This window comes from Glycomyces xiaoerkulensis (assembly GCF_002798405.1).
Lineage (GTDB): Bacteria > Actinomycetota > Actinomycetes > Mycobacteriales > Micromonosporaceae > Glycomyces > Glycomyces xiaoerkulensis.
In genome coordinates this window covers 169,801-227,471 of sequence record NZ_PGGV01000033.1, presented here as the reverse complement: position 1 = coordinate 227,471, position 57,671 = coordinate 169,801, and the positions used below count along the sequence as shown (strand labels likewise).

The 57,671-nt window shown below is 69.8% G+C and carries 50 protein-coding genes, 1 tRNA gene, 1 pseudogene and 2 CRISPR repeat arrays (2 of these 54 only partly in view); of the genes and pseudogenes, 20 read left to right on the top strand and 32 right to left on the bottom strand.

The features are described 5' to 3' along the window. On the top strand, positions 1–27 hold the 3' portion of the coding sequence (locus CUT39_RS14645) for a S8 family serine peptidase (RefSeq protein WP_157930701.1). 2,745 nt of this gene lie to the left of the window's left edge; 27 of the gene's 2,772 nt are visible here — the last part of the coding sequence; its start codon lies off the left edge, out of view; the stop codon is at positions 25–27. 136 nt (positions 28–163) lie between these two features. On the opposite strand, the gene CUT39_RS14640 is transcribed toward CUT39_RS14645, so the two are convergent. Together CUT39_RS14640 and CUT39_RS14635 are read right to left on the bottom strand one after the other, a co-directional pair. Then, positions 164–625, bottom strand: coding sequence for a hypothetical protein (locus CUT39_RS14640; protein ID WP_100447825.1), 462 nt, complete (start codon positions 623–625; stop codon positions 164–166). Between the two features lie 592 nt (positions 626–1,217). Then, positions 1,218–1,592, bottom strand: a complete 375-nt coding sequence (locus CUT39_RS14635; protein ID WP_408611152.1) for an ArsR/SmtB family transcription factor — start codon at positions 1,590–1,592, stop codon at positions 1,218–1,220. Positions 1,593–1,638: 46 nt separating this feature from the next. On the opposite strand from CUT39_RS14635, the gene CUT39_RS14630 reads away from it, so the two are divergent. The 4 genes from CUT39_RS14630 to CUT39_RS14615 all read left to right on the top strand — a co-directional run bounded on the left by CUT39_RS14630 (position 1,639) and on the right by CUT39_RS14615 (position 4,661). Then, complete coding sequence (locus CUT39_RS14630; protein WP_198587153.1) at positions 1,639–2,403, top strand: SDR family NAD(P)-dependent oxidoreductase; 765 nt, start codon at positions 1,639–1,641, stop codon at positions 2,401–2,403. Positions 2,404–2,934: 531 nt separating this feature from the next. Continuing rightward, positions 2,935–3,588, top strand: coding sequence for a hypothetical protein (locus CUT39_RS14625; protein ID WP_100447821.1), 654 nt, complete (start codon positions 2,935–2,937; stop codon positions 3,586–3,588). Then, on the top strand, positions 3,585–3,953 hold the full coding sequence (locus CUT39_RS14620; RefSeq protein ID WP_100447819.1) for a hypothetical protein: 369 nt from the start codon (positions 3,585–3,587) through the stop codon (positions 3,951–3,953). Before CUT39_RS14625 ends, CUT39_RS14620 begins: the two co-directional genes overlap by 4 nt. Before the next feature lie 318 nt (positions 3,954–4,271). Continuing rightward, positions 4,272–4,661: a phage holin family protein gene (locus CUT39_RS14615; protein ID WP_198587152.1), complete on the top strand. Its 390-nt coding sequence runs from the start codon at positions 4,272–4,274 to the stop codon at positions 4,659–4,661. On the opposite strand, the gene CUT39_RS14610 is transcribed toward CUT39_RS14615, so the two are convergent. Further along, a complete protein-coding gene (locus CUT39_RS14610; protein WP_100447815.1) occupies positions 4,658–5,482 on the bottom strand; it encodes an IclR family transcriptional regulator in 825 nt (274 codons plus the stop codon). The genes CUT39_RS14615 and CUT39_RS14610 overlap by 4 nt on opposite strands. A gap of 443 nt (positions 5,483–5,925) precedes the next feature. Here CUT39_RS14610 and CUT39_RS14605 point away from each other — a divergent pair, with 443 nt between their 5' ends. From CUT39_RS14605 to CUT39_RS14595, 3 genes are all read left to right on the top strand, one after another. Further along, positions 5,926–7,086: an MFS transporter gene (locus CUT39_RS14605; protein ID WP_198587151.1), complete on the top strand. Its 1,161-nt coding sequence runs from the start codon at positions 5,926–5,928 to the stop codon at positions 7,084–7,086. 67 nt (positions 7,087–7,153) lie between these two features. Further along, complete coding sequence (locus CUT39_RS14600; protein WP_232805770.1) at positions 7,154–8,146, top strand: polyprenyl synthetase family protein; 993 nt, start codon at positions 7,154–7,156, stop codon at positions 8,144–8,146. Positions 8,147–8,264: 118 nt separating this feature from the next. Then, on the top strand, positions 8,265–8,807 hold the full coding sequence (locus CUT39_RS14595) for a hypothetical protein (RefSeq protein ID WP_100447813.1): 543 nt from the start codon (positions 8,265–8,267) through the stop codon (positions 8,805–8,807). Positions 8,808–8,841: 34 nt separating this feature from the next. Here the strand turns inward: CUT39_RS14595 and nuoN are convergent, their stop codons facing one another. The 15 genes and pseudogenes from nuoN to CUT39_RS14520 form a co-directional block, all read right to left on the bottom strand. Further along, positions 8,842–10,380, bottom strand: a complete 1,539-nt coding sequence (gene nuoN, locus CUT39_RS14590) for an NADH-quinone oxidoreductase subunit NuoN (protein WP_100447811.1) — start codon at positions 10,378–10,380, stop codon at positions 8,842–8,844. Next, on the bottom strand, positions 10,373–11,914 hold the full coding sequence (locus CUT39_RS14585; protein ID WP_100447809.1) for an NADH-quinone oxidoreductase subunit M: 1,542 nt from the start codon (positions 11,912–11,914) through the stop codon (positions 10,373–10,375). Before CUT39_RS14585 ends, nuoN begins: the two co-directional genes overlap by 8 nt. Beyond that, positions 11,911–13,812, bottom strand: coding sequence for an NADH-quinone oxidoreductase subunit L (gene nuoL, locus CUT39_RS14580; protein WP_100447807.1), 1,902 nt, complete (start codon positions 13,810–13,812; stop codon positions 11,911–11,913). The genes CUT39_RS14585 and nuoL overlap by 4 nt, the downstream gene beginning before the upstream one ends. 10 nt (positions 13,813–13,822) lie before the next feature. Beyond that, the gene (gene nuoK, locus CUT39_RS14575; protein ID WP_100447805.1) at positions 13,823–14,122 is read right to left on the bottom strand and encodes an NADH-quinone oxidoreductase subunit NuoK; all 300 of its coding nucleotides are present in this window, start codon (positions 14,120–14,122) and stop codon (positions 13,823–13,825) included. Beyond that, entirely contained in the window at positions 14,119–14,904 is a 786-nt protein-coding gene (locus CUT39_RS14570) for an NADH-quinone oxidoreductase subunit J (protein ID WP_100447803.1), read from the bottom strand. Before CUT39_RS14570 ends, nuoK begins: the two co-directional genes overlap by 4 nt. Then, complete coding sequence (nuoI, locus tag CUT39_RS14565; protein WP_100447801.1) at positions 14,901–15,455, bottom strand: NADH-quinone oxidoreductase subunit NuoI; 555 nt, start codon at positions 15,453–15,455, stop codon at positions 14,901–14,903. The genes CUT39_RS14570 and nuoI overlap by 4 nt, the downstream gene beginning before the upstream one ends. Further along, on the bottom strand, positions 15,456–16,748 hold the full coding sequence (gene nuoH / locus CUT39_RS14560) for an NADH-quinone oxidoreductase subunit NuoH (protein ID WP_100447799.1): 1,293 nt from the start codon (positions 16,746–16,748) through the stop codon (positions 15,456–15,458). Then, positions 16,745–19,192: an NADH-quinone oxidoreductase subunit G gene (locus CUT39_RS14555; RefSeq protein WP_100447797.1), complete on the bottom strand. Its 2,448-nt coding sequence runs from the start codon at positions 19,190–19,192 to the stop codon at positions 16,745–16,747. Before CUT39_RS14555 ends, nuoH begins: the two co-directional genes overlap by 4 nt. 1 nt (position 19,193) lies before the next feature. After that, positions 19,194–20,513 (bottom strand): NADH-quinone oxidoreductase subunit NuoF, encoded by a 1,320-nt coding sequence (nuoF, locus tag CUT39_RS14550; RefSeq protein WP_100447795.1) that lies wholly within the window; start codon positions 20,511–20,513, stop codon positions 19,194–19,196. Positions 20,514–20,530: 17 nt separating this feature from the next. Next, a pseudogene (gene nuoE / locus CUT39_RS14545) lies at positions 20,531–21,217 on the bottom strand (NADH-quinone oxidoreductase subunit NuoE); the annotation flags it as partial. Beyond that, on the bottom strand, positions 21,214–22,539 hold the full coding sequence (locus CUT39_RS14540; protein ID WP_408611160.1) for an NADH-quinone oxidoreductase subunit D: 1,326 nt from the start codon (positions 22,537–22,539) through the stop codon (positions 21,214–21,216). The gene CUT39_RS14540 and the pseudogene nuoE, both read right to left, overlap by 4 nt. Positions 22,540–22,568: 29 nt before the next feature. After that, on the bottom strand, positions 22,569–23,246 hold the full coding sequence (locus CUT39_RS14535; protein WP_100447791.1) for an NADH-quinone oxidoreductase subunit C: 678 nt from the start codon (positions 23,244–23,246) through the stop codon (positions 22,569–22,571). Then, positions 23,243–23,878 (bottom strand): NuoB/complex I 20 kDa subunit family protein, encoded by a 636-nt coding sequence (locus CUT39_RS14530; RefSeq protein WP_100447789.1) that lies wholly within the window; start codon positions 23,876–23,878, stop codon positions 23,243–23,245. The genes CUT39_RS14535 and CUT39_RS14530 overlap by 4 nt, the downstream gene beginning before the upstream one ends. A gap of 2 nt (positions 23,879–23,880) precedes the next feature. Then, positions 23,881–24,240, bottom strand: a complete 360-nt coding sequence (locus CUT39_RS14525; RefSeq protein ID WP_100447787.1) for an NADH-quinone oxidoreductase subunit A — start codon at positions 24,238–24,240, stop codon at positions 23,881–23,883. 4 nt (positions 24,241–24,244) lie between these two features. Further along, positions 24,245–25,531: a geranylgeranyl reductase family protein gene (locus CUT39_RS14520; protein ID WP_100447785.1), complete on the bottom strand. Its 1,287-nt coding sequence runs from the start codon at positions 25,529–25,531 to the stop codon at positions 24,245–24,247. A gap of 414 nt (positions 25,532–25,945) precedes the next feature. Here CUT39_RS14520 and wrbA point away from each other — a divergent pair, with 414 nt between their 5' ends. Further along, positions 25,946–26,569 (top strand): NAD(P)H:quinone oxidoreductase, encoded by a 624-nt coding sequence (wrbA, locus tag CUT39_RS14515; protein WP_100447783.1) that lies wholly within the window; start codon positions 25,946–25,948, stop codon positions 26,567–26,569. A 63-nt stretch (positions 26,570–26,632) separates the two neighbouring features. On the opposite strand, the gene CUT39_RS14510 is transcribed toward wrbA, so the two are convergent. Then, the gene (locus CUT39_RS14510) at positions 26,633–27,091 is read right to left on the bottom strand and encodes a MarR family winged helix-turn-helix transcriptional regulator (RefSeq protein WP_100447781.1); all 459 of its coding nucleotides are present in this window, start codon (positions 27,089–27,091) and stop codon (positions 26,633–26,635) included. Between the two features lie 80 nt (positions 27,092–27,171). Here CUT39_RS14510 and CUT39_RS14505 point away from each other — a divergent pair, with 80 nt between their 5' ends. Further along, a complete protein-coding gene (locus CUT39_RS14505; RefSeq protein WP_100447779.1) occupies positions 27,172–28,029 on the top strand; it encodes a dioxygenase family protein in 858 nt (285 codons plus the stop codon). A 75-nt stretch (positions 28,030–28,104) separates the two neighbouring features. On the opposite strand, the gene CUT39_RS14500 is transcribed toward CUT39_RS14505, so the two are convergent. The 5 genes from CUT39_RS14500 to CUT39_RS14480 all read right to left on the bottom strand — a co-directional run bounded on the left by CUT39_RS14500 (position 28,105) and on the right by CUT39_RS14480 (position 33,474). Next, the gene (locus CUT39_RS14500; RefSeq protein WP_100447777.1) at positions 28,105–28,743 is read right to left on the bottom strand and encodes a class I SAM-dependent methyltransferase; all 639 of its coding nucleotides are present in this window, start codon (positions 28,741–28,743) and stop codon (positions 28,105–28,107) included. Positions 28,744–29,393: 650 nt separating this feature from the next. Then, positions 29,394–30,635: an amidohydrolase family protein gene (locus CUT39_RS14495; RefSeq protein WP_100447775.1), complete on the bottom strand. Its 1,242-nt coding sequence runs from the start codon at positions 30,633–30,635 to the stop codon at positions 29,394–29,396. Between the two features lie 9 nt (positions 30,636–30,644). Continuing rightward, positions 30,645–31,748 (bottom strand): adenosine deaminase, encoded by a 1,104-nt coding sequence (locus CUT39_RS14490; protein WP_100447773.1) that lies wholly within the window; start codon positions 31,746–31,748, stop codon positions 30,645–30,647. Between the two features lie 54 nt (positions 31,749–31,802). Then, the gene (locus CUT39_RS14485) at positions 31,803–32,468 is read right to left on the bottom strand and encodes a DUF4272 domain-containing protein (protein WP_100447771.1); all 666 of its coding nucleotides are present in this window, start codon (positions 32,466–32,468) and stop codon (positions 31,803–31,805) included. Between the two features lie 334 nt (positions 32,469–32,802). Then, positions 32,803–33,474: a hypothetical protein gene (locus tag CUT39_RS14480; protein ID WP_100447769.1), complete on the bottom strand. Its 672-nt coding sequence runs from the start codon at positions 33,472–33,474 to the stop codon at positions 32,803–32,805. A gap of 338 nt (positions 33,475–33,812) precedes the next feature. Between CUT39_RS14480 and CUT39_RS14475 the strand changes: the two genes are divergently transcribed. From CUT39_RS14475 to CUT39_RS14430, 10 genes are all read left to right on the top strand, one after another. After that, on the top strand, positions 33,813–35,522 hold the full coding sequence (locus tag CUT39_RS14475) for an N-6 DNA methylase (RefSeq protein WP_100447767.1): 1,710 nt from the start codon (positions 33,813–33,815) through the stop codon (positions 35,520–35,522). A gap of 184 nt (positions 35,523–35,706) precedes the next feature. Further along, a CRISPR array of direct repeats spans positions 35,707–36,528; the repeat unit is 29 nt; unit sequence GTGCTCCCCGCGCAGGCGGGGATGATCCC. 775 nt (positions 36,529–37,303) lie between these two features. Then, positions 37,304–40,153 carry a CRISPR-associated helicase/endonuclease Cas3 gene (locus CUT39_RS14470; RefSeq protein ID WP_100447765.1) on the top strand — a complete coding sequence of 950 codons (2,850 nt, stop codon included), beginning with the start codon at positions 37,304–37,306 and terminating at the stop codon, positions 40,151–40,153. Further along, positions 40,150–41,826, top strand: coding sequence for a type I-E CRISPR-associated protein Cse1/CasA (gene casA / locus CUT39_RS14465; RefSeq protein WP_100447763.1), 1,677 nt, complete (start codon positions 40,150–40,152; stop codon positions 41,824–41,826). The genes CUT39_RS14470 and casA overlap by 4 nt, the downstream gene beginning before the upstream one ends. Then, on the top strand, positions 41,819–42,457 hold the full coding sequence (casB, locus tag CUT39_RS14460) for a type I-E CRISPR-associated protein Cse2/CasB (RefSeq protein ID WP_100447761.1): 639 nt from the start codon (positions 41,819–41,821) through the stop codon (positions 42,455–42,457). The genes casA and casB overlap by 8 nt, the downstream gene beginning before the upstream one ends. Further along, positions 42,454–43,560 carry a type I-E CRISPR-associated protein Cas7/Cse4/CasC gene (cas7e, locus tag CUT39_RS14455; RefSeq protein ID WP_100447759.1) on the top strand — a complete coding sequence of 369 codons (1,107 nt, stop codon included), beginning with the start codon at positions 42,454–42,456 and terminating at the stop codon, positions 43,558–43,560. Before casB ends, cas7e begins: the two co-directional genes overlap by 4 nt. Next, positions 43,557–44,264 carry a type I-E CRISPR-associated protein Cas5/CasD gene (gene cas5e, locus CUT39_RS14450; RefSeq protein ID WP_100447757.1) on the top strand — a complete coding sequence of 236 codons (708 nt, stop codon included), beginning with the start codon at positions 43,557–43,559 and terminating at the stop codon, positions 44,262–44,264. The genes cas7e and cas5e overlap by 4 nt, the downstream gene beginning before the upstream one ends. 2 nt (positions 44,265–44,266) lie before the next feature. Beyond that, positions 44,267–44,944, top strand: coding sequence for a type I-E CRISPR-associated protein Cas6/Cse3/CasE (gene cas6e, locus CUT39_RS14445; RefSeq protein WP_100447755.1), 678 nt, complete (start codon positions 44,267–44,269; stop codon positions 44,942–44,944). A gap of 4 nt (positions 44,945–44,948) precedes the next feature. Further along, positions 44,949–45,935: a type I-E CRISPR-associated endonuclease Cas1e gene (gene cas1e / locus CUT39_RS14440; RefSeq protein ID WP_408611150.1), complete on the top strand. Its 987-nt coding sequence runs from the start codon at positions 44,949–44,951 to the stop codon at positions 45,933–45,935. Next, a complete protein-coding gene (cas2e, locus tag CUT39_RS14435; RefSeq protein ID WP_100447751.1) occupies positions 45,935–46,288 on the top strand; it encodes a type I-E CRISPR-associated endoribonuclease Cas2e in 354 nt (117 codons plus the stop codon). The genes cas1e and cas2e overlap by 1 nt, the downstream gene beginning before the upstream one ends. 62 nt (positions 46,289–46,350) lie before the next feature. After that, positions 46,351–47,416: direct repeats of the CRISPR family, unit length 29 nt; unit sequence GTGCTCCCCGCGCAGGCGGGGATGATCCC. A 115-nt stretch (positions 47,417–47,531) separates the two neighbouring features. Continuing rightward, the gene (locus CUT39_RS14430) at positions 47,532–49,055 is read left to right on the top strand and encodes an alpha/beta hydrolase (protein WP_232805768.1); all 1,524 of its coding nucleotides are present in this window, start codon (positions 47,532–47,534) and stop codon (positions 49,053–49,055) included. Positions 49,056–49,109: 54 nt separating this feature from the next. On the opposite strand, the gene CUT39_RS14425 is transcribed toward CUT39_RS14430, so the two are convergent. The 8 genes from CUT39_RS14425 to CUT39_RS14390 all read right to left on the bottom strand — a co-directional run. Beyond that, a tRNA-Thr gene (locus CUT39_RS14425) sits at positions 49,110–49,182 on the bottom strand. A 72-nt stretch (positions 49,183–49,254) separates the two neighbouring features. After that, the gene (locus tag CUT39_RS14420; RefSeq protein ID WP_408611149.1) at positions 49,255–50,556 is read right to left on the bottom strand and encodes a M20 metallopeptidase family protein; all 1,302 of its coding nucleotides are present in this window, start codon (positions 50,554–50,556) and stop codon (positions 49,255–49,257) included. 173 nt (positions 50,557–50,729) lie between these two features. After that, positions 50,730–50,978, bottom strand: a complete 249-nt coding sequence (locus tag CUT39_RS14415) for a DUF397 domain-containing protein (RefSeq protein ID WP_100447745.1) — start codon at positions 50,976–50,978, stop codon at positions 50,730–50,732. After that, positions 50,975–51,775, bottom strand: a complete 801-nt coding sequence (locus CUT39_RS14410) for a Scr1 family TA system antitoxin-like transcriptional regulator (RefSeq protein ID WP_100447743.1) — start codon at positions 51,773–51,775, stop codon at positions 50,975–50,977. Before CUT39_RS14410 ends, CUT39_RS14415 begins: the two co-directional genes overlap by 4 nt. 179 nt (positions 51,776–51,954) lie before the next feature. After that, positions 51,955–54,513 carry an Hsp70 family protein gene (locus tag CUT39_RS14405; protein WP_100447741.1) on the bottom strand — a complete coding sequence of 853 codons (2,559 nt, stop codon included), beginning with the start codon at positions 54,511–54,513 and terminating at the stop codon, positions 51,955–51,957. Between the two features lie 61 nt (positions 54,514–54,574). Continuing rightward, positions 54,575–55,585, bottom strand: coding sequence for a 23S rRNA (guanosine(2251)-2'-O)-methyltransferase RlmB (gene rlmB, locus CUT39_RS14400; protein WP_100447739.1), 1,011 nt, complete (start codon positions 55,583–55,585; stop codon positions 54,575–54,577). Positions 55,586–55,607: 22 nt separating this feature from the next. Continuing rightward, a complete protein-coding gene (cysS, locus tag CUT39_RS14395) occupies positions 55,608–57,005 on the bottom strand; it encodes a cysteine--tRNA ligase (protein WP_100447737.1) in 1,398 nt (465 codons plus the stop codon). Between the two features lie 64 nt (positions 57,006–57,069). After that, on the bottom strand, positions 57,070–57,671 hold the 3' end of the coding sequence (locus CUT39_RS14390; protein WP_157930700.1) for a choice-of-anchor I family protein. The gene runs 1,168 nt beyond the window's last position; only the last 602 of its 1,770 coding nucleotides appear in the window; its start codon lies beyond the right edge, outside the window; the stop codon is at positions 57,070–57,072.

The following is a 57,671-nucleotide window of genomic DNA, read 5'->3' as shown; positions in this document are numbered from 1 at the left end:
CCGCCGGACCCGGCGTCGGCGGGGTGAACGCCGCGCCGCACCTCGTCGGCCGCGCATGAAACGGGCCCGGTGACCTGGTCACCGGGCCCGGTCGTCGCTCGCGGGTATGGGTGCGGCATGCAGCCGGGAGCCGGCGCCGCGGGGCGCCGCAGCGGAACCCGCGCTACTTGCAGGAGGTCGTCTTCATCAGATCCGAGTCCGAATGGAACTTCTCCGTGACCAGACTGAGGTTGCCCCATTGGACATGTCTGCAGCCGTTCTTCCAGACATGCAGGGTCCCGTACATGAGCGGCCCGAAGTCGCTTTCGTAGACGCCGCAGGCGCGGAAGTTGCCCCCCTTGAGCGACTCCGAGACGCAGCGATCCGTGCCGGTGTGGTGCCAATCCCCGTGCGGACTGGTCTCCCCGGTTATTCCACTACGCGTCACTGGCCTCTGGATCTGCTGGTAGCCGTAGTAGGCGAATTCGGTGCAGACCATGACCGGGCCGTAGCCCGTGGCCGCCCAGTAGTCCGAGGGGCAGTACACGCCCGGTTCCTTCTCGGCCGCCGCCGGTCCGGCCGGAGCGGCGGCGAGCCCGATGCCGATGGCCACGGCGGCCAGGACGCCGAAGATTCGTCGTTTCAATGGACTCTCCTGAGTGTGATCGGTTCCGAGGGGGTGGATTCTGGGAGGATGCGATCTCTTAGGAGGCTAAGTGAACCGTCCCTTGGCGTCAATCACCGAAGGTGATCGACTTATGTTGCTTTGTCCGCACTGCGACGTGGGGCGGCGGGCGCTGGAGCGGCGGGAACGTGTCCTGGCGCGGCGACTCTGCGAATGTCAACCTTGTGTCGATTTGACGACATTCGTCGTCCGGCGATGAACAACGGAGCGCGCATGCGATCCGCGTCCGCAGGCGGGAAGTGCGCGGATGCGAACGCCGCCACCGACGTCCACGTGGCGCTGATGTCGTCGCGGAACTGGTGACACGCTCAGAACAATCGCCTACAGACCCAATAGGTCGGTGCGGGGATGCGGCGGAACCGGGCGAGGGGTACATGTCCATGTCCATTCGCTTCAGTTGCGTTCGGACTGGTTTCCCACGGATGCGCACCGTATGTCCACAACGCTTTAGAAGGCCCAGAGGCCGCCCAGCCTCCGACTCGCGCGCCCGCGCCCCTCGGTACCGAAGCCGCGATGGTGCCGCGGATGCGGCATGCGGGCTCGGGCCGTCGTGTCACTCCGCTGCGGTCCCTGCGGCCGAGTCCGAGGACAGGCCGACATAGGCGCCGACGCCGTCGCCGTCGGCCGCCTCGAGTACGGCCCGCAGGAGCCCGGGAAAACGCCCGTCCAGGTCGTCGCGGCGCAGCTCTACGAAGCAGCGTGTGCCCTCCTGGCGGGTCCGGGTGATGCCCGCGTCCCGCAGCACCCGCAGGTGGTGGCTCAGCGTCGACTTGGCCACCGGTGCGCGCAGCTCGCCCCATCCGCGCTCACGGCCGTCGGCGAGCATCCGCACCAGGCCCACGCGAATCGGATCGCTCAGCGCCCCCATCACTTGGACCAGTTCCATCTCCCCCGGCTCCGGATGCCGCATCCCCTTCATGACGCACATGATACCTTGTTCGATGTTCTACAAACATCGAACAAGGGAGAATCCGTTGACCGCTCGACCGCAGCAGGAGTTCACCGACAAGGTCGCCATCGTCACCGGTGCCGGCTCGGGCATCGGCCGCGCCGCCGCCCGCGCCTTCGCCGATGCCGGAGCCCGAGTGCTCGGCGTGGGGCGGCGCCGGCATGCCCTCAAGGAGACCGCCGCCGATCACTCCGCCATCGGCGTCCATCCCGCCGACCTTCGCGACCCCGAAGCGCCGCAGCAGATCATCGACGACGCGATCGACCGGTGGGGACGGGTGGACGTCCTGGTCAGCAACGCCGGAGTCATGCGAATGATGCCGCTGCCCCAGACCACGGCGGAGGGAATCGAGGACGTCTTCTCGCTCAACGTCACCGCACCGAGCCTCCTCGCAAGCGCCGCCCTACCCCACCTGCGCCGGACCGGTGGGACGATCGTCAACGTCTCCAGCACCTTCGGCCACCGGCCGCTGCCCCAGGCGGCCCACTACGCCGCTTCGAAGGCCGCGATCGAACAGCTCACCCGCAGTTGGGCCCTCGAACTCGCCTCCGACGAGATCCGCATCAACGCCGTCGCCCCCGGCCCGACCGAGAGCGAGGCGCTCGCCGCGGCCGGGCTGCCCGCGGCCGACGTCGAAGCCGTCAAACGAGACGAGGCCGCGCGCATCCCCCTCGGCCGCCGCGGTGAACCCGAGGAGGTCGCCGCCTGGATCCTGCACCTCGCCGACCCCGCCGCCGCTTGGATCACCGGTCAAGTCCTCACCGTCGACGGCGGCCTGGACCTCACCTGACCGGCACGGCGCCGCTCGGACCGCCAGGTGATACCGCTGCACCCTGAAGCCGGAGCGGTGGTGAACACAGATCCCTTCAGGATGTAGCGGTCGGATCGGCAGCGGTGCGCCCGGAGCCCCGATACCCCGGGGGGGTGCAAAGGAGGCGAGTCTCCTTTGCACCCCCGAATGCGTTTCACCGACCGCACGCTAAGTGTGGTCTCGGCCTCGTTCGGATTCCTCCGGAGGGATCACTTCACGTGCGCCATAGGGAAAGCAGTAATCCCAGGGGACGCGCCCGGACACATTGGTTGACAATGCGGATATCTTGAGTCACCATGCAATCACCGCGCTTGTGTTTCTTCAACAGCGGCAACCATTTACGTTTCTCTCAGAAAGGGTTACGAGAAAGGCCCTGAAACCAGAAACAACTTCATAAGAAAGCATCTCGGCCGCCGCCCGGCGGCACATAGTCACCAAACTCCGTTCCGCCGGGCGGCTCAACACAGAGAGAGGACTCTCGTGTCGTCACTGACGATACGCCATTCCGGCGTGCTTGAAAACACCCATTCGGCCACCCGCATCGCCACCGGTCACCCTGGACACCCGGCGGCCTCGGCGCGCTCGGGGCACTACGCCGTTTCCGCGAACCACCCGCCCGGCTTCGGATCCGGCGAACCGAACTATGAACCCGCCCACCTGCGCCACCGGCCCGGCGACGAATGGAAGATCGGCGGCAGACCCCACGACCCCGACGACCCCGGCCCCTACGGCACGCCCGGCTGGCGACCGGACCGCCGCATCGGCCGCCACCGCCGAGGGGAACTGCCCGACCCGCTCCCCGAGACCGACCCGACCGATCAAGAGCCGCAGCGGTTCCCTCGGCTCCGCGAGGACGCCTACCGGGCCTTCATCCGCGACTCCGAGGAACTCCACCAAGCCCACTTCCGGTCGCCGGAACCGAGCCGCGCGGCAATCCGCGTCCGCTGGTTCCTCCGGGTGCTGCTCGCCATCCTCTACTGGCGGGTCCTGCCCTTCCCCGAACGGCCCCGACCGGCACCGCGCCGCCCCTCCCCCGCGCCCGATCGGGCCCGTTCCCGCGTGCCGCAGCCCCGATTGCCGCAGGTGCGCCTCGAGACCGGCGGCATCGATTCGATCGGGGCCAGACCGATCGGGCGCCGCTCGATCGGGGGTGGTGCCGGATGAGCACCGGCACCGCACCCGAGCGGTTCCGGCGGACCTACCTCGGTTCGCTGGCCGACCTGCCGCTGCTGACCACCGTCCCCGAGCCTCCCGATCCGCAGAGCCTCACCGTCCTCGGTGCGGCCCGAATCGGGATCCGGACCGTCGCCTTCGCCACCGAAGCACTCCGACCACGGTTGTGGATCGTCGCCGAACACGAGGCGCCGCGGGTGATCGGATTCCTCACCGGTCTCGTCCACGCCCGGCCCGACCTGTGGATCTGCGATCCGGAGTCCTGGGCGTGGATCAACTCCGACCGCATCAGCAGCGACATCAAGGCCGCCGCAGGCCGCGTCTGGACCGCCTGCCGGAAGGAGTGCGACGGCTGAGCCCGACCCTAGGCCGGGTGACGGTCGATCCGGGCGCTCGTTGCCGGTGCAACGAGCGCCTGCTCGCCTCCGAGCTTGGATACTAAACCACGTTTTAGTAAAGCGCACTTTAGCACTGGAGGATCCGTGGAGAAGCCGCCAGCCGTGTTCGACGCTCCGACGAGTGGGCCGGGCTGGCGATCTTCATCCCCGCACCGGGGTCGGCCTCGGCGACCTCTACCGGACTCCCGCTTGAGCTCGCCTCCGGCCTCGTCGGTACACCGCACAGCCGATACCCGAGGCTTCCGCCGACGCTCGGGGTTTGGCAGGATGGGCGGCGTGAAACTCATCGTCAAGATCGCGGTCACCGGCGCGGCGTTCTGGATCGTCTCGTGGCTGCTCTCCGGAATCCAGATCGGCAGGCCCGGCGACGACCTGGTCGACCGGATCATCACGCTCGGGATCATCGCGGTGATCTTCGGCGTGGTGAACGCGGTGCTCAAGCCCATCATCAAGACCCTCGGCTGCGGCTTCTACGTGCTCACCTTGGGACTGTTCTCTCTGGTCGTCAACGCCGGTCTGTTCCTGCTGGTGGCGTGGCTCGCCGAGCAGTTCAACCTGGTTTTCGAGATCGAGCCGCTCTGGTGGGCGCTGCCCGGTGCGATCCTGGTCTCGCTGGCCTCCTGGGTGATGAACCTGATCCTGCCCGACAAGATCGCCTCGAACTAGTCGAGCAGCGGCTCGAGTTCGGCCGCGGCGAGGCGCAGCCGCCAGGTGACCTCCGGCCAGGACCGCCCGGCCTCCGACAGCGGCATCGCCGCGGCCAGTACGACCCGTTCGGCCGGTTCGGGGTGGTCGCGGGCGACCACCGCCCCGCAGGCGACGCCCTCCTGGAACTGGCCGAATTCGGTGAAGACGCCCGACTCGTCGGCGACGACCAGATCGTGCTCGAGCGCGGCCGGCTCGGTCAGCGTGCGGCGGGTGAACCGGCGCATCCCGGCGGCCCTGAGGTACAGCGCGCGCTCGAAGTGCGGGAGGGTCGCCAGGAGCGCCTTGCCGAGCGCGGTGGCGTGGGCGCCGTCGTCGAAGCCGACGATGAGGTCCTCCACGTGCGGACTGCGGGCGCCCTCGGCGACCCCGGTGACCGCCGGACGCCCCTCCACGAACCGGGCCACGTAGGTGCTGTATCCGGTCTCGGCCGACATGCGCCGCATGAACTCCTCGGCGCTGCGCGGCCCGGCCATCGCCTGGGTGAGCTCGGAGTAGCGGTCGGACACTTCCAGGCCGAGGGTGTAGCGCCCTTCGTCGTCGCGGCGCAGGTACCGCTCGTAGACCAGGGTGCGCAGGAGGTTGTACGCCGTGCCCCGGTTGAGCCGGCACTCGAACGCGATCCGCTGGGCCGACACGCCCTCGCGGTACTGGCCGACGAACTCCATGATGTGCAGCGCCCGCCGCACGCTCTGGATGAGTTTGGTCGGTTGCTCCTTGCTCCCGGGCCGGATGCCGCCGTGCTTGCGCCGCTCGTACCGGGGTCGCCGCTGCTCCACCATGCCGCCGCTCCGTTCGCCGTTCAGACGGTCCCCGACGATGGGGACCGGGCCGCCGCCCGGCGGGCGAAGACCGAGAATCCAACTATATAAACAATTGCGGCTTGCGTCAGACCACGGCAACCGGCAGTATCTACCTGTCAGCACCGTTCGAACCCCGGCGCGAGCCGGGCGTCGGACGCCTTCCGCGGCGGCGGCGTCGAGTCCCCACCAACTTCATGCCGCTACCGCGGACATACACACCACATAGAAGCGCGGCGGCTCCTCCCACCAGGGTCGCCGCGCTTTACTTTTGCGCGGGCCACGGTCGTATACCGTCCAGTGAGCCCAGACGACGCTCCCACACCCGGCGACGCCGCGTCAATTCTCGTCACCCGTTCATGTGAGGTACCGGACTCCGGCGAACGCTTGCATCCACCGTCGACGCCGGGAGTACGGTTGCCGTCGTGTCCGCCGCAGCCGTCCCGAACGCCTCCTCCACGATCGCGACCGCGCTGAGCGTCAACGTCGCCGCGGTCATGCCGGTGTTCCTCTTCGGCGGACTCGCCGTCCAGATCGCCGCCGAGCTCGGCATGCGACCCGGCACCATCGGCCTGGTCTCCGGGCTCTACTTCGCCGTCGCCGGACTGACCGCCGTGCCCTCGGGGCGGCTGGTGGAACGGTTCGGGGCGCCCGCCATGGCCCGCCTCGGCGTGGCGCTGGCGGCCGGATCGATGCTCGCCATCGCCGCGTTCGCGCAGCACACCGCCGTCCTGATCGCCCTGATGATCGTGTCGGCCCCGGCCAACGGCCTGGGGCAGTTGTCGTCGAACACGGTCCTGTCCAACTGGGCGCCCGGGCGCCACAAGGGCCTGCTGTTCGGCGCCAAGCAGGCCTCGGTGCCGCTGTGCACGATGCTGGCCGGGCTGAGCGTCCCGGCGATCGCGCTGACGCTCGGCTGGCGGTGGGCGTTCGTGGCCGGAGGCGCGGTCGCACTGCTGTCGCTGATACCCCTGAACGGCCTGGGGCGGCCCGAGCGGCCGGCCGGCAACGGCGACGGCCGGGTCTTCGACCGCCGCCTGCTGATGTTCGCGCTCGCGACCTGCCTCAGCGCGGGGGCCGCGACCCCACTGGGGACGTTCCTGACCACCTACGCGGTGGACATCGGCGCCTCGGAATCGTTCGCGGGACTGAATCTGACCGTCGGCGGCCTCGCGGGGGTCCTGGCGCGCACCGCGGTCGGTGCGATCGCCGACCGGCGCGGCGGCGGCGAATTCGGGCTCATCGTCGTCATGCTCCTGGGCGGCGCGATCGGGATCTCGACGCTCATGATCGGGCAGCCGTGGCTGCTGCCGCTGGGCACGGCGGCGGGCTTCGCCCTGGGCTGGGCGTGGCCGGGACTGATGAACTTCGCGGTGACCAAGCGCTACCCGGACGCGCCGGCGGCCGCCACCTCGATCACCCAGACCGGGGTCTACCTGGGCGGCGCGGTCGGACCGATCGCGTTCGGGCTCCTGGTCGACCACGGCGGCTGGACCGCGGGCTGGACGGCCTCGGTGGCGGCCATGACCTTCGCGGCGGTGTTCATCGTCGCCGGCGGCCGCCCGCGCCACCGGACGGCGCGGTAGGGCCCACGCGACCACCGGATCCCGCGCCGTGCCCGATTCGCGGCCCGCACGATAAGGTGAGCCTGTGGTGACCACCGGAACTGGCCAGATCTCGCTGAGTTTTACCGACGGGGAGTTCTCCGAGCGCATACGCGAGCGCCTCGAGACGGTCGAGGAGCATCTGCTGAAGGCCGTCGACACCGAGCAGCCGCTGCTGCGCCAATCCGGCTCCCACCTGATCAACGCCGGCGGGAAGCGCTTCCGGCCGATGCTGACGCTCACCTGCGCCCACCTCGGCGACCCGGACCGCCCCGGCATCGTCGAATCCGCGGTCGCGCTGGAGCTGACGCACCTGGCGACGCTGTACCACGACGACGTCATGGACGAGGCCTCCGTGCGGCGCGGCGCCGCCAGCGCCAACGCCCGCTGGGACAACTCGGTCGCGATCCTCACCGGCGACTACCTGTTCAGCCAGGCCGCCCAGATCATGGCCGAACTGGGCCCCGAGGCGGTCCGGACGCAGGCGGTCACGTTCGCGCGCCTGGTGCGCGGCCAGATCAACGAGACCATGCCCAGGCCCGACCGGTTCGACCCGGTCGAATGGCACCTGTCTATCCTCTCGGAGAAGACCGGCTCGCTCATCGCGACGTGCGCGAAGTTCGGCGCCTGGTTCGCCGGCGCCGACGCGGACACGATGGCCACCGCCGAGAAGTTCGGCGAGGTGATCGGCGTGGCCTTCCAGATCGCCGACGACATCATCGACGTCGCCTCCGACCACTCGGGCAAGACCCCCGGCACCGACCTGCTGGAAGGGGTGCCCACGCTCCCGGTGATCTACGCCCTGGCCGGGGACGACCCGGCCGAGGCGCGCCTGCGCGAACTGGTCGCGGGCCCGGTCCCCGAGGACGACCTCCGCGAGGCCCTGGAGCTCCTGCGGGCCTCCAGCGCCCTGGACGATGCCCGCGCCACCCTGCGCCGGTACCAGGAGCGCGCCCGCACCCTGGCGGCCTCCCTGCCCGACGGCCCGGCCCGGCAGGCCCTGGTCGACATCTGCGACTACATGATCCAGCGCGACGCCTGACCGGTCACAGCGGTACGCCTCGGGCGCGGATAGCGGGCGCGGGACCGGTTCGCTACCGTTGTGAGCACCACCTCGACCTCGACCGCGGCCGCCCGCAGGACCGCCCCCAAGGAGCACTGTGCGACCCAGCCACACCGGGCACACGGACACCCGACCGAAGGCCGTTCTGGCGGCCCAGGCCCTCATCTGGGTGCAGTTCGCCGCGATCGCGGCCCTCTACGGCCTCGGCGCGACGTTCCTGCTGGCGGCCACCATGTCGGCCTCGAGCGTCGAGACGCCGCTCGAGGTGGTGAACGGCGGCGGCGCCGAGCGGTGGATCCTGGCGCTGACGGCGGTGGCGGTGACGGCCTCGCTGCCGCCTATCGCGGTGCGCCTGGGGAGCCGGAGGCCGGGCGCGGTGCGGGCGGCCTGGTACGCGCTGGCGTTCGTTCCCGGCGGCATGTACGTGTGGATCGTGGCCCGCGCCTACCTGGCGACCCTCCCCGACCACCCCGAGTTCTTCCTGAGCGCCGGAGCGATGCTGGTGGTCTGCGGCTCGCTGCCGGCGGTGACGCTGCTGTGCCTGTCGAGCCGCTCGGCGCGGGCCTGGTTCGCGCCCGCCCCGGCCGCCGTGCCCCGGGCGCGGCGGGCCGAGGCCGCCGCGCTGGTCGCGGCGGAGTGAACCGGAGGCGGCGGCGGGCGGGCGTCGTTCCGGTTCAGGTGCCGAGGAAGGTGCTCGCCTCACTGACGATGTCGAGCAGGAAACCGGGGGCCACGCCCAGCAGGACCGTGGCGGTGACGCCAGCGGCGACGACCGTCCCGGCCATCGGGCTGGGGAGGTTGACCGTCGGGGCGTCCGGAGCCGGTTCGTTGAGCCAGAGCAGGACCACCACCCGCAGGTAGGGGAAGGCCAGGATCGCCGAGGACACCACCCCGACGACGACCAGGCCCACTTCGCCAGCCCCGATCCCGGCGCTGAACAGGCTGAACTTCGCGGTGAAGCCGCTGGTGAACGGGATGCCGGCGAGGGCGAGCATGAGCACGGTGAAGATGACCGCGGTGCCCGGGGAGCTCTTGCCGAGCCCGGCCCAGCGGGACAGGTCGGTCGCCTCGTTGTCGCCGTCGCGTACCAGGCTCACCACCGCGAACGCGGCGATGACGGTGATCCCGTAGGCGGCCAGGTAGAACATGGTCTGCCCGACCGCGTCACCGAGCGAGATCACCCCGATGAGCAGGTAGCCGGCGTTGGCGATGGAGCTGTAGGCCAGCAGGCGCTTGATGTTCCGCTGGGTGACCGCGAAGATCGCGCCGCCGAGCATGGTGGCGACGGCGATGACCATCAGGATGGTGTGCCAGTCCCAGGCCGAGGACTCCAGGCCGACGTTGAACACCCGCAGGAGCCCGCCGAAGGCGGCGACCTTCACGCACCCGGCCATGAGGGCCGTGACCGGGGTCGGGGCGCCGGTGTACACGTCGGGGGTCCACATGTGGAACGGGACGGCGGCGGCCTTGAACAGCAGGGCAACCGCGATCATGCCGACGCCGATGTAGAGCAGGATGCGCGGCTCGTCGGAACCGATTCCGGCCTCGTTGATGCCGGCCAGGTCGATCGTGCCGGAGAAGCCGTAGAGCATCGCCATCCCGTAGACGAAGAACGCCGAGGCGAACGCCCCCAGCAGGAAGTACTTGAGGGAGGCCTCCTGGGAGATGAGGCGGCGGCGCTTGGCCAGGCCGCACAGCAGGTAGAGCGGCAGGCTCAGCATCTCCAGGGCGACGAACATCGTGAGCAGATCGCCGGAGACGACGAACATCATCATGCCGCCGACGGCGAACAGCGCCAGCGGGAAGACCTCGGTGGCGCCGGGCTCGCGCCGCTGGGCGATGTCGGCCGGCGAGTCGGCTACGACGGCCGCCTCGGAGACGAAGTCTCCCCCGGCGGTGGTGCGCTGCTCGGCCAGCAGCAGGATCGCCACCAGGGCGAGCAGGACGATGGTGCCCTGCAGGAACAGGCCCGGGCCGTCCAGCGCCACCGAGCCGATGGCGGTGTCTCCCAGGGAGAGCGCGGTCTCGCTCTTGCCGGAGTTGGCGACCACCGCGATGAACGCGGCGGCCAGGGCCAGCACCGCCAGCCCCACCTGGGGCGGCAGGCGCCGCTCCTTCGGCACGGACGCTTCGACGAGCAGGCCGACGAAGGCCGCTCCGAAGACGATGATCATGGGCGCCAAGCCGGCCCAGTCGATTTGGATCTCACTCATTGGTCTCTCCGGCGGCAGGTACTTCGGCGGGCTCGTCCTGGACGAACTGGAGGGTGTTGTCCACGGCCGGCTCGACCGCGTCGATCAGGGGCTGCGGGTAGAACCCGAAGCCGATGATCGCCACGACCAGCGGCGCGACCAGTGCCTTCTCGCGGATGGTGAGGTCGCGCTTCATTGCGGGCATCTCGTCCAGGACCGGGTTGCGGGCCCCTTGCATCGTCCGCTGGTACATCCACAGGACGTAGGCGGCGGCGAGGATGATGCCGAGGGTGGCGACCACGGCGACCGGCTCGTTGGCGGTGAACGCGCCGAGCAGGACGAGGAACTCGGAGATGAACGGCGCGGTCCCCGGCAGCGACAGGGAGGCGAGCCCGGCGAACAGGAACACGCCGGCCAGCAGCGGGAGCGTCTTCGCCGCCCCGCCGTAGTCGCCGATCGTGTTCGAGCCCCGGCGCAGCGCCAGCATGCCGACGACGATGAACAGCAGGCCGGTGGCGAGGCCGTGGTTGAACATGTAGAGGATCGCGCCGGTCGCCGAGGCCTGCGTGAACGCGAAGATGCCGACGCCGATGAACCCGAAGTGGGCGATCGAGGTGTAGGCGACCAGGCGCTTGAGGTCGGTCTGGCCGATCGCGACCAGCGCGGCGTAGATGACGCCGATGACGCTCATGGCGATGATCCACGGCGCGAACGTCTGCGTCGCGTCGGGGAACAGCGGCAGGCAGTACCGCAGGATCGCGAAGGTGCCGATCTTGTCCATCACCCCGACCAGGAGCGCGGCGATCGAGGCCGGGGCGGCCCCGCCGGCGTCGGGGAGCCAGGTGTGGAACGGGAAGAACGGCGCCTTGATCGCGAAGGCCACGAAGAAGCCGAGGAACAGCCAGTTCTGGAGGCCGCCGGCCTCCAGCGGCTCGGAGGCGACGAGGGTCTGCCAGTCGAACACGCCGCCGTTGTGGACCCACAGGCCGATCACGGCCACCAGCATCAGCAGGCCGCCGAGCAGCGAGTACAGGAAGAACTTCACCGCGGCGTACTGGCGCCTGGTCCCCGAGCCGTAGGAGCCGATGAGGAAGTACATCGGCACCAGCATGGCCTCGAAGAAGAAGTAGAACAGCAGGACGTTGGAGGCGACGAACGTCGCCAGCATCGCGGCTTCGAGGGCGAGGATGAGCGCGAAGAACGTGGGGACCGACCGGTGCACCGCGTCCAGGTCGCGCCAGGCGGCGAGGATCGCGATCGGGGTCAGCCCGGCGGTGAGCGCGACCATCAGCAGCGCGATGCCGTCCACGCCCCACGACAGGTTGAGGTCCCAGGCCGGGATCCAGGAGTAGGACTCGGTCAACTGCAGCCATTCGGCGCCCGAGCCGTAGTCGAAGCTCAAGGCGATGGCCGCGGCGATGACGGCGACGGCGCCGGAGAAGCCCAGCGCGGTCCACTTCGCCACGTCGGCCTGTTCACGGCGCACCGACGCCACGATGATCGCGCCGATCAGGGGCACGACCACCAGCGCCGACAGCAACGGGAACTCGGTCATTGGATCACCACCACCATGAGCGCGGCCACCACGATGACGGCGCCGGACAGTATGGACAGGGCATAGGAGCGGACGAAGCCGGTCTGGAGCCGCAGCAGGCGCCGCGAGGAGCCGCCTACGGCGGCCGACAGTCCGTTGACGACGCCGTCGACGCCGCGGGCGTCGACCGCGACCGAGGCGTTGGCCGCGAAGCGGCCGGGCGATTCGAACAGGCCGCGGTTGACCGCTTCGCCGCCGAGGTCGGCGCGGGCGAGGCGGACCGGCCAGCCGGCGGCGCGCGGGGCCTCCTCGGTGCCGCCGCGGAACAGCAGCCACGCGAGGGCGGCCCCGGCGATCACCACGGCGGTGGTCGCGATGGTGACCTGCGTGTGGCTGAGGTGGCCGTGCGGCTCGGCGTGGGTGCCGAACACCGGCGTCAGCCATTCGGTCACCGGGGTGGCCATGAGGCCGCCGGCGGCGAGGGAGCCGATGCCGAGCAGGACCAGCGGGCCGGTCATGATCGCCGGGGACTCATGCGGGTGGACGTCGTCGGTCCACCGTTTGGGCCCGTGGAAGGTCAGCACGAACAGCCGCGTCATGTAGAAGGCGGTCAGCGCCGCGCCGAGGAGGGCGGCGCCGCCGGCGACCCAGCCCTCCCAGCCTTCGCGGGCGAAGGCCGCGGCGATGATCGGGTCCTTGGAGAAGTAGCCGCTGAAGGGGAACAGGCCGATGATGGCGAGCCATCCGGCGGCGAAGGTGGCGTAGGTCCACGGCATCACCCGCCACAGGCCGCCGAAGCGGCGGATGTCGGTCTGGTCGTTCATGGCGTGCATGACCGAGCCGGAGCCGAGGAACAGGCCGGCTTTGAAGAAGCCGTGGGCGAGCAGGTGGATGATCCCGAGCGCGTAGGCGCCGCCGCCGAGCCCGACGGCCAGGAACATGTACCCGATCTGGGAGACAGTCGACCAGGCCAGGACGCGTTTGATGTCGTCCTTGGCGCAGCCGACGATGGCGCCGAACAGCAGCGTCAGGGCGCCGACGGCGACCACGGCGGTCTGGACGGTCTCGTTGAGGTTGAAGATCGGGTTGGAGCGGGCGATGAGGTAGACCCCGGCGGTGACCATGGTCGCGGCGTGGATGAGCGCCGACACCGGGGTGGGGCCCTCCATCGCGTCGGGCAGCCACGTCTGGAACGGCCACTGGCCGGACTTGCCGCAGGCGGCGGCCAGCAGGAGCAGGCCCAGCGCGAGGCTGGTGCCGCCGGAGAGCTCGGCGGCGCCGTTGAAGACCGCGGCGAACTCGAGGCTGCCGATCGCGCCGATCATGATGAACATGGCCAGCAGGAAGCCGACGTCGGCGACCCGGTTGGTCAGGAAGGCCTTCTTGCCGGCGGTGGCGGCCGAGGGCTTCATCTGCCAGAACGCGATCAGCAGGTAGGAGGCGAGGCCGACTCCTTCCCAGCCGATGAAGGCCATGAAGTAGTTGCCGCCGAGGACCAGGATCAGCATCGCGGCCACGAACAGGTTGAAGTAGCCGAAGAACCTCCGGCGCCCGTCGTCGTGGGCCATGTAGCCGACGGCGTAGACGTGGATGAGGAATCCGACGCCGGTGATCAGGAGCGTGAAGACCGCGCTGAGGGGGTCCAGCAGCAGGCTCGCGCTGATCTCGGTGTCGCCGACGGCGATGATGGTGAACAGGTCGGTGGCGGCGGACTTGTCGTCGAGTCCGCCGAGCCGGGCGAACATGGCCAGCGCGAGCGCGAAGGCGGCGCCGACGGTGCCGGCGCCGAGCCAGTGGCCCCACTTGTCGGCCCGGCGGCCGGTCAGGAGCAGCACTGCGGCGCCGGCGGCAGGCAGGGCGATGAGCAGCCACGTCAACGAGAGCAGCCCGGAGGCGGGCGCGTAGGTCACTTCGTCCACTGGGTCCCCTCTAGGCCTTCAGGAGGTTCGCGTCGTCGACCGAGGCCGAGCGGCGGGAGCGGTAGATCGCCATGATGATCGCCAGGCCGACCACGACTTCGGCGGCGGCGATGGCCATGACGAAGAACGCCATGACCTGTCCGTCGATGGTGCCGGTGGTGCGGGCGAAGGTCACCAGCGTCAGGTTGCCGGCGTTGAGCATCAGCTCGACGCACATGAACACGACGATGGAGTTGCGCCGCAGCAGGACGCCGATGGCGCCGATGCAGAACAGCGCGGCGGCGAGTATGAGGTAGTACTCCGGGCTCATCGGTGGAGGTCCTTACCTTCGGTGTGTTTGGGCGCGGTCTCGGCGGCGGTGAGTTCCCGGGCCGGGACGTGCTCGGAGAGGCTTTCGCCGGCGATCGAGCCGTCGGGCAGCAGCGCGGGCGTCGCGGTCGAGTCGGAGGTGGCGAACACGCCGGGCCCCGGGCGGGGTCCGGGGTAGTTGCCGGGCGCGAACCGCTCGCGGCTGGCCTCCTTCTGGCCGCGCGCCGCGCCCTTGCGGGCGACGTGGGCGAACATGAGCGCGCCGACCGCGGCGACGGTGAGGACGCCCGAGACCACTTCGAACGGGAAGATGTAGGTGGTGAACAGGCTCTCGGCGATCGCGGCGACGTTGGAGTCGCCGGCCGCGGCGCCGGTGGCGGTCGGGGGGCCGTCGGCGATGGTGAGGCCGGTGACGGCGTGGCCGAGGCCGGCGGCGAGGAGGCCGACCAGGCCGATGGCGAGGACGGCGGCGAAGAACCGCTGGCCGCGCAGGGTCTCGAACATCGAGTCGCGCGAGTCGCGCCCGAACAGCATGAGCACGAACAGGAACAGCATCATGATCGCGCCGGTGTAGACCATGATCTGCACGAACCCGAGGAACGGGGCCGACTGCATGATGTAGAAGACGGCCAGGCAGATCATGGTGAGCGCGAGCATGAGGGCCCCGTGGATCGCCGACCTGGCCATGACCAGGCCGACGGCGCCGATCAGGGCGAGCGGCGCGAGGATCCAGAACGCGACGGCCTCACCGGTGGAGACCGACTGTGCGAGGTCGGCGATCACTGGTCTCTCCTCTGCAGCATCTCGGTGAGGGAGAACTCGGCGCCGGCGCTGTCGCCGGGGTTGTCGGGGCCGGACTGGTAGTAGTCCTTCTCCGAGTCCCCCATGCGCATCGGGTGCGGCGGCTGCTCCATGTCGTCGCTGAGCGGCGAGAGGAGCTCCTCTTTGGTGAAGATGAGGTCGCGGCGGTCGTCGCGGGCGAGCTCGTACTCGTTGCTCATGGTGAGCGAGCGGGTGGGGCAGGCCTCGATGCACAGTCCGCAGAAGATGCAGCGGGCGTAGTTGATCTGGTAGATCTTGGCGTACCGCTCGCCGGGCGAGTAGCGTTCGGCCTCGGTGTTCTCGGCGCCCTCGACGTAGATCGCGTCGGCGGGGCACGCCCAGGCGCACAGCTCGCAGCCGATGCACTTCTCCAGCCCGTCGGGGTGCCGGTTGAGGACGTGCCGGCCGTGGAAGCGGCCCTGCACCTTCGGCGGTTCCTCGGGGTACTTGACCGTCACCTTGGGCTTGAACATGTGGCGGAAGGTGACGCCGAAGCCTTTTGCCATGGACATCTAGTCCTCCTCCTTCCCTTCTACGGCGGGAGTGGGATCGCGCTGCTCGAGCTCGGTGAGCGAGCGCGGGTTGGGCGGCACGCTGAGGTCGAGCGGCGGGACGGGGTAGCCGCCGAGCCCGGCGTCGGGCTCTGCCGGCGGTTCGTAGGGCTTGCGGCTGGGCCAGAACATGAAGGCGGCGACCACCAGGACGAGCGCGCCGCCGATCAGGGCGATGCGGGTGGACTGCTCCTCGGCGACGATGCCGAGGTTGATCGCGGCCAGGGCCAGGATCCAGATCAGGCTGGCCGGGACCAGGACCTTCCAGCCCAGGCGCATGAACTGGTCGTAGCGGAACCGCGGGAGGGTGCCGCGCAGCCACACGTAGACGAACATGAACGCGATGACCTTGCCGAAGAACCAGACCAGCGGCAGCCAGCCCTCGTTGGCCGCCGGCCACCAGGAGTCGGGGAAGGGCGCCGCCCATCCGCCGAGGAACAGCGTCACGCACAGGGCGGACATGGCGACCATGTTGACGTACTCGGCCAGGAAGAACGAGGCGTACTTGAGGCTGGAGTACTCGGTGGCGAAGCCGGAGACCAGTTCGGACTCGGCCTCGGGCAGGTCGAACGGGGCGCGGTTGGTCTCCCCGACCATGGCGATCACGAAGATGACGAAGCTGGGGAACAGGACCAGGAAGTACCAGCCGGGCAGGGCCACTTCGGCGCCGAAGAAGTTCATGTCGACCGGTTCGGCCTGGGCCTCGACGATCGCGCCGGTGGACATGAGCTGGGACTGGAAGAACACCGCCAGCACCGCCAGGGCGAGGGCGATCTCGTAGGAGATGACCTGCGCGGCCGCGCGCAGCGAGCCGAGCAGGGAGTACGAGGAGCCCGAGGACCATCCGGCGAGGACGAGGCCGTAGACGCCGAGCGCGGAGGTCGCCAGGACCAGCAGGACGCTCACTTCGAAGTCGGTCAACTGCAGCATCGTCTCGCGGCCGAACATGGTGACCTCGGGTCCGAACGGGATGACCGCGAACGCGGTGAACGCGCAGGTGACGGCGATGACCGGCGCCAGGAGGTAGACCCACCGGTCGGCGGTGCGCGGGGTGGTGTCCTCCTTGAACGCGAGCTTCAGGCCGTCGGCGAGGGACTGCAGGAGCCCGAACGGCCCGTTGCGGTTCGGGCCGGGCCGCACCTGCATGACCGCCACGACGCGGCGCTCGAACCAGATGCTGAACAGCACCAGCAGGACCAGCACCACGAACAGCAGCGTGCCCTTGATCGCGATGAGCCAGAAAGGATCGTTCATCGTTTGACCGCCTCCAGGTCGTCGTCGCCGCCGGCGGGGCGCGGCACGTTCGGATAGGCGCGGATGGCGACCACGTCCCCGGCGTGGGCGCCGAGGTTGCGGAAGATGCCGCGCCCGGGGGCGTTGGTCGGCAGCCACACCACGCCTTCGGGCATGTCGGTGGTGGCCAGCGGCAGGGTGATGCCGCCGATCGCGGTCGACACGGTCACCCCGGCCCCTTCGGCCGCGCCGATGGACTTCGCGGTCGCCGCCGACAGGCGCACGACCGGGTCGGGGGCGCAGTCGGCCAGGTGCTGGTTGTTCTCCTGGAGGGAGCCGCCGTCGAGCAACTGCCGCCAGGTGGCCAGGACGGCCTTGCCCTCGCCGGGGGCCGCGGCGGGGCGGTCGGGCCGCAGGTCGGGGGCGGGCTGGCGGGCGACCGGGTCGGGCAGCCCGGCCAGTTCGCCGCGGACCTCGCGGGTGTCGCCGAGGCCGAGGTCGGTGTCCATGCCCTGCGCGAGGACGTCGAGGACGCGGTGGTCGCTCATCAGCTCGGAGTCGAGGACGTTGTCAAAGGTTCGCAGGCGGCCCTCCCAGTCGAAGTAGGCGCCGGCCTTGTCGGTGACGGGCGCGACCGGGAGGATCACGTCGGCTACGCGCGTGACCGCCGAGTGCCGCAGTTCGAGCGAGACGACGAACCGGGCGGCGTACAGGGCGGCCTCGACCGCGGGCGCGTTGGCGAAGTCGTAGGGGTCGACGCCGCCGATCAGGAGCGCGTCGAGTTCGCCGTCGGCGGCGGCCCGCAGGATCTCCCAGGCGGGGCGGCCGTCCCGTTCGGGCAGGTCGTCGACGCCCCAGTACCGGGCGAGCTGCTCGCGGTCCTCGCCGTAGCCGGCCTGGCCGCCGCCGGGCAGCAGGCCGGGGAGGCAGCCGGTCTCGACCGCGCCGCGGTCGCCGGCGCGGCGCGGGACCCAGGCGATCCGCGCGCCGGTGGCCTGGGCGAGCCGCACCACGGCGCTGAAGGCGCCTTCGACGGTGGCGAGGCGCTCGCCGACGAGGATGACCGCGCCCTCTTCGGACATCGCGTCGTGGACGACGCCGCCGTCCCGCCAGGAGTCGAGCAGGTCGGCCTCTTCGCCGGGCAGCCCTTCGATGAGGTTCGCGGAGAGCTTGCGGGTGCCGCGGGTGGCGAAGGGGGCGAGCACGTGGACGCGCTGGCCGGATTTGCGGACGGCCTTGCGCAGGCGCAGGAATGCGATCGGGCATTCCTCTTCGACTTCGAGGCCGGCGATCAGGACGGTGGGGGCCTTCTCGAGGTCCTCGTAGGTGACCGCGCCCGAGGAGGGGTAGACCCCGGCGACGCTGTGGGCGAGGAACTCGGCCTCCTCGGTCGAGTGCGGCCGGGAGCGGAAGTCGATGTCGTTGGTGCCGAGGGCGACGCGCGCGAACTTGGAGTAGGCGTAGGCGTCTTCGACGGTGAGGCGCCCGCCGGGCAGGACCCCGACGCCGCCGGCTGCCTCGCGCAGGCCGGCCGCGGCGCGGCGCAGCGCCTCGGGCCAGGCGGCCTCGCGGAGGGAGCCGTCCTCCTCTCTCACCAGCGGTTTGGTGATGCGGTCGGCCGAGTCGACGTAGTTCATCGCCCAGCGGCCCTTGTCGCAGTTCCACTCCTCGTTGACCGCCGGGTCGTTGCCGGCCAGGCGGCGCAGGACCTTGCCGCGGCGGTGGTCCGAGCGCTGGGAGCAGCCGGCGGAGCAGTGCTCGCAGACGCTGGGGCTGGAGACGAGGTCGAACGGGCGGGACCGGAACCGGTACTGGGTGCCGGTGAGGGCGCCGACCGGGCAGATCTGGACGGTGTTGCCCGAGAAGTAGGACTCGAACGGCTCGTCCTCGTAGACGCCGACCTGCTCGAGGTCGGAGCGCTCCATCAGTTCGATGAACGGGTCGCCGGCGATCTCGTCGGAGAAGCGGGTGCAGCGGGCGCACAGCACGCAGCGCTCGCGGTCGAGCAGCACCTGGGAGGAGATGGGCAGGGCCTTCTTGTAGGTCCGCTTGTCGTCGGACTCCATGCGGGTCTCGGTGCGACCGGTGCTCATCGCCTGGTTCTGCAGGGGGCATTCGCCGCCCTTGTCGCAGATGGGGCAGTCGAGGGGGTGGTTGATCAGGAGGAACTCCATGATCCCCTCTTGGGCCTGGCGCGCGATCTCGCTGGAGTGCTGGGTCTTGACGACCATGCCCTCCATCGCCGTGGTGGTGCAGGAGGCGGCCGGCTTGGGCATGCCGCGGCCGTTGCCCATGTCGGGGACCTCGACCAGGCACTGCCGGCAGGCCCCGGCCGGCTCCAGCAGCGGGTGGTCGCAGAAGCGGGGGATCTCGATGCCGAGCTGCTCGGCGGCCCGGATCAGCAGGGTGCCCTTGGGGACGGTGAGCTCGACGCCGTCGATGGTGAACGTGACCTGGTCAGTCATGTCAGTGCGCTCCGATCTTCTCGGCGTCGAACAGCGGCCGCTTGTTGCCCTCGATGTAGTCGAGGTAGTCCTGCCGGAAGAACTTCAGGCTGGAGGTGACGCTGGAGGCGGCGCCGTCGCCCAGGCCGCAGAAGGCGCGGCCCAGCAGGTTGCCGCAGGCGTCTTCGAGCAGCTTGAGGTCCTTCTCGGCGCCGTTGCCGGAGAGGATCCGCTCGTAGACCCGGACCATCCAGTAGTTGCCCTCGCGGCACGGGGTGCATTTGCCGCACGATTCGTGCTGGTAGAACTTCATCCAGCGCCAGCAGGCGAGCACCGGGCAGTCCTGGTCGGAGAAGACCATGATCGCCGTGGTGCCGAGGATCGAGCCGGCCTTGGAGACGTTGTCGAAGTCGAGCGGGACGTCCTTGTGCTCGTCGGTCAGCAGCGGCGTCGACGACCCGCCGGGGGTGAAGTAGCGCAGCTCGTGCCCGTCCTCCATGCCGCCGGCCAGCTCGATCAGTTCGCTCAGGGTGGTGCCCAGGGCGCATTCGTACTGGCCGGGGTGCTTGACCCGTCCGGACACGGAGTAGATCATCGTGCCCGCGGCGTTCTCCGAGCCCAGCGACTTCCACCATTCGGCGCCGCCGAGCACGATGTGCGGGACCGCGGCGATGGTGCCGACGTTGTTGATGCAGCTCGGTTTCTGGTAGAGCCCGTGGGTGGCCGGGAACGGCGGGCGCAGCCGCGGCTGGCCGCGCAGGCCTTCGAGGGAGTCGAGCAGGGCCGTCTCCTCGCCGCAGATGTAGGCGCCGGCCCCGGAGTGGATGACCACCTCGAGGTTGAAGCCGGAGCCGAGGATGTCCTTGCCGAGGTAGCCGACCTCCTCGGCCTCGCGGACGGCCTGGCGGAGGCGGCGGGCGGCGTGGACGGCCTCGCCGCGCACGTACACGAACGCGCGGTCGGCCTTGATGGCGTAGGAGGCGATGGCGACGCCCTCGATGACCGAGTGCGGGTCGTTCATCATCAGCGGCAGGTCCTTGCAGGTGCCCGGCTCGCCCTCGTCGGCGTTGACCACCAGGTAGTGCTCGTTGCCGTCGTCGGGGACGAACTGCCATTTCATGCCGACCGGGAAGCCGGCGCCGCCGCGGCCGCGGTGGCCGGACTCCTTCATGAATGCGACCAGCTCGGACGGCTCGTGGCGCAGGGCTTTGCGCAGCGCCTTGTAGCCGTCGAGCTGCTCGTAGACGTCGAGCTTCCAGGCGCCCGGGGAGAGCCAGCGCTTGGTCACCACGGGCGTGAGCTTGGAGAGGACGTCTTCGCGGGGGCGTGACGGTGCTGGCACGGTTGCTCGCCTCACTTCGCTTCCTCGGTTTCGACCAGCGGCGTGTCCGGATCGAACTGCGGCGCGGTGATGCCGGCCTCGGCCGCCAGCCGGTTTCCGGCGAGGGTGGCCTCGCCCTGGGCGTTGCCCTCCAGGGCCGCCTGCCGTTCGTCTTCGAACCCGGCCAGTTGCACCGACATCTCGCGGAGGGTGCACAGCGGGGCGCCCCGGGAGGGGATGGGCCGCTTGCCCTCCTTGAGCTGGCGCACCAGGTCGAGCGCGGCGGTCTCGTCCATGTCGTCGAAGAATTCGTAGTTCACCGTCACCACCGGCGCGTAGTCGCAGGCGGCGAGGCATTCGGCGTGCTCGAGGGTGATCGTGCCGTCCACGGTGGTCTCGTCGTGGCCGACGTCGAGCTCCTCGGAGAGGGCGTCGTAGACCCGCTGCCCGCCCTTGGCGTGGCAGAGGGTGTTGGTGCACACGCTCACCAGCCAGTCGCCGGTCGGTTCGCGCTTGTACATGGTGTAGAAGGTCGACACCGCCATCACCTGGGCCTTGGTGATGTCCAGGATCTCGGCGCAGAAGGCGATGCCCTCCTCGGAGACGTAGCCGTCGTGGGACTGCACCAGGTGCAGCAGCGGCAGCAGCGCCGAGCGGGACCGGCCCTCGGGGTAGCGGGCGATGACGGCCTCGGCCTGCTGGTGGATCTTCTCCGGATAGCTCATCGGTCGCAGCCTCCCATGACCGGGTCGAATGAGGCGCCGCCCGCGATGACGTCGGCCAGCAGGCCGCCCTCGGCGATGGCCGGAAGCGCCTGGAGGTTGACGAAGGACGGGTCGCGCATGTGGACGCGGAACGGCCGGGTGCCGCCGTCGGATACGACGTGCGTGCCCAGCTCGCCGCGAGGGGCCTCGATGGCGGTGTACGCCTGCCCGGCCGGGACTCGGAAGCCCTCGGTGACGAGCTTGAAGTGGTGGATGAGCGCTTCCATCGACTGGCTCATGATGTGCCGGATGTGGTTGAGGCTGTTGCCCATGCCGTCGGATCCGAGCGCGAGCTGGGCGGGCCAGGCGATCTTCTTGTCCTCGACCATGACCGGGCCGGGCTCGAGCCGGTCCAGGCCCTGGGTGATGATGCGCAGGCTCTGGCGGATCTCCTCGATCCGGATCAGGTAGCGGGACCAGGCGTCGGCGCCGGTGCGGGTCGGCACGTCGAACTCGTAGTCCTCGTAGCCGCAGTAGGGCATGGTCTTGCGCAGGTCCCAGCCGAGGCCGGCCGAGCGCAGCACCGGTCCGGTGACGCCGAGTGCGAGGCAGCCGGAGACGTCGAGGTAGGCGACGCCCTGGGTGCGCTCCTGCCAGATGGCGTTGCCGGTGAGCAGGCCCTCGTAGTCGTCCAGGCCCTTGGGCATGTACTCGACGAAGTCGCGGATCATCCGGATCGCGTCCTCGGAGATGTCCTGGGCGACCCCGCCGGGGCGGATGTAGGCCATGTTCATGCGCAGGCCGGAGACGGCCTCGAACAGGTCGAGGACCCGCTCGCGGTCCCGGAAGCCGTAGATCATCATCGACAGCGCCCCGAGCTCCATGCCGGCGGTAGCCAGGGCGACCAGGTGGCTGGAGATGCGGTTGAGCTCCATCATGATCACGCGGAGCACGTTGGCGCGCTCGGGGACCTCGATGTCGAGGAGCTTCTCGACGCCGAGGCAGTAGCCGGTCTCGTTGAAGATCGGCGCCAGGTAGTCGGCGCGGGTCACGAACGTGCAGCCCTGGGTCCAGGTGCGGTATTCGAGGTTCTTCTCGATGCCGGTGTGCAGGTAGCCGATGACCGGCCGGATGGACCGGACGGTCTCGCCCTCCATCTCGCAGACGAGGCGGAGCACGCCGTGCGTGGAAGGGTGCTGCGGGCCGAGGTTGACGATGATGCGCTCGTCGTTGACCGGGTCGACCGCGGCCACCATTTCGTCCCAGTCGCCGCCGGTGACGGTGTAGACCTTGCCCTCGGTGGTCTCGCGCTCGGCCGCGTAGGCGTCCTCGGCGGCGAAGATGTCGTGGGATTCGGCGTTGTCGGTGGCGGTCACTTGTAGGCCCTCCTCTCGTCCGGAGGCGGAATATGCGCGCCCTTGTACTCGACGGAGATGCCGCCGAGCGGGTAGTCCTTGCGCTGGGGGTAGCCCTCCCAGTCGTCGGGCATGAGGATGCGGGTCAGGTGCGGGTGGCCTTCGAAGACCACGCCGAACATGTCGTAGACCTCGCGCTCCTGCCAGTCGGCGGTCGGGTACACCTCGGTGACGCTGGCGACCACGGGGTGGTCGAGGCCGACGGCGGTCTCCAGGCGGACCCGCCGCCGGTAGGTCATCGAGGTCAGGTGGTAGACCACGTGCAGCCGGGTCCCCTGCGCCGGGTAGTCGACCCCGGAGACGGAGTTGCACAGTTCGAACCTGAGGCTCTCGTCGTCGCGCATGTGCCGGCAGACCTCGGCGGTCCGGTCGGGCGCGATGTGGATGGTCAGCTCGTCGCGGTCGACCACGGCGGCGCGGACGACCTCGTCGCCGAGTCCTTCGCGGACGGCGGCGAGGATCTCGTCGAAGTAGCCGCCGAGCGGCTCGGGCGTGGACACGACCGGGCCGCCGGTCGGGTCGCGCCGGACCAGGCCGCCGAAGCCGGAGGTGTCGCCGGTGTCGGAGACGCCGAACAGGCCCCGGGCCTCCTGGCCGACGGGCTGGATCTCGCCGTCGCTGGTGGAGTCGCTCACGGCTTGACCACCGCCTTCCTGATGCGGAGCTGCTCCTGGGTGCCGGACTTGGCGGCCTCGGTCCACTCCTGCCTGCGCTGCTTGTCGAAGCGGTAGCTGGAGGGCATCTCTCCGGGCTTGATGTCGGGCTCGGGCCGGTCCTTGAGCTCCTGGCGGCGCTTCTCGCCGAGCGGCTCGTGCTGGACCTTCTCGTGGAGTTTAAGGATCGCGTCGAGGAGCATCTCGGGGCGGGGCGGGCAGCCGGGCAGGTACATGTCCACGGGCACGACGTGGTCGACGCCCTGGACGATCGCGTAGTTGTTGAACATGCCGCCGCTGGTGGCGCACACGCCCATCGACAGGACCCACTTCGGGTCGGCCATCTGGTCGTAGATCTGCCGCAGGACCGGCGCCATCTTCTGCGACACGCGGCCGGCGACGATCATCAGGTCGGCCTGGCGGGGGCTGGCGCGGAAGACCTCCATGCCGAACCGGCCGGTGTCGTAGCGGGCGGCGCCGGTGGACATCATCTCGATCGCGCAGCAGGCCAGGCCGAACGTGGCAGGCCACATCGAGGCCTTCCGCGTCCAGTTCACCAGGGCCTCGACGGAGGTGAGGATGATGCCTTGGGGCAGTTTCTCTTCGATTCCCATCGCTAATCCCAGTCCAGTCCGCCGCGCCGCCACTCGTAGGCGTAGGCGACGAACAGCGCTCCGATGAACATGACGACCGCCCAGAACCCGAAGACCCCGAGCACGTCGTGGTGGACCGCCCACGGCACGAGGAAGATGATCTCGATGTCGAAGACGATGAAGAGCATCGCGGTCAGGTAGAACTTCACCGGGAACTTGGTGGCGCTGGAGCCGGTCGGGGCCGGCTCGATGCCGCATTCGTAGGGGTCGTTCTTGGCCCGGTTGAACCGGCGGGGGCCGGCGATGCGCGAGGCGACGACCGAGACGAGTGCGAACCCGAGTCCGATCGCGAACATCACGACGATCGGCACATAGACTTCCATCGGCTCAGGCCCTCCTTCCCAATTCGGGTGTGGCGACCCGCAGGCCGTTGACGACCCGGTCGGCGAGGTCGCCGCCGGGCGAGTCGGTGAGGTTCGCCAGCAGTTTCAGCACGATGCGCATGAGCGCGGGGCTCCGGAGACCGTAGCGGGTGCAGGCGGCCATGACGGCGGGGTGGCCGATGAGGCGCACGAAGACCTCGCCCATGCGGTAGTAGGAGCCGAGGTGGCCGGTCATCCGCTCGGGGTAGCGGCGCAGGACGGCCTCGCGGCGGGGCGCGGTGGGCTGCCGCAGCGCCTCGGCGGCGGTGTCGGCGGCGATGTCGGCCGATTCGAGGGCGTAGGCGATGCCCTCGCCGTTGAACGGGTTGACCATGCCGCCGGAGTCGCCGACGAGCATCAGGCCCCGGCTGTAGTGGGGGACGCGGTTGAAGCCCATCGGGAGGGCGGCCCCGCGGGGCGGGCCGTCGGCGGCGGACTCCTCGCGCAGGCCCCACGCCTCGGGGGTGCCGGCGAGCCAGTCGCGCAGCAGGGACCGGTAATTGGTCTTGCCGTAGCCGACCGAGGAGTTGAGCACGCCGAGGCCGACGTTGACCCGGCCGTCGCCGAGGCCGAAGATCCACCCGTAGCCGGGCTGGAGCTCTTCGGGCCGTTCGGCGGTGCGCAGGGCCAGCCAGGATTCGAGGTATTCGTCCGCGTGCTTGGCCGGGGACTTGTAGTACTGGCGGACCGCGACGCCCATGGGGCGGTCGGGGTTGCGTTTGATGCCCAGGGAGAGCGCCAGGCGGCCGGAGACGCCGTCGGCGGCGATGACCAGCGGCGCGCGGTAGCGGACGGGCTCGCCCTCGTGCTTGCCGGTGACGCCGCAGACCCGGCCGGCGGCGTCGAATTCGGGGGCGGTGACCTGGACGCCGGTCCGGAGCGAGGCGCCGGCCTCGACCGCGCGCTCGGCCAGCAGGTCGTCGAAGTCCTCGCGGGTGCGGGTGAGTCCGTAGTCGGGGAAGCTCTGGAGGGCCGGCCAGTCGAGTTCGAGGACGGTCTCGTCGGCGACCACCCGCAGGCCGCGGTTGCGGGTCCAGCCGGCCTCGGGCGAGGTGTCGATCCCCATCTTGAGCAATTGGGCCACCGAGCGGGGGGTGAGGCCGTCGCCGCAGACCTTCTCCCGCGGGAACGCGGTCTTCTCCAGCAGGAGCACGTCGAGACCGCGGCGGGCGAGATAGTAGGCCGCAGCCGAACCACCGGGGCCCGCGCCGACGACGATTACGTCGGCATCGGGCGTGGATTGCGTGGTCACTTGCGTCCTCTCAGGCGTCGGGGCCGTGATCATCCTTACCGAGCCACCGCTTGTGAAGAGCTTCACAAGCTTTTGCGAGCAGTCTAGAACTCCGGCATCGGGCCGGTCGCACTTAGGTCCGCCTAAGTTGGCGTTACGCATGCTCACGAAGCGTACGGCCGTGCCATGGGGTCACCGCTCGGGGACCCCGGAAAGCCCTTGCCCAGCAACGGCGGCGCCGTGACGAAACAGACAGGGATGCGATCGGCCTCCGCGGCCGCTCTCGCTACGAGGCGCCATAGTGGCGAACCCCACATTGGTTCAATTTTGAACCGTATCGGTCCCCGGGCTAGGGTGAATCTCGGTTGTTCAAATCTGAACGAAAAGGCTCGGGGCGGCCGACGCCGCTCCGGCACTGGATGAACGAGGTACTCCATGAGCACTGCTGCCGAACCCGTCAAACTCTCGGTGGTCTTCTACTCCGCCACCGGTAACGTCACCAAGCTCGCGCGCCACATCGCCACGTCCGCCGAGAAGGCCGGCGCCGAGGTCCGCCTGCGCCGGGCCGAGGAACTGGCCCCGCAGGAGGCCATCGACTCCAACCCGGCATGGGGCGAGAACCTCAAGGACATCGCCGAAGTGCCGGTCGCCACGCCGGACGACATGCTGTGGGCCGACGCGGTCATGATGGGCTCGCCGACCCGCTACGGCAACGTCTCCGCCCAGCTCAAGCAGTTCATCGACACGCTCGGCCCGCTGTGGTTCCAGGGACTGCTGACCGACAAGGTCTACTCGGGCTTCACCGCCACCTCCGGCAAGCACGGCGGCAACGAGTCGACCCTGCTGGCCCTGTACAACTCCTTCCACCACTTCGGCGGCATCGTGGTCGCCCCGGGCTACGCGAACGAGACCCTGTTCGCCAACGCCTCGCCCTACGGCGCGGCCCACTTCGGCACCGGCGAGGTCGACGAGACGACCCTGAGCGGCGCCGCCGCCCAGACCGAGCGCGTGGTCGCCACGGCCGCGGCCCTCAAGGCCGGGCGCGCCCTGGCCGGCTAGCGCTCGCACGAACCGGATCACAGGGGGGACGCCCGGCCGCCTTCGGCGGCCGGGCGTCGCGCTTCAGGTCTTGATGCGGTCGACCAGCCGCCGGGCGAGGGCCCCGAACTCGGCGACCTCGCCTTCGTCGAGCTCGTCGAATACGAGCTCCCGCACCAGCCGCACGTGCCCCGGCGCGGCCTCGACGAGCCGGTGCAGGCCCGGTTCGGTGAGCTTGGCGAGGGTCGAGCGGCCGTCGGTCGGGCACTGGAAGCGCTCGATGAGCCCGGCCTCCTCGAGCCGGCGGGCCACGTGCGAGAGCCGCGAAAGCGAACCGTTGCACAGGTAGGCCAGGTCGCTCATGCGCATGGTGCGGTCCTCGGCGCGCTCCAGGGAGGCGAGGACCCCGTACTCGAAGTGGCTCAGGCCGGCCTCGCGCCGCAACTGGTCGTCCAGCGCGGCCGGCAGCCGCATGACCAGCCCGATGACGGCCAACCATGCCTCCATCTCCGCGTCGTCCAACCAGGGCGCCTCGTCACTCATGCCCCCAGCTTAACTTCACTACTTGATGTCTCAAGAATTCCGAGTAGAATTAGTTGAACGTTCAATCTTTTGGAGCGATCATGCCCGCACCCGGAGCCGCGTTCGACGCCTTCCTCGAGACCACCGCGCCGCGCGAGACCGAGCGCCGCGAATGGACGCCCGACGACGGCCCGCTGCCCGCGCTGTACCTCAGCCACGGCGCCCCGCCGCTGTTCGACGAAACCGAGTGGATGGAGCGGCTCTTCGCCTGGGCCCACCGCCTGCCCAGGCCCAAGGGCATCCTCATCGTCAGCGCCCACTGGGAGTCGGCCCCGCTCATGCTCTCCTCCCCCGCCCCGGGCACGCCGCTGGTCTACGACTTCGGCGGATTCCCCGCCCGCTACTACTCGATGCAGTACGCCACGCCCGACGCCACGGCGCTGGCCGACCGCGTCGCCGCGGCCATGCCCGACACCGAGCCGGTGCACCGCCACCCCGCCCGCGGCCTCGACCACGGGGCGTGGGTCCCGCTCAAGGTCATGTACCCCGGCGCCGACGTCCCGGTGCTGCAGATGTCCATGCCCACCCAGGACCCGGACCGGCTGCTGGAGATCGGCCGCCGGCTGCGCCCGCTGCGCGAGGAGGGCTGCCTGGTGATCGGCTCGGGCTTCATGACCCACGGACTGCCCTACGTCGACTGGCGCCGCCCGGAGCGGGTGCAGTCGTGGTCGTCGGATTTCGACCACTGGGCCGCCGAGGCGCTCGCCTCGGGCGACGTCGACACCCTGGCCCGCTACGAGTCGCAGGCGCCGGGGATGCCCTACGCCCACCCGACGGTTGACCACTACATCCCGCTGTTCGTGACCTACGGGGCCGCCTCCGAGACCGAGCAGCCGGCCGAGACGGTCATCGACGGGTTCTGGTTCGGCATGGCCAAGCGCTCGTTCCAACTCGCCTGATCCACCGAACATTTTCCTGTGGAGGATTGTCCGTCGACGGACAATCCTCCACAGGAAAATGTTCTGCACGAGGATCTACTTGAATCCGCGATGGAGGGCCACCGCACCGCCGGCGAGGTTGCGCCAGGCGACCTTGCGGAACCCTGCCAGCACGATCCGGTCGGCGAACTCGGCCTGGTCGGGCCATTCCAGGGTCGAGGCGGCCAGGTACCTGTAGGCCTCGGCGTCCGAGCTCACGCGCGCGGCCACCCGCGGCATCACGTGCTTGACGAACAGGCCGTGGGCGGCCCGGTAGGGCTTCCAGACCGGGCGGGACACCTCGCACAGCACCATCCGGCCCCCCGGCTGCAGGACCCGCAGGATCTCGGTCAGGCAGGCGGCGGGGTCGATCACGTTGCGGATGAAGAACGTGCCGGTGACCGCGTTGAAGGTGTCGTCGGCGAACGGCAGTCGCAGCGCGTCGGCGTTGACCAGCGGCACCTGCCGGTCGTCGTGCTCGCGCAGCATCCCCAGGGAGATGTCGGCGCCGACGACGTCGGCGCCGGACCCGGCCAGTTCGGCGGTGGACACGCCGGTGCCCGCGCCGAGGTCGAGGCAGCGCTCGCCCGGTTGGAGGGTCAGGGCCTCGCGCGTGGCGCGCCGCCAGCGCTTGTCCTGGCCGGCGACCATGACGGTGTTGGTGCGGTCGTATCGGGGGGCCACCCGGTCGAACATCGCTGCGATGCGACCGGGCTCCTTACGCGGTGTATTCGGTTCGTTCGCCTGGCTCACCCGCTCACCCTTGCACACCGCGCAGAAGAAATCCGCCGGAGCCCTGTGGTTGTGGGCCCCGGCGGATCAAGGGGTTAGCGGGCGCGCGATGGTTACGCGTCACACGCGGGCCTGAGGGAGCGGGGAAAGAGGGAAGGCCGCGTGTCGCCCTGCGAATACGCTGGGAGCGCGCCGCGTCGGGAGGCATGGTGAGGTGTGACGGCCGTGAACGTCGCCATGGGCACCTCTCCTCCACGCGTCATCGGGTCGGACGGTCCGCGGGCCCGATTCGGCGACTCGTGTGAGTCGCGGTGGTCGCGGCCTGCGTTACGGACCACACTGACGCATGGCGCTCTGTGATGTCGATCGATGAAACCGAACCGTTACCGCACAGCACCCATCCGATAACCTACGTGTGCGTGCTGTCACGTTTCGCTCGGCAGAGCACCGGATTCGCCCTCTCAGGGATGGTCTATGGCTTTTGCCACGCCCGAAAGCGACATTGAGGCCGTTATCGGCGGGGCGCGCGGCACACTCGAACGCGCGCCCCGCCGTCTCCAGGGGATAGCGGGGCGCCGCCGGGGCGGCTCCCCGACCGATCCAGGTCTCGGGCGTCAGTGTTCGATGAGCCTGCCGGCGACGACGGTGGCCTTGCAGTTGCCGGCGGCCTCGCTGACGAGCGCGGCGTACGGGTTGGCTTCGGCGTCGACCGCGAACACGGCCAGGTCGGCGCGGGCACCGACCTTGATGGCGCCGATGTCGGTCCGTCCGAGCGCCCTGGCACCGCCTTCGGTGGCGGCGCGGACGAGCCATTCGTTGAGCCCGTCGCCGTCGTCGCCTTGGGCGAGCGCGAGTTTGCGCAGGACGGGCCATTCGCCGGCGACTTCGAGGTCGGGGCTCGAGGCGCGCGAATCGGTGCCGAGCGCGACCGGGTTGCCCTCCTTGCGGTGGGCGGCGACCGGCGCCTCCCCGGACTCGAGGCGGGCGTTGGAGCGGGCGCAGAGGGCGACGGCCGTGCCCTGCTCGCGCAGCAGGCGGCGGTCGTCGGCGTCGAGGTGGACGCCGTGGGCGATGTGGCAGTCGCCGCCGAGGAGGTCGAGCTTGGCCATCTGGGCGGCGGGCGAGTGGCCGGAGCCGCCGTCGCCGAGCTGGACGCGGAGGCCCATGCGGCGGTTCATGAACGCGAACGGACCGGCGCCGTTGCGGACGAACATGTCCTCGTGCTCGGTCTCGGCCAGGTGCGGGTGGAGCCGGATGTCGAGGGTGCGGGCGAACTCGACCAGGCTCTTGACCACGCCGGTGCCGAGCGTGTAGAGGGTGTGGGGGCTGATGCCGACGGCGATGTCGGAGTTGTTGATCGCGCGGGTCTCGGTGACGATCTCGCGCCAGGAGTTGCGCCGGTCCTCCCAGGACTCGTCGTCGATGAAGCAGGCCTCCCAGTAGGCGACTCCGGCCAGTTCGGAGGCCAGGAGGGCCTCGAAGCCGACCGGGGGTGTGACCACGTCGGCGACGGCGGTGACGCCGGCGCGCAGCGACTGGTCGATGCCCTCCTGGGTGGCGGTCTTCCATTCCTCGTCGGCGACCTGGGGGTTGCGGCGGGCGAACTCCTGGACCCACTCGAAGAATTCCTTCTCGTTGCCGTACATGTCGGCGTAGCCGGTGTAGCACAGGTGGGTGTGGGCGTTGACCAGGCCAGGGGTCATGACGCCGCTGAGGGCGGTGGTGCCGTCGGCCTCGGGGGCCTCGGCGGCGGGGCCGACGTAGGCGATGCGGCCGTCGTCGTCGACCCCGACCGCGCCGTCGCGGACGGGATCGCCGGCGATCGGGACGACCACGGGGGCAGTGTAGACGTGCATGGTGGAAGCTTACTCAGCGTCGGTCGGCGGCTCCTCAAGCGCCTTGTAGGCGGGGCGGAGGACCTCTTCGATGCGGCGGCGCCGCTCGGGGTGGGGCAGGAACGCGGACTTCATGGCGTTGACGGTGCACCGCTCGATCTCGTTCCAGCCCCAGCCGAATGCCTCCGACAGGAGCGCGAACTCGCGGGAGAGGCTGGTGCGGCTCATGAGCCGGTTGTCGGTGTTGACCGTGACGCGGAAGCCGAGGTCGTGGAACAGCTTGATCGGGTGGGAGGCGATGGATTCGGCGGCCTTGGTCTGGAGGTTCGAGGTGGGGCACATCTCCAGGGCGATCCGGCGGTCGCGCACCCAGGCGGCGAGCGGGCCGAGTGCCGGTTCGGGTCCGGTGCGGGTGATGTCCTCGTCGAGCCGGACGCCGTGACCCAAGCGCAGCGTTCCGCAGCGCTGGACGGCCTCCCACACCGACAGGAGCCCCTCCGATTCGCCGGCGTGGATGGTGAACGGCATGGATTCGGCGCGGAGGTACTCGAAGGCCTCCAGGTGCCGGGTGGGCGGGTTGCCGGTCTCGCCGCCGGCGATGTCGAAGCCGACGACGCCGTCGTCGCGGTAGCGGACGGCGAGTTCGGCGATCTCCTTGACCCGGTCGGCGTGCCGCATCCCGCAGAGGATGAGTCCGATCTGGATGTGACGGTCGGATTCGGCGGCGATGCGGATGCCTTCGGCGAACCCGGCGAGGCTGGCCTCGACGACCTCTTCGAGTTTGAGGCCGGAGCCCTGCTGCTGCTCGGGCGCGTAGCGGACCTCGGCGTAGACGACGCCGTCGGCGGCCAGGTCCTGGGCGGACTCGCTGGCGATGCGGTGCAGGGATTCGGCGGTCTGGCTGACGGCGAGGGTGTGTTTGAAGGTCTCCAGGTAGTCGGTGAGCTTGCCGGAGGAGGCGGCTTCGAAGAACCAGTCGGCGAGCGCCTCGGGGGTGTCGGCCGGCAGCTTGTACCCGATGCCGTGGGCCAGTTCGAGGAGGGTCTCGGGGCGCAGGCCGCCGTCGAGATGCTCGTGGAGGAGGACTTTCGGGGCGCGGCGGATCTGGTCTCGCGTCAGCGTTGCGGGATTCATCCCCCGGATGTTAGCGGCCGCCGGACGCGGGTCTGGCTCACAACCCGGTCGGGCTCAGAATCGGACCTCGTCCCAGTGCACAGGGCGTTCCTCGGCGAAGACCACGGCCCACTCCAGCGCCCAGCGGCGGTGCCACACCAGGTTGTCGTCGACCCCGGACGGCACCGGTCGGCCGGCGCGCCGGGCCTGGTCGCACAGCCAGTCGAGGCAGTAGTAGAGGTCGAGCATCTCGGCGACGACGCCCGCGTCGCGGGTGGGGGTCAGGTGCCGGTCGCGCCATTCGCTGAACGTCTCGGGCCGCCGCAGGTCCGGCAGCAGGTCGGGCAGGTCCTCCGAGCAGGCGACGCTCGGGTCCAGGTGGTCGACCAGGCCGAGCAGCCAGGCGTCGGTGTAGAGGCACTCGAGCTGGTCGGCGTACCGGGCCCGGTCGCCGCGGCCGCAGGCGATGAAGCCCCATTCGTCGGGGGTGAGCTGGTCGAGCACGTGGGCGTCGAGCAGCCAGCGCATCGCCAGTTCCTCGGGCATGTCGAACACGCGGGCCTGGACGATGTTGAGGATCGCGGCGCGCGCCTCGAGCTGGCCCCGCGGGCGCAGCCGGGGGAGCTGGCCTTGGGGGAACGGCATCGGGAAGTCGGCGGGCGGGGCGGGTATGCCCAACGCGCTCAGTCCGTCCACTGTCCGCAGTCGCACGCTGCGCGGGTCCGAGATCAGGGACGGCATATGGGCTCCCTACCACTTAGGGTTCACCTGACGGGGTGGTTGCGTTACACGGAAGGGTAGTTGTGAAAGACTGTAGCGTCCGACACATGCTCGAGTCAATCGGGCCCTGCCGTTTTTTCAATTGCGCCCCGACCGGCGATTCTAGTGCTGCGCTGGTGTTTCTCGCATTGTTGTGTACGAGTCCCATGTGGCCTACCGATGGGTATGATGCGGGGTCGAACCGTACCGATTCACCACTATTCCGGCGAAACCGGTACCGAGGTCGACAGTGGCCATTCCGCACCGCGACCGGGCCGGAGGCTTCGCCTCCGGCCCGCATCGGATCGCTCCGGCACTACTCCACGCAGAGCAGTGCGCCGGTGCGGCCGAACTGGTCGGTCAGGTCGAAGTAGGCGGTCTGGCCGCAGTCTGCGGCGGCCTCCTCGATCCCGGCCTCATCGTGCTCGGCCAGCTCCATCTCGACCACGTCGAGGACGGTGTACTCGGCCTGCTCCGACTCGCAGGGCACCGTCGCACCGATGTCGGAGGAGCCGAAGCAGTCGCCGGTGGTCGGTACGACGGCGGCTACGCCCTCCTCGTCGGGTTCGGACAGCGACTCGACGCAGAACAGGTAGTCGACATCGCCGCTCGTCTGGTCGTAGATCATGTTCCAGTCGGTGAGCGGCTCGCCCGGCAGGTAGGCGCCGACCTCTTCGCCGCACATGTCGAAGATCGCCTGGTGGTCGGTGAGATCGCCGCCGGAGGCGGTGGCGTCGGTGTCGCCGGTGATGGCCGTGATGCTCCAGTACGCCTCGGGGTCGGAGCAGTCCACGGCGAATTCGGATCCGTCGCCGCCGACCATTTCGAGGGGCAGGCAGTCGCCTTCGGTGGCATCGGCCGCGGCGTCGAACTGCTCGTTGCTGACCTCGCTCGAGTCGTTCGAGTCGCCGGAGTCCTCCAGGAGGGAGCATCCGGTGAGCGCGGCGCCGGCCAGGCCGGCCGCGCCGAGGGCGAGCAGTCGCTTCATCGTCTCGTTCTGCAATGGATCACTTTCTGTGCTTCGCCGCGCCCGAGGGGAGCCGCGGCGGTTCGGCTGACCAGGAGGACTCTAGGTCTCGGCTGCAAGCAGCCGTCGCCGGTTGCCTTGTGCGAGCTGGGATTGTGCGATCGGGCGCGACATGCGACCGTCGCACATGGCCAAGATCACGCCGCGGAGATCGGGGTGGCGCCCGCGGCGGCATTCATCGTGCCACGAGCTTCAACACAACTGTCTTGTGATTTTGATTCACACGATTGACGGCCTGTGTCAAAGCTCAACAGCGCGCGGTGGGCTACGATTCGATATATGCCGAGCAGGGGAGCCGCATGACCGCCCACGAGACCATCACCCTCACCGACCTCGCCCGTCTGGCCGAGGTCGGTCGCAACGCCGTCAGCAACTGGCGCAGGCGCGAACCGGACTTCCCCACCCCGGTCGACGAGAGCGCCCGGCGCCCCCGCTTCGACCTCGCCCAGATCGAACATTGGGCCGCCCAGCACGGCCGCGAACTGCACATCACCACCGCCGACCGGATCTGGTTCTCGCTCCACGGCACCCACCCCTCCCCCGACCACGCGCTGCGCGCCGTCGCCGCGGCCCTCGACGGCGACGGCTCCGAACTGGCAAAGCGCCTGGAAGAAGCCACCGCCGAGACCGATCCGGCCGAGCTGTTCGAATTCTTCGTCGAACGCGCCCGCGAGACCACCGGCACCGCCACCCCCGGCATCGGGGCGCTGGTCGACATCGGCGCCGTCTGCGCCCCGTCCGGGCCGGGCCTCGCGGTCCACGACCCGGCCTGCGGCGAGGGCGACCTGCTCACCGCCCTCGTCCGTACCGTGCCCGAGACGGCCTCGGTGTCCGGCAGAGACCTGTCCTCGACCCAGGCGGCGATCTGCGAACGGCGACTCCGACTGCGGCGGCCCGGCGCCGACATCGCCGTCCACATCGGCGACTCACTGCTGAGCCCGCTGCCCGAGGAGCGCTACGACCTCGTGGTGTGCGACCCGCCGTTCAACATCAAGGACTGGGGACACGAGCGGCTCCCGACCGGCGACGACCCCCGCCTGGCCTACGGCACGCCCCCGCGCACCGAACCCGAGCTCGCCTGGGCGCTGCACTGCCTCTCGCTGCTGGCCCCCGGCGGTGTGGCCGTCGTCCGCATGCCCGCGATGGTCGCCCACCGGCGGTCCGGCAGGCGCATCCGCTCCGAGCTGCTGCGCTGGGGCGCGCTGCGTGCGGTGATCGACCACCCCGACTCCAAGGCGCACATCTGGGTCCTGGTCCCCCGCGGCGAGAGCTCGCAGCTCCTGGTCTCCACCGGCGGCGACTTCGCCCGGACCTGGCACGACTTCAACGCCCGGCCCGGCGCGGCCATCCGCACCGCCGACTCGGTCACCGTCCCGCTCATGCGGCTGTGGGACGAGGACGTCGACATCTCCCCCGCGGTCTACCTCGCCTCGGCCGACACCGGCCTCGATGACCTCTCCGGTGCCACCGAACGCCTCGGCCGGACCCTCGCCGAACTCGCCGCGCCGCTGCCCCGCTTCGGCCCGAGCCGGTCCCACCCCACCCCGGAGACCAGCCTGGCCGACCTCGAACGGGACGGGCTCATCGAGATCGGCCCCGGCGGCGCCGAAGGCGACGGCGTCGTCGTCGACCCGATCGGGCCGCGCACGGTCCGACTCGGCCCCCTCGACTCCGCATCGGACTCTCAGTGGACGATCAGTTGCGCCACGGACGCAGTCGACCCGGCCTGGCTGGCGGCCGTCCTGACCGCCCGGCTGCCCAGCGCCGCCAAGCGCACCGCCACCGGCGCCAAACGCCGCATCCTCGCAGTCAAGCTCCCGCGCCTGCCGCTGGCCGAACAACGCCGCCGCGGCGCGGCCTTCGCCGAACTGCTGCACCTGCGCGACCGCCTCGAAACCGCCGGCGCCGAAGCCGCCGCGCTGGCCGGAGACGTAGCGACCGGCCTGGTCACCGGAGCGATCACCGTGGACGACGAAGGGGACGGAGAGAGCGGCGAGGTGGAATCTTGAACCGAGGGCCGCTGCCGTTGGCATGCGATGGCTACGCGGCCGACCCACGACGAACCGCACGCGCCATGCCCACTGCACAAACCAGCGGCCACGCCAAGGGCCGAGCAGTAGATCCATACCGGACAGTCTGGCGAGAGTGAATCTATTCGCCGGGATGCTAGGGTAAACTCACTGGTCAACAAGAGTGCTCCCCGCGCAGGCGGGGATGATCCATAAGAGACCGTGACGAGATTAGCTCCTGTATTGTGCTCCCCGCGCAGGCGGGGATGATCCCTCGCGCATTTCCCGCATTTCCTCAGATTCCGAGTGCTCCCCGCGCAGGCGGGGATGATCCCTTGGCTTCCACGAAATTGTTAATCGTCCAAGTGTGCTCCCCGCGCAGGCGGGGATGATCCCCTGGCCGACGAGGTCGAGGCCCTCCGCGAGCGGTGCTCCCCGCGCAGGCGGGGATGATCCGTACGTCGAGTGCGAGTTGGACACCTGGACGTCGTGCTCCCCGCGCAGGCGGGGATGATCCGGAGTGGGCGCACGCGTTCTGGTTCACCGGGTCGTGCTCCCCGCGCAGGCGGGGATGATCCCTTTGGAACGAGGCTGTTGGGGTGGGCGGGGTCGTGCTCCCCGCGCAGGCGGGGATGATCCCTGCGCATCATCGCCCCGTCGGGGTTCACCGATGTGCTCCCCGCGCAGGCGGGGATGATCCCGGGTCGATGATCAGCAGCTCACCGCTAGCGTCGTGCTCCCCGCGCAGGCGGGGATGATCCCTGGCACGACAGGAGGATCCTCACCGAGGAGCAGTGCTCCCCGCGCAGGCGGGGATGATCCCCGGTGGTGCTATGTCACCGACTGGTCGACGGTGTGCTCCCCGCGCAGGCGGGGATGATCCCGCGTCGAGGTCGTCGTTGATGAGCGTCTCCCAGTGCTCCCCGCGCAGGCGGGGATGATCCCCTGGACCAGATCGAGCGGGTGTTCCCCGGTGCGTGTTCCCCGCGCAGGCGGGGATGATCCCAGGCCGACCGAGGGCTCGTGGATCATCCGGTCGTGGTCCCCGTGCAGGTGGGGATTGGTGGTGGCAGTCCGCAAATCGTGAGAACCGATAGAAGAACCCGGCCCCTGCGGCGGGCACCGGGTGGTATATGCGTCAAGTATGCAGCATTGTGAGCACATCGATAGCTCTGGGTCACGGTCCCTCTGGTTCCTGACCCGTCCCGGCGGACCCGGGAGCTGACTCGCGATCAGGCCCAGGGATCTTTCGCAACCACCAGTGGCGACAGCCTCTGAGTGTGGCCGCGTTGACGTTGGGATCCGCTGCTCGCAACGATTGCACTTGAGGTACGAGTACGCACTGCTCGGTCCGAATTGTGTAGCATTCGGACATGCCGCCCATCGCGCATGGGAAGGGAAGTGACCCCTGGGCCATCTGAGGGATATCAGACCCCGGGGGTCGCGCTGTATCGGCGGACCCTAACGGACTCGAACGTCGAGGACGCCACAACATTCGTTCAACCGTCGACGGCACGGGCTCGAATTCGATGCAGGGCAGGCGTTCCCCACGGGGACGGGGGTGACCCCTGTGCGGACTTCGAGCACGTCGGTAGATTCCAGTGATCTCCACGGAGGCGGGGCTACCCAGACCGTACGCTCGGCGCCCTGTTCAACTCCCTGAACCAACTCCACCGGCGGCACTTGGGCCGTTCGGACCTATGCCACGGACCGTCCGGCCATTACTCGCCCGTACCAAACCATCACCGCAACCCAGCTTCGCTACCGGGCGTGATCTCCTTATGCGAGACAGTGGTCAATGGCGACCTTCCCGCGCGGTGCAGTCTGCGTGGGGCAAATCTTCATGGGACGGTTCGGAAGCGTGGCTTCCACTGTGGCGGCACCTGTCCGACTCGGGGGCGGTGGCCATGCGCTTGTGGGACGAGTGGCTTCCGTCGAATATCAAGGGACGCATCGCTGCTGAACTCCCCGGTGGCGATGCGGACGGCCGGGTGCTTTGTGGCTGGTTGGCGTTCGTCCATGACGTCGGCAAGGCCACGCCCGCCTTCGCCTGGCAGGTCGAGTGGCTGGCCGACCGCATGCGGGACCGCGGTTTCGTCTTCAGCTCCCTGGTAGAGACCGAACGCCAGTTCGCTCGACACGCCACTGCGGGCATGATCCTGCTCGACCAGTGGCTGGCTGATCGCTTCGGTTGGGACCGGCTTGAGTCGCAGCAGTTGTCGGTAGTCGTAGGCGGGCACCACGGCGTACCGCCGACGGACGGGGACCTCGGAGAAGCCAGGCGTAGGCCCTACCTCCTCGGAGTCGACGACTCCAGTGGCCCCATGTGGACCACATGCCAAGAGGAGCTGCTGGACTGGGCCGCGACCGAAACCGGCGCCTCGGACCGAATCGAGGCTTGGCCGACGATCCGTATCTCTCAGCCGGTACAGGCCATCCTCACGGGGATCGTCATCGTCGCCGATTGGATCGCCTCCAATGAAGACCTGTTCCCCTACGACGACCCCAACTCGGTGACCGCGCACGACCGCTTGGAACGAGCGTGGGAGGAGCTCGATCTGCCCACCCCTTGGACCGCACGGCCGGAACCGGAGCAGGGCGATCTGTTCCAGCAGCGGTTCACGCTGCCGGAAGGCGCAACGATCCGGCCGGTTCAGAGCGCCGCAGTCGACCTGGCCGAGCGCATGGCCGCTCCCGGACTGATGGTAATCGAGGCCCCGATGGGCGAGGGCAAGACCGAGGCCGCGCTCGCCGCAGCCGAGATCCTGGCCTCCCGCACCGGCGCGGGCGGCTGCCTGGTCGCACTCCCCACTCGCGCGACGAGTGACGCCATGTTCCTGCGGGTGCTCGATTGGCTCACTCGCCTCCCGGACGCTGATGTGGGGCGCGGACATCAGAGCGTCATGCTTGCTCACGGCAAGGCCCGGCTCAACCAGGACTTCAAGCGGCTCTTCTGGCGCGGAGCGCCGTCGCGAATCGGGATGGACGACGGCGGCGCCGGGGTGGCGGCGCACAGTTGGACCGCCGGCCGGAAACGGGCCATGCTCTCCAACTTCGTCATCGGCACGATCGACCAGTTGCTGTTCTCGGCGCTGAAATCGAAACACGTGGTGCTCCGCCACCTGGGCCTGGCCGGAAAAGTGGTCATCGTGGACGAAGCGCATGCTTACGACGTCTACATGAGCTCCTACTTGGATCGCGCCCTGGAATGGATGGGCGCCATAGGGGTCCCGGTGATCGTACTGTCCGCGACGCTGCCCGCGCAGCGTCGCAAGGCGATGCTCGCCGCATACGACCGCGGCCGGCTCGGACGCCGGAAGCGTCGGCCCCGGCGGGCATCCCGACCGGCCGCCGACCCGTACGACGTCCTCCACGGCGACATCGGATATCCGGTGCTCGCCGCCTCCGGAACCGAGGCACCGCTGGTCACGGTCACCGAACCCTCCGGCCGCGACCAGGAGGTCCACCTCGCGTGCCTGGAGGACACCCCCGAATCGCTCGGGGCACTCCTGGAACGAGAGCTCGCCGACGGGGGATGCGCGCTGGTCGTGCAGAACACGGTCCGCCGGGTGCAGGAGACCGCGGCGCGGCTCCGCGCCCGGTTCCCGAGCTCGATCGTTTCCGTCGCCCACTCCCGCTTCATGGCCGCCGACCGAGCCGCCAAGGACCAGTGGCTCCGCGACGCCTTCGGACCTCCCGAACGCAAATCCCCTGTAAAGCGGCCAGAGAAGCACATCGTAGTCGCCAGCCAGGTCGCCGAACAGAGCCTCGACATCGACTTCGACCTCCTGGTCACCGACCTCGCCCCGGTAGACCTAGTCCTGCAGCGGATGGGCCGGCTCCACCGCCACCACCGGCCCGGACGCACCGGACCGGCCAAGTGCTACTTCACCGGCGCCGACTGGGGCGCCGTCCCGCCCGAGCCGGTCCGCGGCTCCCGCACCGTCTACGGCGAGCATCCCCTGCTCCGGTCGGCGGCCGTCCTGTGGGACCGGCTCGAATCGGACCGGCCCGTGACCGTCCCCGACGACATCGCCCCGCTCGTCCAAGCCGCCTACGGCGGGCGCCCGGACGGGCCGGTCGAGTGGCACGAGACGATGAACCGGGCCGAACTCGACCACGAGGCCGCCATGTCTTCCAAGGCGAGCCGGGCCGAGATCTTCCAGCTCGACCGCCCCGCCTCCCCTGGCACCCCACTCCTCGGCTGGCTCCACGCCCAGGCCACCGGCAGCGACAAGCACGACGAAGACAGCCCTTCCGGACGCGCCCACGTCCGCGACGACTCCACCGAGACCCTCGAAGTGCTGGTGGCCGTCCGCGACGGAAAACGCCTCATCACCCCGCCCTGGCTCGAAACCGGCGGCGGGTTGGAGATCCCGACCGACACGGCTCCGGAACCGGCGCTGGCGCGGACCCTCGCCTCCTGCACACTCGCGCTGCCCCGCGGCGTCCCGGTCGACGCGGCCATAGCCGAACTCGAGGCCCGGCACGACTACCCCGCCTGGGAACAGGTCTACCTGCTCAAAGGCGAACTGCTGCTCGACTTCGACCACACCGGGCGAACCCGCCTGGCCGGATTCGAGCTCCACTACGACCACCGCGACGGCTTGGAGGCAACCCGACTCCCATGAGTCCACCCCGATTCGACCTCATCGACCGACCCTGGATCCTGGTGCAGCGGCACGACGGCACCACCGCCGAGGTGTCGATGCTGGAGCTGTTCACCGAATCCGGCTCCATCGCACGACTCACCGGCGACGTACCCACACAGGAACTCGCCGTCCTGCGGCTGCTCCTGGCCGTCCTGCACTGCTCGATCGACGGCCCCGAGAACGATCTGGAATGGCGGCGCCTGTGGCGGGACGACCGGCTCCCGATCGACGACCTCGCCGACTACCTCGACCACTGGCGCCACCGCTTCGACCTGCTCCACCCCGAGACGCCCTTCTACCAGGTCGGCGACCTCGAACCGGCCGGCAGCGGCAGGACGAGCCTCGCCGGGTTCATCGCCGACCTCCCGGTCGGCAACCCCTACTTCCGCATGCGCGAGGCGGACTCGACCGACCGCATCGGCTTCGCCGAAGCCGCCCGCTGGCTCGTGCACTGCCAGACGTTCGACCCTGCCGGCATCAAGTCGGGCGCGAAGGCGGACCCCCGCGTCAAGGGCGGCAAAGGTTACCCCATCGGACCCGGATACTGCGGCCGCTACGGCGGCGTATACGCCCGCGGCGACGACCTGCGGGAGACACTGCTGCTCAACCTGATCGCCTTCGACGTGCCCTACGCGCGATTCGACGAGGACGACCTGCCCCTCTGGGAGCGCCCGCCGCAGACGCCGACGATCGAACAACGTCCCGGCGTCGACGGCGAATGGCCCAGCGGCAGGCCACTCGGACCGCTCGACCTGTACACCTGGCAGTCCCGCCGCGTCCGGCTCCACTTCGACAAGCAGTCGGTCACCGGCGCCCTGGTCTGCCAAGGCGACAAGCTGCCCGGCGCCAACCTCCACCTGATCGAGCCCTTCACCGCCTGGAGACGCAGCCGACCCCAAGAGAAGCGGCTCAAGCAGCCGCTGGTCTACCTGCCCAAGGCGCACGACCCGCGCCGCAACCTCTGGCGCGGACTGGCCTCGATGCTGCCCGGCACCGCCGGACGCTCGGCCACCGGCGGCGACGCCCTCACCCCCGGCGTCATGGAGTGGGTCGGCCACCTCACCGAGCGCGGCATGATCCCCGCCGACCGCACAGTCGAAGCACGGGCGCTCGGCGGCCACTACATCAGCAACGAATCGGTGATCGAGGACCTGGTCGACGACGGGCTGACCATGGCCGCGGCCGTGTTCGACCACGACCGGCCCGACCTGGCCGCCGCCGTCCGCGACGCCGTCGCCGACGCCGAGGCGGCGGTCCGGGCGCTCACCGCGCTGGCGGCCGACCTCGCCCGGGCGGCGGGCGGCAGCGACGGCGTCGACTCGGCCCGCGCCAAGGCCGCCGACGCCGCCTACGGCGAACTCGACGGCCGCTTCCGCACTTGGCTCGCGCTGCTGAAGGCCGACACCGACATCGAGGCCGCCCGCCGCGCCTGGCAGCAGGACGTCCGCGCTCGCATGCTGCGCACCGGCGCCGAGCTGGCCGAGCAGGCGGGTCCGGTCGCATGGGTCGGCCGGGAGTCGAACGGATACTTCCTCGCCGCCCCGCTCGCCGAACGGAACTTCCGGACCAAGCTGCGGAAGGCGCTGCCGCTGGCGTCGCCCCGCAGCGAACCCCCGACCGACAGTTCAGCAGAGGAGCCCTCGAGTGACTGAAACTGGTACCGAACCCCGGAGGACCCCGCATCGACGCCGCCGAGCGCTCGGCGACTTCGTGGCCGGGCAGGTCGCCGACCTGCAGCGCCGCTACCGACGCCGCGAGCCCGCGGCGGTCGCCTCGCTCGCGAAGCTGAGACGGGAGGTCAACGCCGAGCCGGGCGTCCAGTTCGCCCTCAGCGGGGTGCGGGAGCTGCCGCCGGGCCTGCTCGGGCCGACCTACGGCGACGAGCCGACCCGCGCCGAGCTCGCCGTCAGCGCCGCAGTCTCGCTGTACGCGCTCCACCAGCAGTCCCGATTCGAGGACCCCATGCACGTCGACGGGCCGTCGTTCGCGACGGCCGTGGCCCTGCTGGCGGCGCGCAGCCCGTCGACGGAGGCGGTCAGGCGCCGCTTCGCGGCGGCCGGTACCGCGGCGAGCTTCCCGGAGCTGCGGCACCACACCCGGGGTCTGGTGGCTCAGCTCCGCGGCGGCGGCATCGGCATGGACTACGGCCGCTTCGCCGACGACCTCATGATCTTCCTCGGCCCCGGCGGACCGCAAAGACTGCGCGGCGTCTGGGGCCGCGACTACTGGCGCACCGACGACCGCACCGACCACGACAAGCCCGACTCCCTGGAGCAGCAATGAACCGCACTCTCATCGACGTCCACGTTCTCCAGACGGTGCCTCCGTCGAACCTGAACCGGGACGACACCGGCTCCCCCAAGACCGCCTACTACGGCGGAGTGCGCCGCGCCCGCGTCTCCAGCCAGGCGTGGAAGCGCGCCATGCGCGTCGCCTTCCGCGCCCAGCTCGACCAGAGCGATCTCGGCCTGCGCACCAAGCAGATCCTCGAGGTCCTCGAGGAGCGCATCGCCTCGCTCGATCCCGGTCTGTCCGACCGGGCCGAGGCCGTCGCCAAGAAGGCGCTGGAGGCGGCCGGCCTCAAGGTCAAGGCGCCCAAGAAGGACGCCAAGGAGGAATCGGAGTACCTCGTCTTCCTGTCCAACCGGCAGTACGACCGGTTGGCCGAGGCCGCCATCGAGGCCGAGAACAGCGGCCAGAAGCTCGCCGGCAAGGCCGCCAAGGAGATCGTCAACAACGACCACTCGATCGACATCGCGCTGTTCGGCCGCATGATCGCCGACGCGCCCGACGTCAACATCGACGCCTGCTGCCAGGTCGCCCACGCCATCAGCGTCCACGCCGTCGAGCCGGAGTTCGATTACTTCACCGCCGTCGACGACCGCAAGGAGGAGGACGACGAGACCGGTGCGGCGATGATCGGCACCGTCGAGTTCAATTCGTCCACGCTCTACCGGTACGCCACGATCGACGCCGACCGGCTCGGCGAGATGCTGGGCGGCGCCGACGCCACCGGCCGCGCCGTCGAGACGGCCGTGCGGGCGTTCGTGACCAGCATGCCCAGCGGGAAGCAGAACACTTTCGCCAACCGGACCCTGCCGGACGCGGTGCTGCTGACCGTCCGCGACACGCAGCCGGTCAACCTCGTCGGCGCCTTCGAGTCCCCGGCCGACGAGAAGGACGGCCGCCTCGAATCGGCGGTGCGGATGCTGGCCGCCCAAGCCGAGGCGGTCGACGGCGCCTTCGGCACCACGCCCGTCGCCGCTTGGAGCGTGTGCGTGGGCGAGCGCACCATGCGTCTGGCGGAGCTGGCCGAGTCGGTCTCGCTCGACGAGCTGGTCTCCGGCGTCGGCGAGCTGGTCTCCGAGCGGGTCGGTCGGTCATGACGACGCTGGTCATGCATCTGGCCGGGCCGCTGCAATCGTGGGGGACCGGGAGCCGGTTCATGCGGCGCGGCACCGACCGGCTCCCCTCCAAGAGCGGCGTACTGGGCATGCTGGCCGCGGCCCGCGGCCTGCGGCGGACCGATCCGCTCGCCGAACTGCTGCGGCTGCGGTTCGGGACCCGCGCCGACCAGCCGGGCCGGGTGCTGCGGGAGTACCAGACCGCGCGCGGCCTGGACTCGGCCGGGCAGGGCTCGCGGCAGTCCGAGCGGTACTTCCTGTCCGACGCGGCCTTCCTCGCCGCGGTCGAGGGACCCGCCGGAATCATCGAGGGCCTGGCGGAGGCGATGAGGCGCCCGCATTTCATCCCGTACCTGGGGCGCCGTTCGTGCCCGCCGTCGCGGCCGGTGCTCAAGGCGGTCACCGACTCGCCGCTGCGGGAAGTCCTGCACGACCGTGAATCGTGGCTGGCCTCGCCCGCCTGGAGGCGGAGCATGGGGCCGACGGTGGGGCTGCGGATCGTCAGGGACGCCGAACCGGACGAGACCGCCGACGAGGTGGTTCGGGACGCCCCGGTGAGCTTCGATCCGGAGCGTCGGGAGTACGAGTGGCGCAAGGTCATCGAGGAGCGGCTGGAGATGCCGAACCCCGACTCGTCCAGAAGTTCCGATCTCGAGCACGATCCGTTCGCGGCGCTGGAGGGGTAGCGATGTATTTGACGAGGATGCGGCTCAACACCGCGCGCCGAGGCGCCGGGAAGCTGCTCGGGTCGCCGCAGGCCATGCACGCAGCGGTGCTCCACGGCTTCCCCAGTGAGGCCGCGGCCTCGCCGGAAGGCGGTCGCACGCTGTGGCGCTTGGACTTCGAGTCCAGGCACGATGCCCTGCTGTATGTGCTCAGCGCCGAGGAGCCGGACCTCACGCACCTGGTCGAGCAGGCCGGCTGGCCGACCCGGTCCGGCGGCTGGGAGTCGCGTCGGTACGACACGCTGCTGAAGCGGTTGGGGGCGGGCCAGCGCTGGGCGTTCCGGCTGACGGCCAACCCGACCCGGAGCGGACGCAACCACAAGAAGGAAGGGTCGCCCACGCAGCATTTCGGGCACGTCACCGCGGGCCAGCAGGTCGACTGGCTGCTGCACCGGGCCGAGCGGTTCGGTTTCACCGTCCCGACCGGTTCGTCGGGAGAGCCGAACCTGGCGCTGCGGCGGCGCGAGCAGCGGAGGTTCCACCGTTCGGGGAGTCCGAAGCCGGTCACGTTGCAGTTCGCGACGTACGAGGGGGTGCTCGAGGTCGAAGATCCGGAGTCGCTGCGCGGCGCACTCGTCTCCGGCATCGGCCGGGCCAAGGCGTACGGCTGCGGGCTGATGACGCTCGCACCGGCGGGGTAGGGCCGTGCCGATGGCAGGAGTCCCGCCGCCGAAGCTGCCGGAGCTGGTGCGAGCCCAGGACCGGCTGACGTTCGTCTACGTGGAGCGGTGCGTCGTGCATCGCGACAGCAACGCGATCACGGCGACCGACGAGTCCGGCACGATCCATATCCCGGCGGCGACGCTCGGGGCGCTGCTCATGGGTCCGGGAACTCGAGTCACTCACGCGGCGATGATGACGCTGGCTTCCAGCGGGTCCACTGCGGTGTGGGTGGGCGAGCGCGGGGTGCGGTACTACGCGCACGGGCGTTCGCTGGCGGAGTCGAGCCGGGTGATCGAGGCGCAGGCGCGACTCGTCTCGAATCGGGCCTCGCGGCTGGCGGTGGCGCGGAAGATGTATCAGATGCGCTTCCCGGGCGAGGACGTTTCGGAGCTGTCGATGCAGCAGTTGCGGGGGCGTGAGGGCGCGAGAGTCCGGCGCTGCTACCGGGTGCATTCGGATCGGACCGGCGTGGCGTGGTCGACCAGGAACTACGACAGCGAGGATTTCGAAAGCGGGACGCCTATCAATCAGGCGTTGTCGGTGGCGCATTCGTGCCTGTACGGGGTGGTCCACGCCGTGATCGTGGCGCTGGGTGCGTCGCCGTCGCTCGGTTTCGTGCATACCGGTCACGCGCGGGCGTTCGTCCACGACGTCGCCGACCTCTACAAGGCGGAGGTGACGATTCCGATCGCCTTCGACGTGGTGGCGGGCGGGCCGACCGATATCGCCGGTGAGGCGAGGCGGGCGGTCCGGAATGCGATGGCGGACGGAAAGCTGCTGGGGCGGTGCGTGTCCGACATCCGGATGCTCCTGCTCGATGAGGACACGCAGGCGCAGTCCTATGACGACGAGGGTTGGCTCGAGTCGAACATCGTCTACCTGTGGGACGAATACGACAAGGACGTCGTCGGAGGGGTGAACCACGGTGATCCGGCCGATGACGACGGTGAGTTCGAGGTGGACTTCTGATGACGGTTATCGTCCTGACCGCTTGTCCGGTGAGCCTGCGGGGCCATCTGACGCAATGGCTGCTGGAGATCTCGGCGGGGGTGTTCGTCGGGAAGGTGAGCAAGCGAGTGCGGGTGCGGCTGTGGGACAAGGTTCAAGAACTCGCCGGGCCAGGGCGTGCGCTGCTCGTCTATTCATCGAGAGGCGAGCAAGGTTTGAGTTTCGAGGTACACGACCATCATTGGGAGACCGTAGATCTCGACGGGCTGACGCTCATCAAGCGGCCTGCGGAGAAGAAGAGCACCGCCAAGCGGCAGCCGGGGTGGAGCAACGCATCGAAGCGACGACGGTTCGGCCGGAGGAGTCCTTTATAGATGGACGGTTCAAAGTGAATCCAGAATGAGGTGCTAGGCTACATACCAGCAGGTCAGCAAGTGTGCTCCCCGCGCAGGCGGGGATGATCCCCGGTACAAGGATTATGCCACATTGTATTATCAGTGCTCCCCGCGCAGGCGGGGATGATCCCTCGGCATTGGCGTACGCGGCCATCTGGAGCGCGTGCTCCCCGCGCAGGCGGGGATGATCCTATCTGCCTATTCATGCCAGGTGTGTACTGGGAGTGCTCCCCGCGCAGGCGGGGATGATCCCAATCCATAGGGCCATTAGGGCATACTCTCCCGGTGCTCCCCGCGCAGGCGGGGATGATCCCCGTCGTCCTCAGCGGTGGGTCTGGCCTGCGCGGTGCTCCCCGCGCAGGCGGGGATGATCCCGAATCGGCCGGGCGACGAGCATGCCGCACGACGTGCTCCCCGCGCAGGCGGGGATGATCCCCGGTGCAGGAGCGGCCCCCGGAACAGGCACTTGTGCTCCCCGCGCAGGCGGGGATGATCCCCCAACGCTCGACGACATGACCAGGGGCCTGATGTGCTCCCCGCGCAGGCGGGGATGATCCCACCGCCACCGCGGCCGGACACACCCGCACCCAGTGCTCCCCGCGCAGGCGGGGATGATCCCGGGGAGTTCGTGGTCAACGCCGATGCGACCGCGTGCTCCCCGCGCAGGCGGGGATGATCCGCTCTCGGGGCCGAGGTCGCCGATGTTGGAGAGGTGCTCCCCGCGCAGGCGGGGATGATCCCGAGCGGATGCCCGAATCGATGATGCTCCCAAAGTGCTCCCCGCGCAGGCGGGGATGATCCCTACCAGCATCGCAAGGCCCGCTCCCATGGCGGGTGCTCCCCGCGCAGGCGGGGATGATCCGTCGAACACCACCATCGGGTTCTTGATGCCCAAGTGCTCCCCGCGCAGGCGGGGATGATCCCCAGGAGGCGCCGTAGTCGGTGGCCTCCAGGCCGTGCTCCCCGCGCAGGCGGGGATGATCCCACCCGTACCCCTATCCGTGGACGTTTCGGCGGGTGCTCCCCGCGCAGGCGGGGATGATCCCTGGTAGGCGGCGCGCTGCATCGCCGTGGGCATGTGCTCCCCGCGCAGGCGGGGATGGTCTTCAAAACGGGCGAAACTGGCTCATGGTATCGGTACTTTTCGTACCATTCCGGATGGAAGCGATACATCGGACCATTGACGTGAATGATCCGATCGCCGCCAACGGGAAGGATACCGGTGAAAGAATCCGCTCTGCGCCTGATCGCGGCCGCCTCGGCTGCGATGATGACGACCGCGCTGGCCGCCACGCCCGCCCAAGCCGAGTCATCGAACACCGACAGCATCGACTGGGGGTCGTGCCCCGGACCTGAAGACGAGACGGTCGAGTGCGCCACCATCAACGTCCCGCTCGACTACACCGCACCACGCGGTCAGACGATCGAGATCGGCCTCGCCCGCCGCCAGGCGGCCGACCCGAGCCGCAGGATGGGCTCGATCCTGATGGACCCCGGCGGTCCGGGCGGTTCCGGAGTCGCCTCCGTGCGGCAGGTCAACCCGCTGCCTCCTGCGGTCGCCGAACGGTTCGACATCGTCGGCTTCGACCCGCGCGGCGTCAACACCAGCAGCCGCGTCGACTGCGGCGCGGACGCACTCGGAGCGGTCGTCGCCATCGGGGTCCCGACGAGCCCGGAGGAGTTCGAGCAGCTCGAAGCGGCCAACGCCGACCTCGCCGCCGAATGCCGCAAGCGCACCGGGCCGCTGTTCGACCACGTCGACAACCAGCACACCGTCGAGGACATGGAACGCATCCGCCGCGCCCTCGGCGACGGCAAGCTCAATTACCTCGGCTACTCCTACGGGACCCTCATGGGCCAGCAGTACGCCGAGACCTACCCGCACCAGATCCGCACGATGGTCCTCGACGGCAACATGGACCACAGCCTGCGGTCCACCTACGATTTCATGGCGACCGAGACCGCACCGGTGGAGGAGAACTTCCTGGCCTTCGCCGAATGGTGCGAAGGGGCACCGCGTTGCACCCTCCACGGCGATGACGTCGCCGAGGTCTACGCCGACCTCAAGGCCGCCGCGCGCGCCGGCGAGCTGACCGACCCGTACACCGGCGCACCGCTCGACTTCTACGAGCTCACGGTCCGCATCTTCGACGTGAACTTCCCGCAGTCCTGGCCGGGCCTCGCCGAACGCCTGGCCGCACTGCGCGACGGCGAACCGCTCGACGGCGCATCGCCGTTGCCGGAGGACGCGACTGTCGAGTACCCGTACTACCCGATGTGGTGCCAGGACTGGGGCTTCGACATCGCCGACTACGACGAGTTCGAAGCGCTCACCGGCAAACTCGCCGAACAATACCCGAACGTCGAGTGGACGCCTTACATCGAGAACGCCATCGCCTGCATCGGTTCGGGCATCGAACACGCCAACCCGCGCGGCGAAGTCGATGCCGACCAGGCACCGCCGCTGGTGTTGATCGGGAACCGGCACGATTTCGCCACCGTCTACGAGTGGACCCGGTCCGCCGCCGAGCAGACCGGCGGGCACCTGGTCACGTACGAAGGCTACTGGCACACGATCTACGGGCACGGCTACTCACAGTGCGTCGACGAGGCGGTAAACGCCTACTTCCTGGAGCGGACGATCCCCGCCGAGGGCCTGAGCTGCCCGAACCTCGACTTTCCGAACTTCGGGCGCAGCCCGTCCGAGCCGCCCCGGCGGCTGCCGGGCATGGTCGGGCCGTACTAGCGAGGAAGAGGAGCACGCCCGACGAGTGAGCGGGCAGGGGGTTGGGGGTTGCGGAGCCGCCGAGGGGACTCGAACCCCTAACCCTCAACTTACAAGGTTGATGCTCTGCCAATTGAGCTACAGCGGCAGGTCGGCCCCATGACCTTGCGGGCCGACCCGATTGTACTCGACTTCCCCGTCCGACCCGATCCCCGACCGGCTACCGGCCGCGCCGGGCGCGCTCGGCGAGCCACCCCGCCATCGCGCGCACACCGAAGCCGATGGCCCGCTCGTCGGGGTCGAAGCCCCCGAAGTGCGGGTAGCTGGTGGCGACCTCGGCCTCCGGAGCGCGGACGCCGAGATAGGTGAAGGAACCGGGCAGCCGGTCCAGGAACAGCGCGAAGTCCTCGCCGCTGAACGGGACTGCTGCGTGCAGCACCGTCGCCGAGTCACGGCCGATGGCGCGTCGCAGGTGGCGCTCGACCGCGCGGCCGTCCTTCTCGGGGCAGATCATGGCCGGGAACGGCTCTGGTGGGAAGCTCACCTGCACTTCGCCGTGGGAGGACGCGATCCGGCCTATCTCCTCCCGGATGTCGCCGTACCGCTCCTCGGGCCAACACCGGTAGGAGACTTCGACTTCGGCCCGTTCCGCGGTGTCGGTGCCGCCGACCCGAGCCTGCAGGAACACGAAACGGCTCAGTGGACTGTCCGGGGTCTGGAGATCCGCGACGAGTTGCTCCAGGTCCTCGGGCGTCTGCGGCGGCAGTACCGTGGCGAGCGCGCGGACCTCGGCGGCGAGTTGCTCGGCACGTTCGACCGCGTCGGCGCCGGTGACGGTGAGCACGCCGCGGTCCTGTCCCGGCAGCCCGGTCCCCGGCGTGACCGCGAACTCCCCGACCGGGAACGGTCCGCAGTGCAGCGCATGGATTTCATCAGGAGTCGTCTGGTCGAGGACGCCGTCGTCGATCATTGCTCGGGCGCCGGTCAGGGTCTCCTCGGCCGGTTGGAAGAGGAAGGCGACCGTGCCGCGAAGCCGCCCCCGCAACTGCGCCAGGGTCTGCGCGACGCCGACGCCCACGGTGGTGTGCAGGTCGTGCCCGCACAGGTGAGCCGGGGCGTCACCGCCCCCGATCTGGCCGGCCACGGGAACGGCGTCCATGTCCGCCCGGTAGGCCACCGTGCGGCCGGGGCACTCGCCTTCGAGGACGCCGACGACGCCGTGGCCCCCGACTCCCGTGGTCACGGTGAGGTCGGCCTCGTCCAGCAGTTCCGCCACCGCGGCGGCGGTGCGGCTTTCGTTCCCCGGTCCTTCGGGGTGGGCGTGGATGTCGCGGCGCAGCGCGATCAGGTCCTCTTCGAGCGAGGAGGCGGTGTCGTCGATCAGTTCCTGATCCAAGGGGCGTCTTCCTCGTGGTCCGGCTGCGTATACGGGTGTCTGCGAAGCGGCCACGACGCCCGCTGCTGCGGCGCCGCCGAGCATGGCTCGGCGGGTGATGGGGTGATTTCCGTTCGGTCGGCTCATGTTCCCTCCTGAACTGACGGTGCGTCCCGACAAGGGACGGCTACCGCAATTCTGCGGAATACGAGGCCGCACGCGCAGTCATGCTGACCGCCGTCTACTGGGTAAGGCCAACCCTTCCATCGGCGCAACGCCTCAGCGGCCGAAGCCGCTTCGGGTATCGGACCCGAGCGGAGTTACCGCTGCGCGGCGTCGAGGAAGGCGGTGAAGTCTCCGGCGGCGAGGTCGAAGACCGGGGAGTCGTGCCCGAGCTTGGAGTCACGGACCTGGAAGCCGGTGGCGCGGGGCCGGGCTTCGACGCAATCGCTCTGGGCAGTGCTGCTGCTTCTGGAGCTCTTTCGCCAGCTTTGTCGGCACTCGACGCAGTTGCTCTGGGCTGTGTCGCTGCTTCGGGCGCTCTTCCGCCAACTGGTGAACGCGGTCATTCGAGGAATACTCCGATCGGTGTCACACGCGGGGTGAGGTCGTCGACTACCCGATGATACAGGGCGAGGCTCTCAGCATCCTCGATGTGGCGGCTCTGGTCGAGCGACTCAACGTAGACGAACGACGGCCCGGCGTTTGGAGCACCTCCAGGCAGGAAGAGCTCGAATCCGTGCGGTGTGAGTGGTGGTCCCTGCATGACCTGCACCTCACAATTCGGTCGCGCGTCGATCTCCTTGAGCCGTTGAATCTGCTTATCACGGCTTCTCGAAGGGAGTCGATCCAGATCGGCGATGGCTGAGGCATCGATGATGAAGGTCGACCGGGCATTCGTTCGCGCCTCCCAGGCCGCAATCCGCCGCTCCTTGCGCTTCCAGTGGGCGATCTTCGGTGTCGGGTCGCCCATGGGATCAGGGAGCAGCCCCATGTGATAGTCCTCGATCTGGAGCAGACCTGGGATATACCTTGTCAATACCTTGATTAGCACGCCGTAGTATTGCTCGGCGCGCTCCACTATGAAGATGTTTCGCTGGTGGAGATCCGACACGATCCCGGATGTGTTGAGTTGTTCCGCAACGTGTTCCAGGAAGAACGTCCGCTCCGCGTCGACGCCGAGCTTGCGGCAGATCGCGACCACGTTGGCCGCATCGGGGAGGCGTTCGCGCCGCTCCCAGTACCCAACGGTGTTGGTGTGCTTGCCGATCGCGTTGGCGATCCAGCGCTGCGATCGTCCGCTCTCAATGCGGATGGCCATCAGCTCGACTGGCAGGAACCACTCAGCGGCACTCGAGATCCCCATCGAGTCCTCCCGTCACTCGGAATGAACAACCGATGGTAATGGATCATCTCACGTTGCGACTCATGCAGAGTCGGCGCCCTTTCCACAATATCGACACACAATATTTATGGCGCAATATTGTGTATGGTCATTGTGGATATCGTCCGGACTCGGGCCGACCCCTGCGATGTTCGCTGTGGTCAGCCCTCGCGGAACCTGAAGACCTGCATGCCCTCTTCCACGAAGCAGGCCAGGTACGTGTCCGAAGGCTGGCAGTAGTACATAGCCAGGGCGTCCCTCAACAGGGTCCGGCTGCCGTCCCGGACTCCGAGGCCGACCACCTGGTCCTCGTTCAGCGAGCCGTACCCGTCCCACGTCGGCCAGGAAAGGGCGCTGCCGCCGTCTATGTCGCGGAAGTACTCCACCTTGCTCTCGCCGACCGGCTCGAAGTCCTTGTCGTAGACCTGGGTGCGGAGGTCCTCGCCCTCGTACTGCCGGACCATCAGCCGGTCGCCCACCGCCGTCACGCCCCAGTATTCGCCTTCGTCGAACTCATGGGCCCAATCGTCCCCGCTGGCGTCGTAGACCCGGAAGGTGGACCGGTCGGAGCCGGCGATCTCCTCGTTGACGCAGACCCGGCCCTCGCCGCACGGCTCGATCCAAGCCGGTGAGACGTCGCCGTCGCGGACCCGGACCGAACCGGCCGCGGACAGCTCGTCGTCCCCGATCTCGTAGGTCAGCAGCCGGTATCCGGTCTCGTTGGGACTGGCGACGTACAGGACGCCGTCGTATGCGAAGTATTCGTCCTCGGCGCGCTCGACCTGTTCGGAGATGAGCTCCTCGCCGGAATCGATGTCGAGGATGTGGACGACGCCGTCATCGGTCACCGCCCAGATCCGACCGTCGCCGTTGATCGGCTGCTGGCCGTTCACCAGGACCTCGGACGTCTCGACCACGCTCCACTCCGTGATGGTCTGCTCACCGAAATCCCAGTCGGCGACGCGTCCGCCCTCGGCGTTGTAGACATCGATCGACGACCCGCCTTCCCACGCCGAGATGAGATAGTCACCGCCGGTGCTCTGCGCCCCGCCCGAGGCCGCTCGGTGGATCTCGAGCGTCTCGCCGTCGTCCCAGTCGAGGAAGAACCAGTTGTAGTCGTTGTCGGTCTCCTGATTGAGGGCGATAATGCCGTCCTCGGCGTAGACGGAATCCCAGCCTTCACCGAAGATCACCTTCTCCTCGTCCCAGAGCGCTTCGCCGGTCTCGTTCCGGACCGCCTGCAGGTGCAGCTCCTCCTCGTCGCCGCTGCCGACGGTGTAGGCGAACAGGGTCCGGTCGTCGGTGACACGGACCCGGTAGAAGTCCCCCCGGTCTTCCTCGACGGCGTACGGGATCGGATCGGCGACCTCGGTGAGGTCGATGAAGTCACGCTGCTTGTAGGGGTCGGTGAAGTACATCCAGGCCAGCGGCGCCGCGATCGCCACCGCGGCCACCGCGGCGGCGATGGCGATGATCTTGCCGCGCCTCCTCGGCCGTTTCGGCCCGCCGCCGGGGAGCGGCAGGCCCACGGTGGCGTCGGGCGTGGGGGTCTGCGGCGGCAGGCTCCCCGGCTGGTAGGCACCGGTCTGGGGGCTCTGCGGCTGCGGCTGCGGCGGGGACATGCTCGGCGGCGGCGTCACCGGCGCCGGACCGGAGACGGCCACGGCCGCGCCCTCGCTGACCGGCAGTTCGGGCTGCTCCAGCACCGTCGGGGCGAAGCCGAGCTGCTCGTGCAGGACCTTCGACACCAGCGGCATCCGGCTCGACCCGCCGACCAGGAACAGCCCGGTCAACTGGTCGGGGCTGCGGCCGGTCAGCCCGATCACGCGCTGAGTCTCGCCGACCGCGCGCGACAGCAGCGGCCGGGCCAACTGGTCGAGTTCGCCGCGAGTGAGGTGCAGGGCCTGCTCCAGGCCGGGGACGGTCACCGGGGCGACCGAGGACCGCGACAGCATCTCCTTGGCGCCGCGCACGTCGTCCCACAGGGTGCGCCGGTCGCGCATGTCGGTGGCGGTCGCCGGCTGTTCGAGCCGCTTCCACAGCTCGGGGTCGCGCTGCTTGACCGTCTCACCGATGTGGGCGACCAGGGCGGCGTCGAAGTCGAGGCCGCCGAGGTCGGACAGGCCGCCGTCGGCGAGCATCCCGAACGAGCCGTCGCCGCGCCGTTCGACCACGGCCACGTCGAGGGTGCCGCCGCCGAAGTCGAACACCGCCAGGGCCTGGCCGGGGTCGATCGGGTGGGACAGGCGCCCGGTGTAGTAGTGGGCGGCGGCCACCGGCTCGGTGACGATCTGGACCGGGGCGTACCCGGCCTTCGCGGCGGCGTCGTGCAGGGCGGCGCGGCGCTGCTCCCCCCAGGCGGCCGGGCAGGTCAGCACGGTGTTCGGCAGCCCGCCGATCGCTTCGACGGCCTGCTGCGCCACGCGTGTCAGGATCGCGGCGAACGCGCTGGTCACCGGGATCTCGCGGTCGCCGAGCAGCAGGGTGCCGTCGCCGACGCGCTGCTTCGGGTTCGGCTCGAACCGCTCGGGCGCGGTCGGGCCCAGCCGGACGGCATCGCGTCCTACGTGGATGGTTCCGGCTTCGTCGAGGAACACCGCCGAGGGCATGACGGGTGAGCCGTCGAACAGCAGCGGGCGGGTCCTCCCGTCGGGCCAGACGACCACCGCGACCGTGTGCGAGGTGCCGAGGTCGACGCTCAGGAGGTATTCGGCCGGCATGGCAGGTGCAGCTCCAGGGACTTGAGGAGGGCGGGTTCGAGCTCAGGTTATCGGGTGCCGTCTAGCGGCGCTGCCGCTGGACCTCGGCCAGGGCGACCGACGCGGCGACCGAGGCGTTGAGCGACTCGACCTCGGAGGCGATGGGGATCCCGACCCGGAAGTCGCAGGTCTCGGCGACCAGGCGGGAGACGCCCTTGCCCTCGTCGCCGACGACGATGAGGAGGGGGTCGGCGGCCGCCTGCATGTCGTAGACGTCGCCGTCGCCTCCGGCGTCGAGCGCGACGGTCATGTACCTGGCGTCCTGGCAGGTCTTGACGGTCCTGGCGAGGTTGACGACCTTGGCGACCGGCAGCCGCGCCGCGGCGCCGGCGGAGGTCCGCCAGGCCACGGCGGTGACGCTGGCGGCGCGGCGGGAGGGGATGATCAGGCCGTGGCCGCCGAAGGCGGCGGTGGACCGGATGATCGCGCCGAGGTTGCGCGGGTCGGTGACGCCGTCGAGGGCGATCAGGAGCGGCGCGGTGCCGGAGGTCTTCGCGGTTTCCAGGACCGAATCGAGCCCGGCGTACCGGTACGGCTCGACTTCCAGGCCGATCCCCTGGTGGTGGGCTCCGGCCGTGCGGCGGTCGAGGTCGCGGCGGGACAGTTCCTTGACCGGGAGGTCGCGGTTGTCGGCCAGGCGGACCGATTCGGAGACGCGGTCGTCCAGGTCGGTGCCGTAGGCCACGTACAGCGCCGTGGACGGCACCTTGGCGCGGAGCGCTTCGAGCACGGGGTTGCGTCCGAGGATGAGCTCGGGCCCCTCGTCGCGCTCGCGCCCGCGCCCTTGCCGCGGCTTGCCGACGCGGCCGGCGGCGGGCCTGCCCTCGGCTTCGGCCTTGGCGCGCTCCTTGTCCTGCTTCCACTTGGTCTTGCGGGGCTTGTCCTCGCCGGTGTAGGCCTTGTGCCAGGGCCGGTCCTCGGCCTTGAGGGTGCGGCCCTTCCCGGCCAGGCCCTTCTTCTGCCCGCCCGTGCCCTTCTTGGAGCCGGGCTTGGCGGTCTTGCGGCGGTTCGGATGGCCGCCCTTGCTGCTCATGGGTTTCAGTCCCCCCGGGGATCTAGTCGACGGTCCACACCGGTCCGCGAGGGGTGTCCTTCACGGTCACGCCGGCACGGGCCAGTTCATCGCGGATGCGGTCGGCGGCGGCGTAGTCCTTGCGGCCGCGAGCCGCTTCCCGCTGTTCGAGCGCGATCTCGACCAGGGAGTCGACCACGCCGGTGAGCCGGGACTCGGCCGGCTCGTCCCAGTGCGGGTCGAGCGGGTCGAGCCCGAGCTGATCGAGCATAGCTCGCACCCCGCCGGCGATGTTGGCCGCGGCGGTGTCCCGGCCCGCGTCGAGAGCGGCGTTGCCCTCGCGGGCCATGTCGTGGATCGCGGCCACCGCGGCGGGCGTGTTGAGGTCGTCGTCCATCGCGTTCACGAACTCGGAGCAGGCCATACCGCCGATGGTGGCCTCGAGGCCGAGGGACTCCTTGGCGCGGTGGACGAAGTTCGACAGCCGGTCCCAGGCGCTCTGGGCCTCGCCGAGGGCGGACTCGGAGAAGTCGACCGCGGAGCGGTAGTGCACCGACACCAGGTAGTAGCGGATGTCGACCGGGCGGTAGCCCTTCTCCCCCAGGGCGCCGACGCTGAGGGTGTTGCCCAGCGACTTGCTCATCTTGGTGCCCGAGAGGTTGAGCATGCCGTTGTGGACCCAGAAGTCCGCGAACCCCAGGCCGGCGGCGCCGGACTGGGCGAGCTCGTTCTCGTGGTGCGGGAACATGATGTCGGTGCCGCCGCCGTGGATGTCGAACCCGTCGCCGAGGTACCGGCGGGCCATGGCCGAGCATTCGATGTGCCAACCGGGGCGGCCGGGCCCCCACGGGGAGGACCAGGCGGCGTCGTCCGGCTCGCCGGGCTTGTGGGCCTTCCAGAGGCCGAAGTCGCGGGGGTCGCGCTTGTCTCCGGCATCGGGGCTGGAGCGCATGTCCTCGGGCTTGCGGTGGGACAGCGCGCCGTAGTCGGGCCAGGAGGCCACCGAGAACCACACGTCGCCCGCGTCGGTGACGTAGGCGTGGCCGCGGTCGACCAGCTCGGAGATGAGGTCGATCATCTGGGTGACGTGCCCGGTGGCGCGCGGCTCGTAGGTGGGCTGCTCGACCCCGAGGGCGGCGTAGTCGGCCGCGAGGATGCGCTCGTTCTCGTAGGCGATGGCCCACCACGGGCGGCTCTGCTCGGCGCCGCGGACCAGGATCTTGTCGTCGATGTCGGTGAGGTTGCGGACGTAGGTGACGCGGTGGCCGCGGTGGCGCAGCCAGCGGACGAGCACGTCGTAGGAGACCCCGGAGCGCAGGTGGCCGATGTGGGGCGGGCCCTGGACGGTGAGCCCGCACAGGTACACGCCTACCTCCCCGGTCTTCCGGGGCCGGAAGTCGCGGACGGATCGGGTGCCGGTGTCGTACAGTCGCAGGCTCACCCGGTCAAGTCTAACGGCCCGGGGCCTGGCGGCCCCGGGCCGTGGGTCCGTGTCGCGTGCCTGGTCAGGCGTCGGCACGGCCCCGGCGGCGGGCCAGCAGCAGGACGCCGCCGGCCAGCGCCAGCGCGCCCGCGGCGCCCGCCAGGAGCCCGGTCGCGGTGCTGCCGGTGTCGGGCAGCGCGCCGGTGCCGGGGTCGGCCGACTCGCCGCCTTCCTCGCCGCCGGCGTCGCCGGGCTCCCCGCCGGTGATGTCGAACAGGGTGGTGGTGCCGGAGACCTCGTTGCCGACCGCGAGCATGGGACGGCCGGTCGGGGACCGGTCGCCGTCGATGAACACGATGCTCTCGGGGGCCAGGTCCCCGGCGTCGCCTTCGCCGGGCTCGACGGCGAAGTCGCGTTCGGTGCCGTAGTCGACGAAGGAGGCCGAGGCCGGGTCGGTGATGTCGTAGATCATGATCCCGCCCTGGCGTTCGAGGCCGATGAAGGCGTAGGTGCGGTCGCCGACGGCGCCGACGGCGACGTCCTCGGGTTCGGGGCCCTTGTCGTCGGACCGGGAGTCGAACTCGTTCTCGTCGTTGTCGGCGTTGAAGTGGTCGGGGTGGGTCTCGGCGATGATCCGCTCGAAGTCGGAGCCGGAGTCGAAGACGAGTTCGCCGTCGGCGGTCC

Coding starts and splice junctions, on each gene's coding strand:
- CUT39_RS14585 (WP_100447809.1), bottom strand. CDS start 11,914: ATGACCGAGTTCCCGTTGCTGTCGGCGCTGGTGGTCGTGCCCCTGATC.
- CUT39_RS14415 (WP_100447745.1), bottom strand. CDS start 50,978: ATGACCGCGTTCACCAGTTGGCGGAAGAGCGCCCGAAGCAGCGACACA.
- casA (WP_100447763.1), top strand. CDS start 40,150: ATGAGTCCACCCCGATTCGACCTCATCGACCGACCCTGGATCCTGGTG.
- cas7e (WP_100447759.1), top strand. CDS start 42,454: ATGAACCGCACTCTCATCGACGTCCACGTTCTCCAGACGGTGCCTCCG.
- cas6e (WP_100447755.1), top strand. CDS start 44,267: ATGTATTTGACGAGGATGCGGCTCAACACCGCGCGCCGAGGCGCCGGG.
- CUT39_RS14555 (WP_100447797.1), bottom strand. CDS start 19,192: ATGACTGACCAGGTCACGTTCACCATCGACGGCGTCGAGCTCACCGTC.
- CUT39_RS14405 (WP_100447741.1), bottom strand. CDS start 54,513: ATGCCGGCCGAATACCTCCTGAGCGTCGACCTCGGCACCTCGCACACG.
- cas2e (WP_100447751.1), top strand. CDS start 45,935: ATGACGGTTATCGTCCTGACCGCTTGTCCGGTGAGCCTGCGGGGCCAT.
- nuoI (WP_100447801.1), bottom strand. CDS start 15,455: ATGTCCATGGCAAAAGGCTTCGGCGTCACCTTCCGCCACATGTTCAAG.
- CUT39_RS14470 (WP_100447765.1), top strand. CDS start 37,304: ATGCGAGACAGTGGTCAATGGCGACCTTCCCGCGCGGTGCAGTCTGCG.
- CUT39_RS14635 (WP_408611152.1), bottom strand. CDS start 1,592: ATGTGCGTCATGAAGGGGATGCGGCATCCGGAGCCGGGGGAGATGGAA.
- CUT39_RS14485 (WP_100447771.1), bottom strand. CDS start 32,468: ATGCCGTCCCTGATCTCGGACCCGCGCAGCGTGCGACTGCGGACAGTG.
- nuoK (WP_100447805.1), bottom strand. CDS start 14,122: ATGAGCCCGGAGTACTACCTCATACTCGCCGCCGCGCTGTTCTGCATC.
- CUT39_RS14410 (WP_100447743.1), bottom strand. CDS start 51,775: ATGGGGATCTCGAGTGCCGCTGAGTGGTTCCTGCCAGTCGAGCTGATG.
- CUT39_RS14510 (WP_100447781.1), bottom strand. CDS start 27,091: ATGAGTGACGAGGCGCCCTGGTTGGACGACGCGGAGATGGAGGCATGG.
- CUT39_RS14420 (WP_408611149.1), bottom strand. CDS start 50,556: ATGAGCCGACCGAACGGAAATCACCCCATCACCCGCCGAGCCATGCTC.
- CUT39_RS14490 (WP_100447773.1), bottom strand. CDS start 31,748: ATGAATCCCGCAACGCTGACGCGAGACCAGATCCGCCGCGCCCCGAAA.
- CUT39_RS14620 (WP_100447819.1), top strand. CDS start 3,585: ATGAGCACCGGCACCGCACCCGAGCGGTTCCGGCGGACCTACCTCGGT.
- CUT39_RS14495 (WP_100447775.1), bottom strand. CDS start 30,635: ATGCACGTCTACACTGCCCCCGTGGTCGTCCCGATCGCCGGCGATCCC.
- CUT39_RS14525 (WP_100447787.1), bottom strand. CDS start 24,240: ATGGAAGTCTATGTGCCGATCGTCGTGATGTTCGCGATCGGACTCGGG.
- nuoH (WP_100447799.1), bottom strand. CDS start 16,748: ATGAACGATCCTTTCTGGCTCATCGCGATCAAGGGCACGCTGCTGTTC.
- rlmB (WP_100447739.1), bottom strand. CDS start 55,585: ATGAGCAGCAAGGGCGGCCATCCGAACCGCCGCAAGACCGCCAAGCCC.
- CUT39_RS14500 (WP_100447777.1), bottom strand. CDS start 28,743: ATGTTCGACCGGGTGGCCCCCCGATACGACCGCACCAACACCGTCATG.
- wrbA (WP_100447783.1), top strand. CDS start 25,946: ATGAGCACTGCTGCCGAACCCGTCAAACTCTCGGTGGTCTTCTACTCC.
- CUT39_RS14530 (WP_100447789.1), bottom strand. CDS start 23,878: ATGGGAATCGAAGAGAAACTGCCCCAAGGCATCATCCTCACCTCCGTC.
- CUT39_RS14475 (WP_100447767.1), top strand. CDS start 33,813: ATGACCGCCCACGAGACCATCACCCTCACCGACCTCGCCCGTCTGGCC.
- nuoN (WP_100447811.1), bottom strand. CDS start 10,380: ATGAGTGAGATCCAAATCGACTGGGCCGGCTTGGCGCCCATGATCATC.
- CUT39_RS14610 (WP_100447815.1), bottom strand. CDS start 5,482: ATGGTGGAGCAGCGGCGACCCCGGTACGAGCGGCGCAAGCACGGCGGC.
- CUT39_RS14505 (WP_100447779.1), top strand. CDS start 27,172: ATGCCCGCACCCGGAGCCGCGTTCGACGCCTTCCTCGAGACCACCGCG.
- CUT39_RS14480 (WP_100447769.1), bottom strand. CDS start 33,474: ATGAAGCGACTGCTCGCCCTCGGCGCGGCCGGCCTGGCCGGCGCCGCG.
- cas5e (WP_100447757.1), top strand. CDS start 43,557: ATGACGACGCTGGTCATGCATCTGGCCGGGCCGCTGCAATCGTGGGGG.